Source organism: Luteimonas sp. Soil_C_16, from assembly GCF_057657295.1.
In genome coordinates this window covers 1-55,032 of record NZ_JBDGIS010000005.1, presented here as the reverse complement: position 1 = coordinate 55,032, position 55,032 = coordinate 1, and the positions used below count along the sequence as shown (strand labels likewise).

Here is a 55,032-nt window from a genome sequence, read left to right as displayed (position 1 = left end):
ACCCGGCGGCCGCATCCAGCTCGATGCCGGTGGCAGCGCCGAGGTGCTGTCGCGCGACGAGGGCTTCTATCACCTGCGGTTCGAACTCGACGACACGCTCGAATCCTGGCTGCTGAAGGCCGGGCGCATGCCGTTGCCGCCCTACATCCGGCGCGAGCCGGGCCAGGACGACGCCGAGCGCTACCAGACCGTATTCGCGCGCGAAGTCGGCGCGGTCGCGGCGCCGACGGCCGGTCTGCATTTCGACGACGCGCTGCTCGCGCGCCTGCGCGCGCGCGGCGTCGACTTCGGTCACGTCACGCTGCACGTCGGCGCGGGCACCTTCCTGCCGATGCGGGTCGAAGACGTCCGCGAGCACCGCATGCACAGCGAGTGGCTCAACGTCGGCGCCGAACTCGTCGCGCAGATCCGCCGCACCCGGGAGGCGGGTGGTCGCGTGATCGCCGTCGGCACCACGGTCGTGCGTGCGCTGGAAAGCGCCAGCGTCGACGGCGAACTGCATCCCTTCGCCGGCGAGACGCAGATCTTCATCTTTCCCGGCTACCGCATCCGCAGCGTCGACGCGATGGTGACCAACTTCCATCTGTCCGAATCCACGCTGCTGATGCTGGTCTCGGCGTTCGCCGGCAAGGACCGCGTGTTCGCCGCCTACGACCATGCCGTGCAGGCGGAATACCGCTTCTTCTCCTATGGCGACGCGATGCTGCTGTGGGGCGCGCACGCGCCCGCCGCCTGACCGTCGTCCGCGTTCAAGAGTCTCCATGTCCAGATTGCAGTTCGAGCTGATCACCACCGATGGCGTCGCGCGCCGCGGCCGCCTGACGTTTCCGCGCGGCACCATCGAAACGCCCGCCTTCATGCCGGTCGGCACCTACGGCACGGTCAAGGGCGTGCTGCCCGAGCAGGTGCGCGCGCTGGGTGCGGAGATCATTCTCGGCAACACCTTCCATCTGTATCTGCGTCCGGGCCTGGAGGTCATCGAGGCGCATGGCGGCCTGCACGGCTTCGCGCGCTGGGACAAGCCGATCCTCACCGATTCCGGCGGTTTCCAGGTCTTCTCGCTGGCGCACAAGCGCAAGATCACCGAGGAAGGCGTGACCTTCGCCGCGCCGACCGATGGCGCGAAGGTATTCCTCGGCCCCGAGGAAAGCATGCGCATCCAGAAAGTGCTCGATTCGGACATCGTGATGATCTTCGACGAGTGCCCGCCGGTGCAGATCGACGGCAAGCCGGTGCATCCGCGCGTGGTCGAAAAATCCATGGAGCTGTCGCTGCGCTGGGCCGCGCGCTCCAAGCGTGCGCACGAGGGCAACGACGCGGCGTTGTTCGGCATCGTGCAGGGCGGCGTGCACCATGATCTGCGCACGCGCTCGGCCGAGGGGCTCAAGGACATCGGTTTCGACGGTTACGCGATCGGCGGCCTGGCCGTCGGCGAAACCGAGGACGAGCGCAACGCGATGCTCGACCACACCGCGCCGCAGCTGCCCCAGGACCGCCCGCGCTATCTGATGGGCGTGGGCCGGCCGGAAGATCTGGTCGAAGCGGTCGCGCGCGGCGTCGACATGTTCGACTGCGTGATGCCCACCCGCAACGCGCGCAACGGGCATTTCTTCACCGCGACCGGCGTGATCCGCATCCGCAACGCGAAGTTCGAGAAGGATCTGCGGCCGATCGAGGAGGGCTGCGGCTGCGAGGCCTGCAGCGGCGGCTTCACCCGCGCCTATCTGCGGCATCTGGACCGCTGCGGCGAGATGCTCGGGCCGATGCTCGGCACCCTGCACAACCTCTGGTACTACCAGACGCTCATGGCCGACATGCGCGCGGCGATCGCCGCGGGAACCTTTGCCGCGTTCCGGGAGTCTTTCTACAGCGCCCGGGCGGGGAATCCGGGCGCCTGAGCCGTCCCGGTGACGTCTCCGGCCCCATCACCGCCCATTCACCCGCGACCCGGCCTGCGCCCGCGCCCGGCCGTGTCATAATCGCCCGCTGTCTGTTTTCGACCCATGGATGCCCCGATGAATCTGCTGGACCTTGTGATCGCCCCCGCCCACGCCGCTGCCGCCGCACCTGCCGGCCCCAGCATGCTGTCGACGCTGGCCTTCCCGATCATCCTGATCGCGATCATGTACTTCCTGATGATCCGCCCGCAGATGAAGCGCACCAAGGAGCACCGCGCGATGCTCGAGAAGCTGTCGGTCGGCGACGAGGTCATCACCAACGGCGGCATCGCCGGCGTGGTGCGCAACATCGGCGACAGCTTCCTGACGATCGAAATCGCCGAGCGCGTGGAAATCCGCGTGCAGAAGGGTGCGGTCGGCAACGTGCTGCCCAAGGGCACGCTGAAGTCCGCCTGATCCCGATCGTCGATCGTTGATCCTTCGTTCCGTCATCTCTCCAGGCGCCGCCCGCGTGCGGCGTCCGAGGCAAGGCAATGCTTGAATTCCCGCGTTGGAAATATGCCCTCATCCTGGTCGTTCTGGTGCTGGCCGCGCTGTACGCGCTGCCCAATGCCTACCAGAAGAACCCGTCGGTGCAGATCACCCCGAGCACCAGCGAGGCGCGCATCGACGAGGCGCTGAAGACGCGGGTCGACGGGCTGCTCAAGGCCGCCGGCGTGACGCCGGTCGGCACCGAGATCGACGAGAACCATCTGCTGGTGCGCCTGCACGATGCCGAAGCGCAGACGCTGGCCTCCGACACGCTGCGTCCGGAGCTGGGCGAGAACTACTCGGTCGCGTTGAACCTGGCCTCGACCGTGCCGGACTGGTTGTCGAACATGGGCGCGCGTCCGATGTCGCTGGGTCTCGACCTGCAGGGCGGCGTGCACTTCGTGATGCAGGTCGACCAGGCCGCGGCGCTGCAGAAGCGCGTCGAGGGCTACGCCGACGGCATCCGCACGGTGTTGCGTGACGCGCGCATCGGCTATTCCAGCGTCGAGCGCCGCAACGACAACAGCATCGGCGTGGTGCTGACCGAAGGCGCCGACGTCAATGCCGCGCGGACGCAGATCGCGACCAGCCTCGCCAGCGCCTCCGGCCAGACCGTCGGCGGCAGCGGCCCGCAGATCACGACCGAAGGCAACCGCATCACCGTGCGCCTGTCGCAGGGCGAGATCTCGCGCATCGCCAGCGACGCGGTCGAGCAGAACCGCACCGTGATCTCCAACCGCATCAATGCGATCGGCGTCGCCGAGCCGGTGCTGCAGCGGCAGGGCGAAGACCGTCTGGTTATCCAGCTGCCCGGCCTGCAGGACACCGCCGAAGCCAAGCGCCTGATCGGCGCCACCGCGACCCTCGAGTTCCGCGCCGTCACCGGCGACGAGAACCAGGCCGCGGCCGCGGTCGCGTCGGGCAACATCCCGGCCGATTCGCGCATCTACTACAACGACGCCGGCGCGCCGCTGCTGCTGTCGCGCCGCATCCTGGTCTCGGGCGACCAGCTGATCAACGCGAACCCGCAGACCGATTCGCAGACCGGCACCCCGGCCGTGGGCATCACACTCAACAGCGCCGGCGGCAAGCGCATGCTCGACCACACGCTGCAGAACGTCGGTCAGCGCCTGGGCATCGTGTACGTCGAGCGCATTCCGACCGTGCGCATGGTCGATGGCGAGGAAGTGCGTTCCTCGCGCAGCGTCGAGCGCGTGATCAGCTCCTCGACCATCCGCGGTGTGTTCGGTCGCGAGTTCCAGACCACCGGTCTGAGCCGCGAGGAATCCACCGATCTGGCGAGCCAGCTCAAGGCCGGTGCACTGGCCGCGCCGATGGACTTCGTCGAAGAGCGCGTAGTCGGTCCGAGCCTGGGCGCCGAGAACGTCGAGCGCGGTCTGACCGCGGTGCTCTACGCGTTCTTCTTCACCCTGATCTTCTTCATGTTCTATTACCGCATGTTCGGCATCGTCACCTGTCTGGCGCTGATCCTGAACCTGCTGATCGTGGTCGCGGTGATGTCGCTGTTCGGCGCCACGATGTCGTTGCCCGGCTTCGCCGGTCTGGCGCTGTCGATCGGTCTGTCGGTCGACGCCAACGTGCTGATCAACGAGCGCATACGCGAAGAGCTCAGGGCCGGCATGCCGCCCAAGGCGGCGATCGTGACCGGCTACGAGAAGGCGTCGGACACCATCTTCGACTCCAACCTCACCGGCATCATCGCGGGCGTCGCGCTGTACGCCTTCGGCACCGGCCCGCTGCAGGGCTTCGCGGTGACGCTGGTGATCGGTATCACCGCTTCGATGTTCACCGCAATCGTCGTCTCGCGCGCACTGGTCACCCTGATCTATGCACCGCGCAAGAAGCTCAAGTCCCTGGCGATCTGACGGAAGAGACCCCATGAAAATTTTTCCGTTGACCCTCGTTCCCAGCGGCACCCGCATCGACTTCATGCGGCTGCGTCACGTCTGGGTCGCCATGTTCCTGCTGCTGTTCGTCGGCTCGTTCGCCGTCGTCGGCCTGAAGGGCTTCAACTTCGCACTCGACTTCACCGGCGGTACCGCGGTGAACGTCCGCTTCGACAAGCCGGTCGGCGTCGACGACGTGCGCGAACGCCTCGAGAACGCAGGCATCGCCAATGCCCAGGTGCAGACCTTCGGCAGCGGCAACGATCTGCTGATCCGCGTGCGCGGTGACGAAACGCAGGTGAGCGTGGACGGCAACACCCAGCTCGCCCAGGACGTGCTCGCCGCGGCGTCCAGCGAAGCCAACCCGGGCCGCATCCTGAGCACCGAGTCGATCGGCGCGCAGGTTTCGGGCGACCTGCGCAAGAACGCGATCTACGCCGCGATCTTCGTGCTGGTGGGCTTCCTGCTGTACATCAGCGTGCGCTTCGAATGGAAGTTCGCGGTGGTCGCCAGCGTCACCACACTGTTCGACGTCATGGTGGTCGCGGCGCTGTTCTCGCTGACCGGTCGCGAGTTCGACCTCACCGTGATGGCAGGCCTGCTGTCGGTGATGGGCTTCTCGATCAACGACACCATCGTGGTCTTCGACCGCGTGCGCGAGAATTTCCGCGGCGTCCGCGCCGAGCCGCTGGAGATCTTCAACCGTTCGATCAACCAGACGCTGTCGCGCACGATCATCACGTCGCTGGTGTTCTTCCTGTCGGTGCTGGCGCTGTTCCTCTACGGCGGCGGTTCGCTCGAAGGCCTGGCGCTGACCCAGATGATGGGCGCGGTGGTCGGCACGCTGTCGTCGATCTTCATCGCATGTCCGCTGCTGACCTACGGCATTCTGCGCGTGACCAAGCAGGACCTGCTGCCGAAGGCCAAGGACGAAGCGGCGCTGTCGCGTCGTCCCTGATCCGGCGCATCCGGTCCGCGTCACGCGGACCGGACCGGTTGCACGAAGAAGCCGCGCACTGCGCGGCTTTTTCGTGGGCGGATGGAACGGGACGCAATCGTCGGATGGGCAGAGCGCGGCGGACACCCAGCGTCGTCGTGTCTTCGCATCGGGAGGAGCGGCAGGTCGCGCCGCGCGGCGCTCCGTATCGCGTTGCCGAGCGGGGCAATCGATGGGCTTCGCTGTGCTCCACCCATCCTGCAAAGACAGGCGCGCTTCTCGCACAACAAAAAAGGCCGCGCTTGCGCGCGGCCTTCCCGGTCCAGCGGATCCGAAGGCTCAGGCGAATTCTTTCGCGTAGCCCGAATCGACCAGGGTCTTCTGCAGCGGCGCGACGATGTGCACGTTGCCGGCGATCACCTGACGGCCACCGGCGAACGCGACGTGCAAGGGGCCGCCCGGGCCGCCCTTGAAGTCGCTGACGCGGCCGCCGGCCTCGCGGACCAGCAGCACACCCGCCGCGATGTCCCAGGGATGCACGCCGGCTTCGAAGTAGCCATCGGTACGCGCCGCGGCGACGTAGGCCAGATCCAGCGCGGCCGAACCGGTGCGGCGCACGTCCTCGGCCGATTCCAGCAGCGCCTCGACCGCGCGCAGCTGTGCGCCGACTCGCTTGCGCTCGCGCGGGGCGAAGCCGGTGCTGAGCATCGCGCCGGTCAGTTCGCGGCGTTCGGACACGCGGATGCGACGCTCGTTGAGCTGGGCGCCGGCGCCCCGCGTGGCGGTGAACAGTTCGTTGCGCAGCGGATCGAAGATCACCGCGTGCAGTGGCTCGCCGCCCTCGACCAGCGCGATCGACACGCACCAGTGGGGCAGGCCACGCAAATAGTTGCTGGTGCCGTCGAGCGGATCGATGACCCAGGTGTAGCGGCTCGGGCCGCCACGGCCCGGCTTGGCGCCGCCTTCTTCGCCGAGCACGGCGTACTCGGGATAGGCGCGGCGCAGTTCCTTGACGATCGCATCTTCGGCGAGGCCGTCGACCTCGCTCGCGTAGTCGTGGCGCGCTTTCTCGACGACGTTGAGCCCATCGAGCTTGTGCATGTTGCGCAACAGGACGCCACCGCCGGCGCGCGCCGCCTTGACCATGACATTGACAGCAGGTTGAAGCATCGCGGACGACTCCGGGCGCGGGCAGGATCGAGGGGGAAAAGAGCAGTGCCGGCGCGAGGCCGGTCGGGCAGTTTACCATTCGCGCCATGCAAGCGCCCCTGAATCCAGAGTCCGGCATGGACATCGTCGCCGCGGACGGCCCTGCCGCCCGTATCCGCATCGTGCTCGTCGGCACCCAGCACCCCGGCAACATCGGCTCCGCCGCGCGCGCCATCAAGACGATGGGTCTGCACCGGCTGGTGCTGGTGGCGCCGCAGAAATATCCGCACAACGAGGCCGATATGATGGCCGCCGGCGCCGAGGACGTGCTCAATGCTGCGGTCGAAGTGGCGACGCTGGCCGAAGCCGTGGCCGACTGCCGGCTGGTGCTCGGCTGCACCGCGCGCAGCCGTCGCGTGCAGCTGCGCGAACTGCGGCCGCGTGATGCCGCCGCGTCCGTGCACGCCGAAGCCGCGGCGGGCGGCGAAGTCGCGCTGGTGTTCGGGCGCGAGCGCACCGGGCTGGAGAACGAGGAGCTGCAGCTGTGCCACGCCGCGGTCCACATTCCGGCCAATCCCGACTACAGCTCCCTCAATCTGGCCGCGGCCGTGCAGGTGCTGAGTTACGAGGTGCGGCTGGCGCTGCTGGGCGAGGGCGGCGAGGTCACGCCCGCCGCCATCGCGCCGGTGAATCCGGACGCGGTGCCGCATGCCGAACTCGAAGGGTTCTTCGGCCAACTGGGCGATACGCTCGAGGACATCGATTTCCACAAGGGTCGGGCGCCGGAGTCGGCGATGCGCAAGCTGCGGCGGCTGTTCGTGCGCACCGGGCTGGACCAGAAGGAAGTCCGGCTGCTGCGCGGCATCCTCGCCGACGCCCAGCGCATGGCCCGGATCGCCCGCGACCGCGACGACAGCTGAGCCGCGGCGTCTGTTGCCAGGGAATGGCTTCCGCTAGGCTTGCCGCTTCGCTCACGCCTTCCGGACCCGCCTTGGACCCGCGTCACTTCCTTCGACGGCTCCTGTCGGGTGTGCTGCTGGCGCTGCTGGCAGTTGCGTTGCCGCTGCAGGCGGCCGAGCCGCGCAACGTGCTGGTGCTCGGGCGCATCAGCGACGATCCCAAGGCGCACTACGAACAGCTCAAGCCGCTGCTCGACTACGTCGTCGCGCGCATGGGCGATGTCGGCATCACCGAAGGCCGCGTGCTGATGGCGCGCGACGTGCAGCAGATGCAGAGCTATCTGCGGCGCGGCCGCGTGGACTGGGTCACCGAGACCGCCAGCGGCGCGACCCTGCTCGAAGCGCGCGCCGGCGCGACGCCGCTGCTGCTGACCGAGCGCAACGGCGTCAGTCACTATCACACGGTCTATTTCGCACGTCGCGACAGCGGCATCCAGTCGCTCGACGATCTGCGCGGTCGCAGCATCGTGTTCCAGAACCGGCAGTCGACCAGTGCCTACTTCGTGCCCGCGACCGAGCTGCTCGCCCGCGGCATGAAGCTGGAGATCCTGCTGTCGCCGCGCGACCAGCCCGAGCCGGATTCGGTCGGCTATCTGTTCGCGCGCTCGGAGCTCAACATGTCCTCATGGGTGCACAAGCACCTCGTCGACGCCGGTGCGATGAGCAACCTCGACTGGGACAGCGACCGGCGCGTGCCGCCATCGTTCAAGCGCGATTTCGTGATCTTCCGCGAGAGCGCGCCGTTCCCGCGCGCGATCGAGATCGTGCGCGGCGATCTGGACGCGCGCGTGACCGCGCGCTTGCGCGAAGTGCTGATCGAGGCCAGCCGGGATCCCGCCGCCGCCGATGCGCTGCGCGAGTTCTTCCGCACCACCGCGTTCCTGCCGATGGATGCCGCCACGCGCGCCGAACTCGATGTCCTGCGCGCGGGCGCCCTGCGCGTCGTGGCGGACGTCGAATGAAACTGCGCACCGGCCTGCAGGCCATGTTCTTGGCGCTGGCCGGCGCCGCCGTGCTGGCAGGCCTGGTCGCGGTGGCACTGGTGCTGCAGCAGCAGGACCAGGCGCAGAAGCAGATCCTCGCGCTGAGCCAGCGCTCGATGCACGCGCTCGCGTCGCAACGGCTGCTGCTGCGCGGCGAGGCGGTGTCGGCGCAGGTCGCCGATGCGCTGGTCAATCCGCTGTACTACTTCGACCTCGAGGCCATCGGCGCGGCGGTCGGCAACGTGCTGCGGCAGCCCGACGTCAGCTACGTGATCGTCTACGACGCGGACGGCAATATCGTCCACGACGGCAGCCGCGACATCGAGCGCTACGGCCAGCGCATGGACGATCCGTTCGCGCTGGAGGTCGTCGCCGCGACCGGGCAGCACATGCAGAGCGACGGCAAGCTGCTCGACGTGTCGATGCCGATCCGCATCGGCGACCAGCGGCTGGGTGGCGTGCGCATCGGCTATTCGCTGGCAACGGCGAAGCAGGACGAGGACGCGATGGTTGCGACGATGCAGGCGCGTCTCGACGAGATCGCGCGGCGTCATCTGGTCGCCGTCGGCCTGCTGCTGGTCGTGCTGGTGGCGCTGGGCGGGCTCGTTGCGGCGATGCTGCAACGACGGCTCGTGCGCCCGGTGCGCGAACTGGCCGATGCCGCGCAGCGCATCGAGGCGGGGCATTACGACGTGGTGGTGCCGGCGGACGCGCGCCAGGACGAGATCGGTGATCTGGTTCGCGCCTTCGATCGCATGCGCGACAGCATCGCGCGCCACGATCGCGACATCCGCCGCATGGCCTATACCGATTCGCTGACCGGACTGGCCAACCGGCTCGCGCTGCGCGAGACGCTGGACCAGCGTCTGCTGGAAATGCAGGGCGCCCCCGGTCGCCTCGCGTTGCTGTTCGCCGACGTCGACGATTTCAAACGCGTCAACGACACGCTGGGCCACGACGCCGGCGACGAGGCGCTGATCCAGTTCACCGCGCGCATCGACGCCGCGGTGCGCGAGTTCGATGTCGCCGACGCATTGCTGGCGCGCTTCGGCGGCGACGAGTTCGTGGTGCTGCTGCAGCTGCCCGAAGCGAGCGCCGCCGACCTGCGCACCGTCGCCGGCGAACTGGCGGACCGTCTGGTGGCGGAAGTCGCACGCCCGATCGAAGTCGAAGGCCGCCGCGTATTCCTCGGCATCTCGATCGGCATCACCGTGTTTCCCGACGACGCCACCAGCGCCGCGATGCTGCTCAAGAACGGCGACATCGCGATGTACCAGGCCAAGCTGGCCGGCAAGAACTGCCACCGCTTCTACAGTCTGGCGATGGACCAGGCGGTCGAACGCCGCATGCACATGGAGCACGAGCTGCGCGGCGCCTGGGATCGCGGCGAACTGAGCCTGGCCTATCAGCCGGTGTTCCGCATGGGCGACAAGACGCTCGTCGGCGTCGAAGCCCTGCTGCGCTGGCAACACCCCGAGTTCGGCAGCGTCGCGCCGCCGGTGTTCATCGACGTCGCCGAGCAGAGTGGTCTGATCGACATCATCGGCCCGCAGGTGCTGCACGCCGCCTGCGTCGAAGCGCGGGCGTGGCAGCAGCGATATCCCGCCGCGGCCGATCTGTTCGTCGCGGTCAACGTGTCGCCACGCCAGCTGCGCGGCGCGGCATTCGCCGTCGAGGTCGAAGCAGCATTGCGCGAGTCGGGTCTGTCACCACGCCATCTGCATCTCGAACTCACCGAGACCGCGGTCATCGGCGACGAAGCCCGCATCGGCCAGCTGCTGAGCGCATTGCGCGCACTTGGCGTCAAGATCTGGCTCGACGATTTCGGCACCGGCTTCTCCGGCCTGAGCCACCTGCGCCGGGTGCCCGTCGACGGCGTCAAGATCGATCGCAGCTTCGTTGCCGACGTGCTGCGCGATCCCGACGACCTCGCGTTGACGACCGCGATCATCTCGATGGCGCATTCGATCGGCATCACCGTGGTTGCCGAAGGCGTGGAGAAGGAAGGCCAGTTCGAAGTCCTGCGCGATCGCGGGTGCGATCTGGGGCAGGGGTTCTGGCTCGGGCATCCGCTGCCAGCGAGAGAGTTCGATGCGCTGTTGAGGTGAGGTTTCGTTCTACTTCGTTTTTTTTGCTTCCGCTCCAGCGTTGCCGTTGCCGTCGCTCCGCTTTTGCTTCCGCCGTTGACTTCAATCGAGCCGTAAAGCGAGCCGAGCATCGCAGGGCGACGGGGTCGAAGAGCAGCCCATGTCTGAGCGTAGCGAGTTTGGGCTGCGTGCCCCGTCGCTCGAGAAGCGCAGGGGACCGCCGCGGCTCCATCGCGGCGGATCGCGTCCGGCGAAGACGGTTTTGCTTACTTTTGCCAAGACAAAAGTAAGACGCGCGACAGCGCGGAAGCCCTGTACTTGATCTTCGCCTTTGGGCGATCTCGTCTAACGACGTCGGGTCCAACGATCTAAGCAAGGCAAAGACGAAGGCTCGAAGCGAACAGCAAGTGCAGGGCTTTCGCCCGCTGCGCGTGCGAGTCCCTTTTGGACGGACCCAAAAGGAACCAAAAGGTCCCTTCGCCGGACGCGAGCCGCCGCGATACAGCCGCGGCGGTCCCCTGCGCTTCTCGGTCGACGGGGCACGCAGCCCAAACTCGCTACGCTCAGACATGGGCTGCTCTTCGACCCCGCCGCCCTGCGATGCTCGGCTCGCTTTACGGCTCGACTCAAGTCAAAGGCGAACAGCCAGAGCGAAAACCGAAGCCGAAGTCGAAGCCGAAGCCGAAGCCAGAGCTGAAGCCGGAGCGAATGTCAGGGCCGAAGCTCGCTGCCGGAGCACGCGCTGTAGTAACAAGCAGCGCTACGTCGCACTGAACGCGTGCTTGAGCGCCTCGATCAACCCACTGTTGTCGACCAGCCGCGTCATCACGATTTCCACGAACACCCCGAGCATCAACAGGATGATCGCCGTCGCCAGCCACGCCTTGATCGGCATCGTCAGTGCGAACACGTTGAGCTGCGGGGCGTAGCGGTTGACCAGGCCGAAGGACAGGTCGATGACGAGCAGGATCACCATGGCCGGCGCGGCGATCAGCAGCATCGCGGTCATCAGATAGCCGAACTGCCCGACGAACAACGCCATGCCGCTCATTCGAAGGTCGGGAAAGAAACTCAACACCGGCCAGACCGTGTAACTCGTCATCAACAGATCGAGGAACACGAGAAATGCGCCGCTGGCCATGAACAGCCAGGTCGAGAACTGCGACAGGAACTCGCCGTGCAGCGAGGTCTGGTGGCCCTGGATCGGGTCGAAGATCTGCGCCATCGACATGCCGACCTGGGTGTCGATGATCACGCCGGCGGAACTGATCGCCCAGAAGACGATGCCGTAGCAGAAGCCGATCGAGATCCCGATGAAGGTTTCCTTGAGCACGATCAACGACCAGTGCGAGGTGCCGGCCGCTTCGATCAAAGGCGCGCCGGCGAGCGCGATCGGAATCGCGACGATCGCCAGGCTCACCATGAAGCTGTTGCGCACCATCGCCGGCACCGTCTCGGTGGTCAGCAACGGCAGCATCAGGAACGCGCCGGCGATGCGCGGCAGCGTCAGCGCGAGGGCCAGCATCGGGTTCGAGCCGAAGTCCATCAGCGTCGGACGAGGCCGGGGAAATCGATGAAGATGCGGTCGGCGAACACGTACAGCGTGCCGCCCATCAGAGAGGCGGTGATGAACAGCGTGATCACCACCGCCAGGAATTTCAGCGCGTAGGGAAACGTCTGTTCCTGCAGCTGGGTCGCCGCCTGCAGGAACGCGACGACGAGGCCGATCAGCGCGGCCGCGGCGACCGGCGGGCCGGACAGCAGCAGCACCAGCCACAGCGCTTCCTTGGTGAACTCCAGCACGTCGCTCATGTGGTGACTCCATACGTGAGCACCAGGCCGTGCACGAGCTTCGCCCAGCCGTCGATCAGCACGAACAGCAGCAGCTTGAACGGCAGCGAGACCGTCGTCGGCGACAGCATCATCATGCCGAGCGCCAGCAGGATGTTGGCGACCACCAGGTCGATGATCAGAAACGGCAGGAAGATCAGGAAGCCGATCTGGAACGCGGCGGTGAGCTCGCTGACGGTGAAGGCCGGCACGATGACGATGAAGTCGTCGGGCGTCAGGCCGTCGCGACGCTCGGGCGGCAGCATGCGCTGCACGCTGCGCAGGAAGAACGCGCGTTCGGAATCGCTGGAGTGCTGGATCAGGAACGTGCGCAGCGGCTCCTTGCCCGCATCGATCATCGTCAGCATGCGGTTGGTGTCGAAGCTGCCGCCCGCCGCCGCAGGCGCACCGCCGCCCGTAGTGGCCGTGCCGCCGGTGACTTCTTCGGCCAGACCCCTGGGCTGTTCGGCAGCGTCTTCTTCGCGCGGATCGTTGCTCGAACCGCCACGCACCGCGGCGAACATCGGATCGACACCTTCGGGCGTGCCCTGTGCCTGCGCTTCGGCGGCGAGCGCGTCGGCCGCGGCCGGGCTCGTCGGCCCAGGCGCCTGCGCTTCGGCAGGCGCCGGTGTCGCCGCAGGACGCACATCGATCGGACGACCCTCACGCACCGCCTGCTGCTGCGCACGTGCGTCGATCTGGCGTTGCACCGACGCCGGTGGCGGGCGCCCTTCCAGGCGCGCCTGCACCGCTTCGTTGACGTCCAGGATCACCGGATACATCACATAGATCGACAGCACGATCGCCAGGCCGTTGATGACCACGTTCGGCGGCACCTGCTGCAGGCCGAGTGCGTTGCGCAGCAGGCTCAGCACCACGACGATCTTGGTGAACGAGGTGACCATGACCGCCACGAACGGGGCCAGCGCGAGGCTGACCACCGTCACCAGGACGAGGGCGGGCGAGAACGTGCTGAAATCCATGCATCAGCTCCAGGACAGCAGGCGGACGCCCAGCGTATCGCCAACCGCGACCAGTTCGCCCTGTCCGGCGACGCGGCCGTTGGCGCGGATGGTGACGTTGGCGCCTTCGAGGTGCGCAGGCAGCGCGAACACGTAGCCCGGCTGCAGGCCGGCGATGTCCGACAGGCGCAGTTCGACCTTGCCCACGTCGAACTCGACCTCGACCGGCAGGCGGCCGGACGGATCCTCGACGGCGGGGGTATCTTCGGTCTGCGGTGTTTCGGCGGCGTCGGTCTCGCTCATGCGGGGCGTCTCCTGGTGGCGGGGGCGTTGGGTGGGCGGACCGTCGATGCGCCATCCGTCCGGTCCGGATCGGACCGGCCAGCGCAGACCGACGGCATTGGCGTGCAGCGGGGGCATCTTGACGTGTCCGACGACGATGACGTCGCCGGGCCGCAGACTCTGGACGTCGGCGCGTGTCAGCGGCGGCGCCGGGATCGCGATCGTCGCGACCGTCGGCAGCTGGCGCCATTGCCCCGGATCGATCGGCGGGCGCGGATCGGCATCCGTCCGGGCGAGCAGGGCCTGCAACCAGGACGCGGGGGCGCGCAGCGCGCCACTGACCGCGGCGCCGCCATCGGCGGGCGTGAAATCGAGGTCCAGCCAGATGACGTCGCTGTCGGGGGCGGTCACCGGCGCATCGGGCAGCGGCAGCAACGAGGTGCCGAGCGCGTCGCTGATCTGCACCAGCGTCGTCTCGTGCATCAGGCTCCAGGCCAGCACGCGCGCGCGGCCGCGCCGGTCCTGCCAGTGGAGGCCGTCGTCGTCGACACGCGGCGACGACGCGAGCTGCAGCGCGAGCCGGGTGCCGTCGGCGTCGAGTTCGAACACGCCGCCGTCGAGGGTCGCGACCGCGGGCGATCGACCGCTGCGCAGCCGCAGGATGCCGGTCGGCGTGGTCCATTGCCGGGCACGCGCATGCAGCCCGCGCAGCACGTCGGCCTGGGTCGGCGAGAGCCGCGGCAGGCGCTCGCGCAGCGGCGCGTGCGAGGACCCGTGCGACAGGGAAACCGCGTTCGCGTCAGCCATGGCCCAGCGCCACCTTCATCAGTTCGGGGAGGGATCGCACTCCGAGTTTGCTCATCATGTTGGCCCGATGCAGTTCGACGGTCTTGATACTGATGCCGAGGATGTCGGCAATGATCTTGTTCGGTTTGCTGGCGACGACGAGATCCAGCACCTGCCGCTCGCGCGGACTCAGCTTCGCGAGCGCGGCGCCCTGCGGCGAGCCCGCCTGCGCGCGTTCGCGACTCAGTGCGTTGCGGATCGAGTCGACGATGGCATCGTCGCTGAAAGGCTTCTCGAGGAAGTTCGACGCGCCCTTGCGCATCGCCTCCACCGCCAGCGGCACGTCGCCGTGCGCGGTCACGAATATCAGCGGCAGCGTGGAGCCGCGGCGCAGCAGTTCGTCTTGCAACTGCAGGCCGCTCATCTCCGGCATGCGGATGTCGGACACCAGACACTCGCCGTCGCCGTGGCGGGTGCTGTCGAACACGGTGAGGAACGCCGCGCCGGATGCGAACGCGCGGACCTCGAACCCCGCGGTCTCGAGCAGCCAGGCGGTGGAATCGCGGAAGCCGTCGTTGTCGTCGACGAGATAGACACAGATGCCGGTCACGCGTCAGATCCTCCTGTCCGGGGTCGGTAGCGTGAACCCGAACACGCTACCGCCGCCATCCCTGGCCTCGAAGAACAGCCGGCCTTCGTGGTATTCGATGATCGAACGGCAGATCGCCAGGCCGATGCCCAGCCCGTCCGACTTGGTGGTGTAGAACGGCGAGAACAGCTGTTCGCTCTCGGCCTGGCTCAGGCCGGGGCCGCGGTCGCAGACGCGTACCTCGACGTCGCCGTCCAGGTTCACCCGGGCCTCGATGCGCAGGCCGCGCTGCGCGGCAGGCACTTCGCGCATCGCCTCGATCGCGTTCTTGACCAGATTGAGCAGCACCTGCTCGACCATCACCCGGTCGGCGTAGACCTGCGGCAGTTGCGGCGCCAGTGCCAGTTCGACACGCAGCTGCAGGCGTTCGGCCTCCAGGCGCAGCAATTCGAGCACGGTGTCGACGATCAGCGGCAGGTCCTGGGCGTCGCGCCGCGGTTCGCGGGCGCGGACGAACTCGCGCACGCGTGCGATCACCGCGCTGGCGTGTTCGGCCTGGGTGCGCGCGGCCTGCAGGGCGCGTTCGACCTGCACCGGCCCGCCCGCCTGGTCGACCAGACGCAGGCTGCCGTTGAGATAGTTCACGATTGCCGCGAGCGGCTGGTTGAGCTCGTGCGCGAGCGTCGCGGCCATCTCGCCGACCGACATCATCCGCGAGGTGAACAGCAGTTTTTCCTGCTGCGTCTTGTGCGAATCCAGGGTCTCGATGCGTTCGCTGATGTCGACCGCGGTCAGCAGCGCCAGCGCACGGCCGCCGCAGTCGAGGTCGCGCCAGTGCAGCGCATACCAGCGCCCGCTGCCGGGCGCGCGGACTTCCTCGCCCCGGGCCTCGCCGGTGATTTCGCCGTACAGCGTCGCCAGCAGCGCATCGCGCTGGGCATGGCCGGGCAGGGTGCCCAGATCGCCTTCGAACCGGCAGTTGGCGGCGACCCGCACACCGGTGGCGCGGTCGAACGCGGCGCAGGCGAACGGCACCGCTTCGAGGACTTCGGTCAGCGCCTTGGCGCCATCGTCGGTGGCCGTGGCGGCAGCGCGCGCCGGGCCCGCGCGACGGGTTCCGGTCGGCGGCGTCATGCGATGCGCGACATCGTTTGGCTGCTAACGTGACGGCGCACCAGCAGGGTGTCCCTTCCGCGAGAACCCATGATCCGCGTCGCCCGACTCCGCTCCGCCCTCATCGTCCCCGCCGTGCTGCTCGCCACGACCGCAGAAGCGGCCGCCGCGCCCGCCCGTACGCCGAGTGACTCGTTCGTCGGGGAGTTGCTCGCCATCGTCATTCCACTCGTTCTGATCATCGCGGGCCTGCTGTTCCTGCTCCGGCTGGTACGACGGCGGTACGGATTGTCGGGGACCGATGCCCCGTTGACGGTGCTGCAGATTCTGCCTGTGGGACCCCGGGAGCGCGTGGTGCTGGTCAAATCGCGCGCCGGCCGGGTGTTCGCGATTGGCGTGGGGGCGCAATCTGTGACGTTCATTACAGATCTCGATACCGAAGATCTGGAAACCCCCGCGTCGGCGGCCTCCCTGGCCACTTCGCATTCACTGTCCAATATCGACGGTGATCGTTAAGTCCCTGTGACGCTTGGGTTTTTATCCGGCGACACCCGGAACGGAACCGTTTTCACACCGATTCGACACTTTGGCTGGAACCTCCTTGCAACATCGAATTGACCTGTACATAACATAGGCCGACTATCGTACAGGGGCACAATGTGACGCACGAGGGCAGGGGCTTATGCGCCGAATGGACACCAGAGTGTGTGGATCTGCCGTTTCCGGCGCGCGTCTCCGTATGCGTGCCCGTGACTGCGTGATGCGTGTCCGTCCGGCAATGGGGGTGACCCCGTGAAGGCCTTCCTCGCTACCCTGACCGGTGCGCCGGCCGGCGCAGCGCCGCGCGCCAAGCTGGGCTACAGCGACATCATCCTGGCCTTCGCCGCGGTGACGATCATCAGCGTGATGATCCTGCCGCTGCCGCTGGTGATCATCGACACCCTGGTCGCGGTCAACATCTCGATCGGCTTCGGCCTGCTGCTGCTGGGCATCTACATCCCCACGCCGGTGGCGTTCTCCAGCTTTCCCAGTGTGTTGCTGCTGACCACGCTGTTCCGGCTGGCGATCTCGATCGCGATCACCCGGTCGATCCTGCTGCACGCCGAGGGCGGTCACATCGTCGAGACCTTCGGCACGCTGGTCGCCGGCGGCAATCTGGTCGTCGGCATGGTGGTGTTCCTGATCATCACCGTCGTCCAGTTCATCGTCATCGCCAAGGGCGCCGAGCGCGTGGCCGAAGTCGCCGCCCGTTTCACCCTGGACGCGATGCCGGGCAAGCAGCTGTCGATCGACTCCGATCTGCGCGCGGGCCTGATCGACAAGGACGAAGCGCGTCGCAAGCGCCGCCTGCTGGAGACCGAAAGCCAGCTGCACGGCTCGCTCGACGGTGCGATGAAGTTCGTCAAGGGCGATGCCATCGCCGGCATCGTCATCATCCTGATCAACCTGCTCGGCGGTCTGGCGATCGGCGTGCTCCAGCGCGGCATGCCGCTGGCCGAAGCGACGCACGTTTACAGCATCCTGACGATCGGCGATGGCCTGGTGTCGCAGATTCCGGCGATCCTCGCGACGATCGCCGCCGGTCTCGTGGTCACGCGCACCACCGGCGAGATCGACGACCGTCATCTGGGCGATGCGATCACCCGGCAGGTGTCGAACCAGCCGCGCGTGATCCTGATCACCGGCATTCTCGCGCTGCTGATGACGCTGGTGCCGGGTTTCCCGTGGCCGGTATTTCTCGTGCTGGGTCTGGGCCTGCTGACCTTCAGCGCGTACCACTACCGCTACCAGTTCGAACTGCTGCGCCGCCTGTTCCGGGTGACCGACGAAGAAGTCGTCGCAGACGTGCACGCGTCGGTCGATCACGACGATCTGGCGCCGCCCGCGCCGCTGCAGCTGCAGGTCTCGCCGCTGCTGGCGCAGTCGATGGGTGCGCACAATCTCGAAGCGCGCGCGGTCGACATCGCCCAGCGTCTTCGCGAGGAGTACGGCGTGCCGGTGCCGGTGCCGTCGCTGCGTATCGTGTCGACCTTCGGCGAGGACGAGTACCGTCTGACCGCGTTCGGCGCACGTATCGCCACCGGTCGCCTGCGCAGCGATGCGGTGCTGCAGCCGCAACCGGCGACCGCGCCGAATGCCAACAAGCTGCCGGGCTTCTACCCGGCCGTGGTCGCAGGCGAATGGGTGCAGAGCGGGGAAGGCACGCAGCCGCCGCTCGACGTGCTCGGTGCCCATATGACCGCGGCGATCCGCCGGCGCATGGGCGGTTTCCTCGGCATCCAGGAAACCTCGAACCTGTTCGCCAAGATGCAGCGCGACTATCCGGATCTGGTCAAGGAGATGCTGCGCGTCGTCGCGCCGCAGCGCGTGGCCGATGTGCTGCGTCGCCTGTCGGAAGAAGGCGTGCCGGTGCGCAATCTGCGCGATGCATTCGAGGCGATCACCGATGTCGGTGGCCGTGAGAAGGACGTGGTGCTGTTGACCGAATACGTCCGTGTCGCGCTCAAGCGCGAGATCGCGGATCGCTATTCAGATGCGGAACGGACGCTGCATGTACTGTTGATCCATCCGGAACTCGAGGACAAGTTGCGGCAATCGGTCCGCGTGGCGGGCGGTGCCAGCCAGCTTGCGATCTCGCCGGAACTGGCCGGTCGTCTGGGCAACGAGGTGCGTGCGCACCTGGGCCGTCAGGCGGCAGGCGTCAAGCCGGTGCTGCTGTGCTCGCTGGATGTGCGCCGGCACCTGCGCAAGCTCATGGAGGTCGATTTCTTCGATCTGCCGGTGCTGTCGTACCAGGAACTCGCACCGGACCTGCGCATCGTGCAGGCGGGCCAGATCAATGCATGACCGAGTCGCATCATTACGGGGCGTGCGCGCCGTCCTCGCCGGAGTTCCGGCGGCAGATGCCGTGCAGGCGATGAGAGGACTGACATGACCGAACATACCCAACACCAGTCGAACAACGTGCTGCGCATCGTCGATGGTCTGCATGCCGGCGCCAGCCGCGTGCTCGCCGACGAAGAGATGATCCTCGTGGGCAGCGGCGAAGACTGCGACATCGTGCTGGCCGACGACGCCGTCGCGGCGCACCATGCGCTGATCAGTCTCGTCGGCGGCCGCTTCCTCGTCCGTGCGCTCGATGCGCCGGTGAAGGTCGGCGCGCAGGATATCCATCCCGGCGATCCCGTCGAACTGTCCGCGGTGCAGCAGGTGCGCATCGGTGACGCCGTGATCGCCTTCGGTCGTGAGAACGATCCGGCATGGGACGAATTCGTCACGGTATTCGCGCCAAACGACGAGGAGCAGGCGCCGCGCAGTGGCTTCGTGCGCAAGCTGCCGTGGATCGGCGGCATCGCCGCGCTGTCGCTCGCGTCCCTGGCGATCTTCGCGGCCGTGCTGCCCGCGCCCGACCAAGGCCCTGACCAGCGTGAGCGTCTGTCTGCGCTGCTGCAGGAGCACCGCGTCACCAACGTGCAGATCACCGATGCCGCCAAGGGCGGCGCCACGGTGACCGGCGCCGTCGACGACAGCGCCACGCTCGAACGCCTGCGCAACCAGGTGCGCGCCGAGAACATTGACGCGACCTTGCAGATCCGCACCGGCGAACACATCGCCGGCGATGTGGCCGAGATGTTCCGCGGCCAGTCGATTCCGGTGCAGGCGCGCTACGTCGGCAACGGCGATGTCGAAGTCGTCGGCGACTTCAAGGATGGCGCGGAGATCCAGCGCCTCGCGCAGTCGCGTGCGATCGCCGACATTCCGGGCGTACAGCGCATCCTGCCCCGCACGCCCACCGGTCTGCTGTCGCAGGGCGAGGCGGAACAGCCGCAGGCGCCGCCGGAGGCGCACATCGTGCAGATCGTGCGCGGCGAGAATCCGCATTTGCTGTCGTCCGACGGGCAGCGCTTCGTCACCGGCGAGATGATTCCCGGCAAGGGCAAGCTGATCTCGATCGGCGAGTTCGCCCACGTGCTCGGCGCCAACGGGGAGCTGACCAAGGTCATTCCCGGTCCGGCGCCGGCGCCCGAGGAAGACGCCGCTGCAACGGCGACCGCAGAGGCTGGCGTCCAGGGCGCGGAACCCGGTGATCCGCGTTTCGCTTCGGTGGTCGCCAACGTCAACACCGGCAACCGGATCGCACAGGTGCCGGTGGGCGATCCGGCGCGCGCGCCCGCATCGTCGAACCACTGAAGTCGTACGCAGTTCGAATCGAATCCAACGCTGTATCCACAGACCGTCGCAAGGAGTACTTCCATGACCACGATTTCCAACGATCAGATCGGCAACTTCATCGGCCGCGCCTCGATGCAGAACGAGAATGGCGTCCGCGGCGCCGGCAGGACCGGCGGCGGCAGCTCGTCGAGCTGGTACGAAGCCATGTCGCGTGCGTGGGGCCAGACCCTCGACCAGCAGGCGACCCGCATCACCGACCTGTCCGCCGTGATCGGCCAGGGCGGCGACCAGCCCTCGAATGTGGTCAAGTTGACCGCCGAGAGCCTGAAGATGCAGTTCCTCTCCAACAACGCCTCGACCTCGCAGAACAGCGTCGGCCAGGCACTCGAGACGCTGGGCCGCAAGCAGTAAGCGACTCCCGCAGACAACAGCAGCTAGGAGAAGATCATGGTCGACGCGATCCAGGCCGTTGGGCTCGAAGCCGCGGCACAGGGGGCATCGGGTGCCGGCGCACACTCGCCGGTCGCCGCCGCGTACGAGGTCGGACAGTTCTCACAGGCGATGGACCGCGCAGGCGCGAGTTCCGCCGCTGCGGCCAACGCGCCGCAGGGCGTCGCCAGCACGGGCGCATCGGAGCCTTCCGAAGGCATGCGCATGGTGATGTCCGCGATGGACAACCTCAACGGCGGCGCATCGAGCATCCAGGACCTCGCCAAGACGATGACCCAGAACACCGGTGAGCTCACGCCGGGTCAGGTCATCGAGATGACGATGAAATCGCACCACTTCCTGTTCCAGTGCGAGATGACTTCGAACGTCGCCAACCGGACGTCCGACGGCATCCAGCAGCTGTTCCGCCAGCAGTCCTGATCGAGAGGTGACCGGCATGCGCGTTTCGAATCTCTGCGTATCCAAACGATGGTCCGCGTGGATGGGCATGCTGCTCGCCTGCCTGCTGCTTGCCGGTTGCGGCGGTACCGCGCTCTACAGTGCAGTCGACGAGCGTCAGGCCAACGAGATGATGGGCGCGCTCATCGGCTCGGGCATCCAGGCGCAGAAGAAGCCGTCCGCCACCAAGGTGGGTTGGGACGTGTTCGTCTCCGAGGGCGACATTCCGCAGGCGATGGCCGTGCTCGGCTCGCGCGGTCTGCCGCGGCAGAACTACCAGAATCTCGGCGACATCTTCAAGAAGGAAGGCTTCGCCTCGTCGGCCACCGACGAGCGCGGCCGGTATCTGCACGCGTTGCAGCAGGAAATCACCCAGACGCTGACGATGCTGCCGGGTGTCGCACAGGCACGCGTGCATCTGGCACTCCCCGAGCGTGATCCGCTCGGTGGCTCGAATGGCAAGACGTCGGCCGCGGTGTGGATCTTCGAGCAGCCCGGCGCGAACGTTCGCGACCGCGAGGCCGACATCAAGATCGTGGTCAAGGACGGCGTGGAGGGCCTGACGGACATCAACCAGGTTTCGGTGAAGTTCGTTTCGATGCCGGCGCCGCCCGAAGCCACGTCGTCGACCGGCACCGCGATGGCCCTGTCGGCGGTGAGCCCGATGGCGATCGTCATCGCCGCGCTGGTGGTGGCCTTGCTGGCCGTCGCCTTTGCATTCGCCGGTCGCCTGAAGGCCCGCAAGCCCGTCGCCGCCGAGAAGGCCCCGCCGGCACGCTGGCAGGGCTGATCCATGTCGCTGGATGTGCTGCTCGCCGAGGTCGATCCGCGTTGGCACGGCGCCGGCGGGGACGATCTGGACGACGCGCTGTTGCAGCGCGCCCGGTCCAGCCGTCTCGGCCGCCGGCTGCTTGCTGGTGCGCTCGCGGACGGGCCGGCCGCGCACCTGCTGGCACCGTCGCCGGACGGGTTCTCCGGTCTGGTGGCACGCTGGAATCGTGCGCGGCTGAGCGGGTTGCATCGCGATCTCGGCGTGCTGGCCTACGCGCCTGCGATCCGCGCGGAGGTCGGACGCGACGCGGTCAAACGCATCAAGGCGGTACTGGGCAGCAGTTACCTGTTGGCACTCGACCGCAGCGTCTGGGACGCGAAGGTCGATGCATCGCTTCAGGGTCGGCTCGCTTCGGCGCTCGCCGACGCACTGGCGGGCGGTGACGCCTTCGGCCCGCGTCTGTTCGAAGCGCTGGAGCTGCAGGGCCGCGCGGAATTGCAGGCATGGGCGCGCCAGCGTGAGCCGGCGCTCGCCGACTGGGCGCAACTGGTCTATCCACCGGCTGAACTGCCGCGGGCGCATCTGCCGGAGAAGCCGTTGCTCGTCGTCCACACGCATCACCAGAATCGCGCCGTCGCCGCCTGATCCACTTCCCGCTCCGGAGCCTGCATGCCGACCCCAGACGCCGCTTCCGCCACGCCCGCCCGACGCGCGCCCAACGCCGCCGTGGTGTTCGAACGTCGCGAGTTCCGTCGCGGCGTGTCCGCGCCGATCGTGCGTGCCGCGGAGTGGCAGTCGCTGGCCGAGCTGGACACCTTGCTCGCGCGGGTCAATGCGCTCTACGACGAGGCGCAGGCCGAAGTGCAGAAGGCGCGTGAGCAGGGTTACGCGGAAGGCTTCGCGGAAGGCCTGGAGCGCGTGAAGCAACAGATGACCGAACAACTCGCGTCACTCAACGAGCGCCGCGCGCGCGTACTGGGTGACGCGGTCGGCCGCATCGGCGATCTCGCCTGTGCGATCGTCGCGCGCATCGCACCGGACTTCGATGCGTCCACCGTCGTGCCGACGCTGGTGATGCGCGCGGTCGAATCCGCACAGGCCGAACAGTTCCTGATGATCCGCGTGCATCCCGATGCACGCGAAGGCGTGGAGCAGGGTCTCGGCGCGGTGCGCCAGGCGCATCCGGGCGTCGGCGTGATCGAGCTGGTCGACGACGAGAGTCTGGATCCGCTGAGCTGCGTGGTGGTCTCGGAAGCCGGTGAAGTCCGCGCTGGCGTCAGCCAGCAGATCGAGGCGATCCGCACGGCGCTGGCGCAGGCGAGCGCGGTGGTGAACACATGAATTCCGGACCGACCCTGTCGCTGCTCGACGATCTCGGCGCCGGCGCGGTCGCCAGTGATCCGCTGCTGCATGCGCTCGGGCAGGTCCAGGCGATCGAGCGCGTGGGCCGCGTCAGCGAGGCCTACGGCACCCTGATCAAGGCGACGGGTCTGCGCGCGGCGATCGGCGAACTCTGCTATCTGCGCAATCCCGGCGACGGCGATTTCGAACTCGCGGCCGAAGTGGTGGGTGTCGCGCGGCAGCACACGCTGCTGACGCCGCTGGGCCCGCTCGACGGCATCGCTTCGACCACCGAGGTCTACGCGACCGGCAAGCAGGCATCCGTTCCGGTGGGCGAAGGACTGCTTGGCCGTGTGCTCGATGCACACGGCGCGCCGATCGACGGCAAGGGGTCGCTGGGCGCGACCGTCGACGCGCCGATCTATGCCGCGTCGCCCAATCCGTTGTCGCGCAAGCTGATCGACCGTCCGTTCTCGACCGGTGTGCGCGCGATCGATGCGGTGATGACAGCGGGCGAAGGACAGCGCATCGGCATCTTCGCCGTTGCCGGCGGCGGCAAGAGCACGCTCTTGGGCATGCTGGCCCGCGGCGGCGATGCGGACGTCAACGTCATCGTGCTGGTCGGCGAGCGCGGCCGCGAGGTCAACGAGTTCATCAGCGACAACCTAGGCGCCGAAGGTCTGGCGAAGTCGGTCGTCGTCGTCGCCACCTCCGACCGGCCCGCGCTCGAGCGCAGCCGCGCGGCGTGGGTGGGCACCGCGATCGCCGAACATTTCCGCGATCAGGGCAAGCGCGTGCTGCTGCTGGTCGACTCGGTCACGCGTTTTGCGCGTGCGCTGCGCGACGTGGGCCTCGCCATCGGCGAGCCGCCGGCGCGGCGTGGTTTTCCGCCGTCGGTCTTCAGCGAAATGCCGAAGCTGTTCGAACGCGCGGGCAACAACGACAAGGGCTCAATCACGGCGTTCTATACCGTGCTGGCCGAAGACGAGGACGGCGGCGATCCGATCGTCGAGGAAGTGCGCTCGATCCTCGACGGCCACATCGTGTTGTCGCGCAAGCTCGCGGCCGCGTACCACTATCCGGCGATCGACGTGCTGACCAGCCTCAGCCGCACCATGCCGCGCGTGGTCGACAAACCGCATCTGCGCGCGGCCGGGCAGTTGCGCAAGTATCTGGCCAAGCACCAGGACATCGAGCTGTTGCTGCAGCTCGGCGAGTACAAACGCGGCACCGATCCCGATGCCGATGTCGCCATCGAGAAGATCGGTCCGATCCGCAATTTGCTGCAGCAGTCCGAACACGAACTCGTGCCGTTCGACACCTCGTCCGGCGCACTGCGGAAGCTGTTCGGATGAAACGCTATCCGCTCCAGACGCTGTTGCAACTGCGCGAACACCGCACCGAAGCGGCGCGTCTGGTGGTGCTGGAGAAGCAGCGCGCGCTGCAGCAGTGCATCGAAGCCTGCACGCGTGTGCAGGGCGAACTGACGGGCCTTGAGCGCGACCGCAGCGGTCATCGTGCGCGCCTGCTCGATCCGCCGCCGTCCGGCGTGCCCTGGCCCGCCGCGCTGACGCAGCGCGAGGCGCATATCGATCTGCTCGGCGAGCAGATCGTCGGTGCGCAACAGCGCCTGTCGAAAGCACAGGAGGCTGTGCGGCAGGCCGAGACCGTATTGCAGGAGGCGCGCGATGCGTTCTTCCGCGCCAAGGGCCGGCAGGACGCACTGGAGAAGCGCCGCGATCTGTGGAAGCGCGAACAGCGTGGGCTGTTCGAGCGGCAGGAAGAGGCGACCAACGAAGACCTGATGCAGGCGCGCTACATGGCGGCGCGGCAGCAGTAGGCACGGACACGAGGAGACGACGATGAGCGTGCAGCGCAACGATTCCGCATCCAGGCCGCCGGACCAGGCAGCGCGCAACCGGCAGGTCGACCGCGAAGCCAAGGCCGACGCCAAGGACACGCCGCCGCGGGAGCGTGTCGACCAGTTCCGCTCGATGATGCAGCAGGCCCGCGGCGACATGCAGGGTCTCCAGGGCGAGTCCGAACTCGCCAACGGCGGTCTGCTGCAGGGCGAAGGCGAGCTGAAGGAAGGCGAGATGGCGGAGCTGGCCAGCCAGCAGGAAGCCACCAAATCGCGTCAGTCGCTGACCGACGTCGTCGATGCGCGCACGTTCCGCCAGCAGCACGACAACGGCTTCGGCAGTCTGCACACCCCCGGCATGGAATCGGCGGCGATCCTGCAGGCGCAGATGGCGTTGCGCGATGGCGCGCCTGCGGCTGCACCGGCCGCTGCGGCGTCCAATGCCGGCCAGCTGTTCGACATGATGGAGAAGCACGTGCGACAGATGGCGGTGCACGATGCCCGCGATCCGGGCGGCGATGGGCAAGTGCTGCTGCGGATGTCCGACGCCACGTTGCCCGGCACCGATCTGCTGCTGAGCAAGAGCGCCGATGGCTGGGTGCTGCGCGCTGACAGCCGTTCGCGCGAGAGCTTCGATGCGATCCGCGAAGCAGGCCCGCAGCTGGCCAAGCGTTTCGCCGAGCAGAATCTCGGCACGCTGACGATCGATCCGCACTACCACAGCTGACGCATCCGTCGCCGCGCCGCCTCCGAGCGGTGGCGCGGCGGCCTGTCCCACACGCATCACTCCTGTGCAGATCCCTCGTTCCGCGCGCCGGCCCGCCGCGGTCGCAGGCCGTGCCAGTCCTCGCGCGCCAGGCGGAAGCGGCGCGCCGGATTGCCGAACTGTTCGCCGGTTTCGATCTCGTCGAACCCCAGGCGCAGCAGTAGCGGCGGTACCGACCGGTTCTCCGGCGCGCACTGCGCGATCAGCGCGGGCAGCTGCAGCGTTTCGAATGCGTGCGTGCACAGCGCCGCGCCACCTTCGATCGCGTAACCGCGACCCCAGGCAGACGGCAGCAGCCGCACGCCGATCGCGACGTCGCCCGCATCGCCACTGGGTGTCAGCGAGAACAGTCCGATGAAGCGACCCGAACGCTCGCGTGTATGCCACAAGCCCAGGCCCGGCCGCTCGCGATACAGCTTGTTGGCCCAGACGACCAGGCCCATCGCATCGTCGAGCGTGGCGATCGGATCGTCGAGCAGCATCCGCGTGACGCGTTCTTCGCGGCCGAGCTGCAAGAGATCGATCACGTGGCGGAACGCGAATCCATGCAGTCGCAGACGTCGCGAGCGCAGGTGTTCCGCCGAGGGGTAGTCGCCAGCTTCGGGCAAGTCGTCACGGGAGAAGGCGGATACGCCGTGTCCCGGTGGGTCGGTGTGGCTGGATGATCCCATCTGCATGTGCGCTGTTATAGCGTGGACGCCTCGCGTCACGTGCGGACTCCGAACTAGGGCCGACCCTAGATGGGGCACGACCTAGCTGTTACGACACACGATCGGGAAGACACTAGCCCTGTAGTCACGCCAGCGCGGTCAGTCCAGGTGCCGGCGCGCAAGGGTTCGATAGGTTTCAAGCAGTTTCCCATCCGTTTCAATCCAACAGGAGTTTCATCATGTCCAGCGACGTCTTCTCCGGCATCGGCTCCCTGATCGGCAGCGCCATCGGCGGCCCCCTCGGCGGCATCATCGGCAATTTTCTGGGCGATCTGATCGGCAATGTCTTCAGCTCCGCCTTCGACAGCCTCTTCTCTTCGTTGGGCCTGCCGCAGGGCGCCCAGGACGCGATCAGCGAAGGTTTCTCGTCCGGCTTCAACTTCAACTTCAATATCGGCGGCAAGTAACCGATGCAGTACGACCAGCAGGCGCAGCGGCAAGCATGGATCGAGGGGCTGGCCCAGCTGCGCGAGCAGGGGGCGATCACCGTCGATGATGAGACCACGCTGATCCGGCACATGGATGAGCGACTGGACGCCGTGCAGCAGGAATTGACCGGACTCGTGCCCGAGTACAACGAACGGGTCGAGTCGGAAGGTCAGGAAGCTGCGGATGCGTGGATCGGCCAGCGTGCGCGGGAGATGGGTGAGCGGGAAGGCGCCGATGCCCGCCGCATGGTCGAGTCTCTGTCATCCGTGAGAGACGCTGCTGCCTGAGTGTGTCCGTACTGCCGCACGCTGCCCGTGGGTGCCTGTGCACCCGCGGGCAGCGTCTTTTTCTGGGTTCATCCGTGTTCGCGTCATCGCTACATGCAGACGGATTATTCTCGGCTGCGTTGGAACCGATCGATGACGAAAGGAGACTTCAGCGCATGAGCACCCGATCCCGTGTCGCATCCTCCGGTCTTGTGGTCGCGCTGTCGGCAGCCGCGTCATGCGTGAGCGCCCCGGTCGCCGCACAGGACGGTAATTACATCGATGCGGTCACGCCCTATGCCCATCATCAGCTGCATCGCTATAGGGGCAAAGAGGGTGAGGCGCGCACCGAAGAGAAGACCGTGCGGACATTCGAAGCGTCCGCGCAGGTGTCTCGCGAACTCAACCGTACCTTGTCGCAGTTGCTCGCGGGCAGCACGCCGCGCAACGATGTTGCCGAGTCCGCGAATGTCCAGGCGGTGTTCGCCCAGCATCCGGGCTACCGGGCGCTGCTCGCGCGTCAGATCGGGCAGGATGCACGGGACATCGAACGCAATCTCGATCGTGGCATCCTGCAGTCACGCCTGTCGGAACTCCTCGACAAGCGAGACTACGCTGCCAATGACCCGGTCGAGGTGCTCAATGCCTATCTGGTCACGGCCTGGCGCGTGGTGCACGACGAACGTCAGGACGCGCATGACGGATCCTATCGGGGACTCCAACGCGCGATGCGCGACTCCGAAATCGTCGCGCCCGAAGCGTCGCGTCAGCAGGTCGCGGAGATGTTCGGGATCATCAACATGCTGACCCTCGCGGCATGGCGGAACACCCGTGATGCCGATGAGCGCGAGGCGCTTCGGCTGGGCACGTTGATGCTTGCCGAACGGATGAGTGGCGTCGACCTGCAAGCCGTCGTTCTCACCGATCGCGGGTTCGCCCGTCGCAACTGAATCTGTTCCTATAACCCTGTTTCGATCACTGCCGTTTCGGCCGTGCTCCCTCCGGCGCCAGTGCGTCATTCACCAGGTGCAGTCATGTCCCAAAATACGAAGTCGTTACTGAGTGCTGAAGATCGTGCCGCGATGATCCAGCAGTACGAGAAGTTCCTGTTCGAGCAGCCGGAGATCGATGCGGCTGGTCGGGAGACGATGATGGCGAAGTTCGAGGAAGGCCTGAACGATGCCAAGCTGGATCCGACTGCCGCGACAGCGCCTGAGCTGATGCAGCAGTGGCAGGAACTGGTCGGGCAGTTGCAGGCCCAGTTCGGATTGTCCGATACGGATTCGGATCGCCTTCGCGGTGTGCTCGAGAAACCGCTGTTGAACCCGGCGGTGCAGAAGGCGCTCGAGTTCTCTCGTTACGTCGAGACGTATGGTCCCGAGAAGGCGCGGGAATGGTGGGCTAGCCAGCCGACGAGTTCGGAACGTAACGCGGGTTGAATTTGAATGGCCCTTAGGGTACGCCCTAGCTTACGCATCAGCGGTCCGTCCGAGAGAATCGTCCCGTAAGCAGAAGAGCCACCCAGAAGTAGCTGGACCCGTTTTCGGATGCATGGGACCCGCGGCGCTTCTCGAAGAATTCAACGGCAATTCCTCACCCAAGTACGGAGATCACGAAAATGACCGAAGTCAATATTTCTGCCCAGTTCTCGGCCGACACGCTGCGCGGCATCCTCGACTCGTCGCAGGGCACGCACGAAGCCCGCGCTGGTGGCCAGGCCGGTACCCTTTCCAGCAAGTACGGCGGCTTCCTGATGCAGATCGCGCAGGTGCTCGGCGAGAAGCTCGACGAGATGGCGAAGGATCTGCAGGACTTTGCCAACAAGCTCGGCAAGGAGCCCACCGCTGCTGAAACGACCGAACTCAGCGGTATGAGCCAGATGTTCCAGATGTTCATGAACAACGCCAGCACGGTCATCAAGTCGCTTGGTGAAGCCAACGCCGGTATGGCGCGTAAGCAGTAACGGATCGCCTTCGGCGGTTCGGGAAAAGGCGGGCTTCGGCTCGCCTTTTTCCTTTTGTGCAATCTGGAATCGTTCTTAGGAGGTCGCATGGATCTGGGTACATCGAGAAAGCGCGGAGCGACGATCGTGTCGGCATTCGGAGGGTTGCTCGCGTGTGTGCTGGTACTCGTCGCGCCAAGTGCCTGGGGCGCCGATGGCGATGCAGCCGTCCAACGCGCGCTTCAGCAGGCCGTGTCGCAGCCAGCGCCGGCAGAGGTGGACGCGCGCGCGGTCGATACGCTCTCGTTCCGCCGCGACGCTGCGGTCAGCATACGCGTGGAGCAGGAGACGATCCGGGCGCTCGGTCGAAACCCGGGGCAGATCGCCGATCTGGAGAAAGTGATCGGTTCGGGCGACATGCTGCGCGAGTTCGACAATATCCTGCGCAGGTATGGCTACGACCCGAACAATCTCGGCGATGTGCTGGCCGCGCATCTGCTGATTTCCTGGGAAGTGGTCAATGATCGCGACTCACGCCAGTCGCCGGCAGGGCAGCGCGCGGTGCGACGCCAGCTGATGGGTCCTCTTGCAGCCGTCCCGGAGATCGCGGCGATGTCGGACGCCGCCAAGCAGGCGCAGGCCGAGCGCACGGCCTACCTCACGATGATTTCCGCGTTGACGTACCAATCGCTCAAGCGGGACGGCAACCGTCAGGCGCTGACCGCGTTGTCGGGCAGCGTACGCGAGGGACTGCGGAACAACGGAGTCGACCTGCAGCGCGTATCGCTCGGCGAGGGTGGGCTGGTCGCCCGCTGAAGGTCGACGGATCGCACACGCGAAGGGCGCCATGCGGCGCCCTTTTTGTTCTCCGTGGAGTACTAGCGTCGGATCGGATCGGGCGGTGGTCGTTGCGCGCGCATGAGCTGCCGACCCAGCCACCAGGCGCCGAGGGCGGCCAGCAGGCCCGCCCACGCGAACTCGCCCGTCCAGCGACGCAGCGTGGGCGCGGCAGGAAGTTCGCCGAGGCTCAGCAGGAAGCTGACGAGAACGAGGCCCAGGCACCCATAGGCCACGATCGCCAGCACCCAGAACATCTGCTGGAAGACTTTGGCCACCTGGCGCGGCGTGTCGTCGTCGTAGGGACGCATGAGGTGCAGTCGGCCCTGCGCGGCCGCGAGCATCCACTGGCCCAGGTCCTGCGCGCCGACCTTCATGCGTCCGCGCCGGCGCAGGCCGGGCCCGTCCAGTGTGTAGGTGCCCACGCCGGTCAATTCGGCACGCACCGGACCACCGGCATCGAGCGCGGCCGTACCTGCGACAGGAGTGCCCGACGGCTGGGCCTGCGGGTTGCCGGCCAGCTGCTGGGCGACCGGCGCCTGCGCCACGGTCGTGGCCAGCGGCACTGCCGCGAGCACGGCGGCGGCCTGCGGCGCTGTGGGGGTGGCGGTCTGAACGGGTGCCTGGGCCTGCTGGGGCCCTGCCGCTCGATCAGTCGCGGGGTTGCCGGCGGGCGCGGACGATGCATCCGCACGCGCAGGCGCCGTCTGTTGGGGAGCCGGCATCGGGTTGGACGGCTGTGCCTGCGTGTTCGCGGTCTGCGCTTGCGGCTGGGGCGACTGCGGCTGCGACGCCTGGGCAAGCGGCTGCGGCATGGACGTGGGCTGCTGCGCAGGCACGGCCGCTGTCTGCGCCGGACCTACCTGCATCTGACCGGTCGGCTGCGGGGTCGCGGTCGTCTGCGTCGTGATCTGACTGCCTGTCTGCTGCGCCGCTTGCTGGGCGCCCGTCAATGTATTCGCAACCGTGTTCACAACGGTTGCAGCGGTGTTCGCCAGGCCGGCCGGTAGACCGCCTGGACTGAGCGGCAGGTTGCCGATGCTGTTGGAGCCGCTCGCGGCCGACGGAGGTGGCGCCGCGGATGGGCCACCCGGATTCAGGAGACTTCTGACGGTGTCCGTCACCGAATTGAGGACACTGCCCGCAGACCCGAGCAGACCGCCGCCCGTCTGCGGCGCGTTGGACACAGCAGGCCCGGCATTGGGCGATGCGAAGGGGGATGGGGGCAGCGGCACGTTGAGGCCGCCAGGCGTGGTGAACGACTGCCCGCCACCGGCCGGGGACGGGCTCCCGGTTGCGCCCTGCCCGCCGGCCGCCGGATTGGCGTTGCCGGCATTGGACCCGGGAAAAATGTTGGGCAGGAGATTCTGGGGAAGCGAGCTCAGAAAGCTCGGGAAACTGGCGCGCAACGATTGCAACGGCGAATTCAGGCCAAACCCGCTCTGGCCGGTCTGACTGGTCCGGCCCGAAAACAGGTTCAGTGGATCGAAAAGGGACACCGTTGCCTCCGGGGGCTGGATGGCAGGCGGAAAAGGGGCGCGCAGAGACCGCACGTTCGCGGCCTGTCCCGAGGGTAGGCGTCGCGAAGCGCCTCCACACCCTGGGGTAGACCCTAGATCGGCGCGTTCTGCGACCGCGGTCGCACCATAAAAAAAGGGAGACTTGCGTCTCCCTTCAAGCCGGCAGAGCCGGAGGACTATGGTGTGGCGGACGCAGGCTACCGCGTCCGGATACCTGATGCAACACTTGAGATAGTGTGTTGCAAGTAATTGATTCGACTAGTTGGCAAGTTTGAGCGCGCTGCGCTTCGACGCGCGACGGTTGCCCGCAGGCTGGTCCCAGGCGTTGTTGAACTGGGCCGGTTCCCAGCCGCCGTAGCTCGGATTGGCCAGCATCCACCAGCGCTCGCCGAACCAGTCGCCGTAGGTATCGAGCAGCTCGCCGCGGGCCTGGGGCGTGTTGGCGAGGATGTCGACGAAGTCGCCGAGCTGGTCGCCGAACTGCATCAGCACGCGGTAGTCGCGGCCGGCCAGGCGGCGGCGGCAGGTCTTCTCGGTGCCGTTCTGCTCGCAGTTCTCGACGAATGTGCCCAGGCCCAGGAACACGCTGTCGTCCTTCACCGGCAGGCCTTCGGCGCGCAGGTTCGCCAGCGTCGCCTCCTGCAGATGCTGGGCGCGGTTGGACAGGTACAGGATGGTCACACCCTTGGCCTCGGCCGCCTTGGCGAATTCGAGCACGCCCGGGACCGGCTTGGCCTTCTTCTCGGCGACCCACTGCGCCCAGGTGACCTCGTCGTACTCCAGGCCGTTCTGGATCAGGCGCGCCTGGTAGGGCGAGTTGTCGAGCACGGTCTCGTCGATGTCCATGATCACCGCCGGCGGCAGCGCGGTAGCGTCGCCGATCAGCTCGCGTTCTTCGGGCACCAGCGCGTCCCAGTTCTTTTCGGCCAGCGCGTCGTCGAGATGATCGGCGGCGGCGCGGAAGATCGACAGGCTGTTGGCGCGGTACTCCTCCGAGCGCTGGATCCACAGCACCGCATTGAGGTTGTCGCTGGGATCGGTGGCGGCCGGCGCCTGGGTGGCCGAGGTGGTCGGCGCCGCTTCTGCAGCGTCCTCGGCAGGTGCGGTCGCAGGTGTCGTCGGCTTGCAGGCGGCCAGCAGCAGGGCGCTGGCGAGCAGGGTGAAGGCGGGTGCGGTCAGGCGCATGGGCGGGTCCGTCGTCATCGTGTGAACACGCGAGTTTAACGGCCGCGATCGCCGCGAACATGACAGGCCGGCATGCGGGGCGCATCCTGTCGCCCCCTTCAAGGCTGGAATTCCCATGGACGCGCAGGCCCAGGACCAGGATCGCTGGCCTCGACTCACCCCGATCGAGGCGCGCGTGCTCGGCTGTCTGGTGGAGAAGCAGGCCACCACGCCCGACGTCTATCCGTTGACCGTCAATGCCGCGCAGTCGGCGGCCAACCAGAAGACCGCGCGCGAGCCGGTGATGTCGGCTTCGTTCGGCGACGTGCAGCACGCGCTGCGGCAACTGGAAGGCCACCGGTTCGCGCGGCAGTCGTTCTCCTCGCGCGCCGAGCGCCACGAGCACGTGCTGGGCACCGCGCTGGATGTCCCGCAGCCGCAGGTCGTGCTGCTCGCGCTGCTGATGCTGCGCGGCGCGCAGACGCTCGCCGAGCTGATGACGCGCAGCGAGCGCATGCATGCCTTCGCCGATGTCGACGATGCGCGCCACCATCTCGAACGTCTGGCCGGCAAGGGGCTGGCGGTGCGCATTCCGCCGTCGGCCGGGCGCCGCGAGGATCGCTATGCGCATCTGCTGAGCGGGCCGGTCGATGTGGCCGCCATCGCCGCCGCCGGTCCTGCGCGCGAATCCGCAGGCGATGCGGGTCTGGCGGCGCGCGTCGACGCGCTCGAGGCCGAAGTCGCCGCGTTGCGCGAGGCGCTCGACACCCTGATGGCGCGTCTGCCCGGCTGAGCGGAATCAGCTGTCGAGCAGCGCGCGGATCGCGGCGAACCCGTGGTCGGCGCGTTCGCGCTTGCGGGCGGCGTCGGCGACCGGATCGGCGCCGTCGCGTTGCACTTCGGCGGCGGGCAGTTCCTCGAAGAACCGGCTCGGCGTGAGCCGCAGCTTCTGACCCCAGCGTTGGGTCTCGCGCGGATGGCTCAGCCACAGCTGTTCCTTCGCGCGGGTGATGCCCACGTAGAGCAGGCGCCGTTCCTCGTCGATGCGGCCCTCGTCGATGCTCGACTCGTGCGGCAGCGTGTTGTCGTCCATGCCGATGATGAAGACGTAGCGGAACTCCAGCCCCTTGGCCGCGTGCATGCTCATCAGCCGCACCTGGTTGCCGGGATCGCCCTTGTCGGCGTGGCTCAGCAGCGCGAGCTGCGAGGCCAGTTCCCCGGGCCCGGCGCCACGCGCGCCTTCGAACCAGTCGGCCAGCTCGTTGAGATTGCCCGAGCGGATCCGGAACAGCTCGTCGCTCTTGCACTGGGCCTTGAGCATCGCGATCAGCCCGGAGCGCTCGTTGAGTTCGCGCACCAGCTCGCCGGCCGGCAAGCGGCGCGCGTCCTCGCGCAGCCCGCGCAACACATCGCCGAACTCGCTGAGCGCATTCGCCGCGCGCGGCGGCAACTGCTTGAGCAGGCCCATCGATCCGATCGCACGCGACATCGGCATGTCGGCCGCACGTGCGAGTTCCGACAGTCGCGCCAGCGAGGTCTGGCCGACGCCGCGCGCCGGTGACTGCACCGCGCGCAGGAACGCCGAATCGTCGTCGGGGTTGGCCAGCATGCGCAGCCAGGACATCGCGTCCTTGACCTCGCCGCGATCGAGGAACGCCGTGCCGCCGCTCAGGTGATACGGCACGCGCAGCAACTGCAGTGCCTTTTCCAGCGGGCGCGAGAGATGGTTGCTGCGGAACAGGATGCAGAACTCGCTCCATTCCACTTGGCGCGAGGACTGCAGGAACTGGATCTCGCCGGCCACCTTCTCGGCCTCGTGCGCGCTGTCGCGGCACTCCCAGATGCGGATGCGCTCGCCATCGGCCTGCGCGCTCCACAGCGTCTTGGGATGTTCGTGCGGATTGTTGGCGATGAGTGCGTTCGCCGCGCGCAGCACGCGGTTGCTGCAGCGGTAGTTCTGTTCGAGCTTGACGATGCGCAGGGTCGGATAGTCCGTGCCCAGCGCGGTCAGGTTTTCCGGATTCGCGCCGCGCCAGGCGTAGATGCTCTGGTCGTCGTCGCCCACGCAGGTGAAGTTGCCCTTCGGCCCGGCGATCGCCTTGAGCAGGCGGTACTGCGCGTCGTTGGTGTCCTGGCACTCGTCGACCAGCAAATAGCCGATCCGCTCGCGCCACGCGTCGCGCGCGTCGTCATCGGATTCGAGCAACTGCACCGGCAGCCGGATCAGATCGTCGAAGTCGACCGCGTTGAACGCGGTCAGGCGTTCCTGGTAGCGCGCGTACAGCGCGGCCGCCTCGAACTCGCGCGCGCTGATCGCGACGTTGTGTGCCTGCTCCGGCGACAGGCCGGCATTCTTCGCCTTCGACACCAGACCCTGCAGCAGCTGGATCATGTCCGGCTTGACGCCCGGCAGCAGATCCTTGATCTGCGACGCGCTGTCGTCTGCATCGAAGATCGAGAACCCGCGCCGCAGCCCGAGCTTGGCGTGGTCGATCTGCAGCATCTTCAGGCCGAGCGCGTGGAAGGTGCAGATCGTCAGCCCGTCGGCCGCATCCCCGCGGATGCGCTTGGCGATGCGCTCGCGCATCTCCTTGGCAGACTTGTTGGTGAACGTGATCGCGGCGATCCGCTTGGCCGGATAGCGGCCCGACTGGATCAGATGCGCGATCTTCTCGACGATCACGCGCGTCTTGCCGCTGCCCGCGCCGGCGAGCACCAGCAACGGACCTTCGATGTGGCCGAGGGCCGCAGCTTGTTGGGGGTTGAGACCGTGCATCGGGACCACTGGATTCAGCGATGCGCATTGTAGCGGCCGGACCTCTGCCGGGCCTGAAGGCCGCCGGTAGAATGGGCCCATGGCCAAGCTGTACTTCTACTACTCGGCGATGAACGCCGGAAAGACCACGACGCTGCTGCAGAGCGCGCACAACTATCGCGAGCGCGGCATGCGCGTCGCGTTGCTGACCCCGCGGCTCGACCATCGCGCGGGCGTGGGGCGGGTGGCGTCGCGGATCGGGCTGTCGGCCGATGCGATCGCGTTCGATCGCAACGACGATCTGCTCGCGCGCATCCGCGCGCTGGTCGACGGCGACGGCAGCCTGCATTGCGTCCTCGTCGACGAAGCCCAGTTCCTGTCGCAGGCGCAGGTCTGGCAGCTGTCGGAAGTCGTCGATGCGCTGCGGATTCCGGTGCTCTGTTACGGGCTGCGCACGGACTTCCGCGGCGAGCTGTTCGAGGGCAGCCGGCATCTGCTGGCCTGGGCCGACGAGCTGACGGAGATCAAGACGATCTGCCACACCGGCAAGAAGGCGACGATGACCGTGCGCGTCGACGAGCAGGGGTATGCGGTGCAGGACGGCCCGCAGGTCGAGATCGGCGGCAACGAGCGCTACGTGTCGGTGAGCCGCGCGGAGTTCAAGCGCATCGTGCGCGGCGAAGGGCGGATCGAGCCGGTGCAGCCGCCACTGCCGCTTGCCTGACCCCGGCGCGCGTCAACGACGCGCCAGCAGCACACCGCAGCGCTTGCGGGCGGCCTCGATGTCGCGGCTGATCGCGCCGCCCTCCGGCTGGGCAGCGCGGACCTGGGTGGCGAGCGCTGCGAGGTCGTCCCGGGCGCGCAGCGCACCGGGCGCGGCGCAGCGCAGCGCGGCGGCATGGGCGCGCGCGATCCAGGCGATCTTGCGCAGTTCGCTGTCGTCGGGCGGCGTGCGGGCGAGGCGGTCCAGTCCGGCCAGTGCCTCGACATCGCCGGCGTCCGCGGCGATGCGGTCGCGCGACAACGCCGCGCGCAATGCGTTGGGATGCTGCGCGCCGTAGGCCTCGGCGGTGATGGTGGCCGCGTCTTCGAGGTGGCGCGTGCCGGCGCCCGGCTCGAGCGCCGCTTCCACTTCGCCGAGCATCCGCAGCGTGTCGCCGACCAGTCCGTGCCGCGCGCCGAAACGCGCCTGGCGCAGCGCGAGGGATTCGAGCAGCAGCGGCTGCGCCTGGGCGTCCCGCCCTGCGGCGTGCAGCACCATCCCGTGATTGAACAGACCGTCGGCGAGCATCGCGTTGGGGCTGGTCTGGCGCCAGATGTCGACGGTGCGCGCCAGCGATTCCAGCGCCGCGTCCTCGTCGCCGCGTTCCCAGGCGACGATGCCGAGGCTGTTGTGGATGCGCGCGACGTCGGCATGGCGCGCGCCGAGCCGCGCGACCGTCCAGACCAGCGCATCGCGGAACTCCGCTTCGGCTTCGGCGAAGCGTCCCTGGTCGACGTGCAGGGCGGCCAGTTGCCGGCGCGCATCGAGCGTGGCCGGATGGCGCGCGCCGTGCAGTGCGAGCGCGAGCGACAGCGCCTCGCGGCAGCTCTCTTCGGCCGGCCGCGTGCGACCGTCCGCGCGCAGCAATGCGCAGCGCGTGCGCAGCAGTTCGACCGCGAGCGGATGGCGCGGATCCAGACGCTTTCGCAGGCGGTCGAGCGCGGCATCGGTCCCGGCCAGCGCCTCGGTGATCTCGCCGGCGGCGCTGTGCAGCGAGGCGAGATCGGCGAGGCTTTCGATCGTGCCGGCTTCGTCCGGCACCGCGCTGTCGCGTCGCAGTTTGAGCGCACGCCGGAACAGCAGGCGCGCGCTTTCGGGCTCGCCGATGTCGCGCCGGCCGCGCCCCAGCTGCGTGTACAGCTCGGCCGCCTGCCGCGGCAGCAGTTGTTCGCGCTGCAGCGCCAGCGCCTGCAGTGGCTGCATCGCCGCGATCGCGTCGCGCGGCCGGCCGAGCAACCGCAACGTGCGGCCATGGTCGCTGGCCGACTGCAGGCGCAGACTGGGCGGTGCATCGGCCATGCCGCCGACGACGGCCGACTGCCGTTCCAGCAGCGCCAGCGCCTGATCGTAATCGCCGAGTCCGAGACGCAGGCGCGCGATCATCCCGTAGAGTTCGGCGCGTGCCACCGGCTGGTGCGCGAGCTCCGCATCGCCGCGTTGCACGCCGGCTTCGAGCAGCTGGCGGATGTCGAGTGGCGCACCGCCGGCCGCAGCGCCGGCCTGCTCGAACAGACCGACGACGAAATCCTGCATCGCCTGCGCGCGCGCCGATTCCTCGATCGCCTGGTTCGCCTGCCAGGTCACCGCGACCATCGAGGCCACGAGCGTCAACGCCACCAGCGCCGCGCTCGACACCGCCCAGCGGTGCCGACGCAGATACTTGCCCACGCGATACGACAGCCGCTGCGGCCGGGCCAGGATCGGCTTGCCGTCGCTCCAGCGCCGCAGGTCGAGCGCGAAGGCCTCCACCGACGCGTAGCGATCGGCGGGCGCCTTTTCGAGCGCGCGCAGCACGATGGTGTCGAGGTCGCCGGCGATCGCGCGCGCCATGCGCTTGCGCTGCACCGGCTCCACGCCATCGTCGACGCTGCGCAGCAACGTCTGCGACGGTCTGGGCGGATCGGCATCGAGAATCGCCTGTTCCCACTGCGCATCGGTGGTGCGCGCAGGCTGATAGGGCTTGCGCCCCGACAACAGTTCGTAGAGCACGACGCCCAGCGAATACACGTCGGTCATCGTCGTGACCGGTTCGCCGCGGATCTGCTCCGGCGCGGCGTAGTGCAGGGTGAACGCGCGCACGCCGGTGCGCGTGTGTTCCGGTGCCTGGCCAGCGGTGTCGAGCAGTTTGGCGATGCCGAAATCCAGCAGCCGCACATCGTCGAGTGCGGTGACGAGGATGTTCGAAGGCTTGAGATCGCGGTGCACGATCAGGTTCGTATGCGCGTGGCTGACCGCATCGCAGACCTGCAGGAACAGGCGGATGCGGTCCGCGACACCCGGCTGGTGGCGCCTGCACCAGTCGGTGACCGGCTCGCCGTCGATGTAGTCGAGTGCGAGATAGGGCTGCTGGTCGGCGCTGATGCCGGCATCGAGCAGGCGCGCGATGTGCGGATGTTCCAGCCGCGCGAGGATCTGCCGCTCGCGGGTGAAGCGCAGGCGCAGATCGGGATCGGCCAGGCCGGGCCGCAGCAGTTTCAGCGCGACGCGGCGCTCGTACAGGCCGTCGGCACGCCGTGCGAGCCAGACCTGGCCCATGCCGCCTTCGCCGAGCAGCCGTTCGAGTTCGTAGGGGCCGACGTGGCGGCCGGGCAGCATGCCCGACAGCGCGGCGACGATCGGTTCGGCGAGGAAGTCCTCGCGTTCGGCGCCCAGCGCGAGCAGCGCTTCGAGCTCGGCAGCGAAGGCGGGGTCGTCCAGGCGGACGGTGGCCAGCGCCGCCGCGCGCGCGTCGTCATCGAGTTCCAGCAACGCGTCGAGGGCCGGGGACAGCCGCTGCCAGCGCGCGCTGTCCATGCGCGGCGCTCAGTCTTCCCGCAACGACGCCAGCAGGTACATCCGCGCCTTCTGCCAGTCGCGGCGGATGCTGCGTTCGGAGCGGTCCAGCAACGCGGCGATCTCCAGTTCCGAGAGGCCGGCGAAGTACCGCAGTTCGACCACCTGCGCCAGTTTGGTGTCGACCGCGGCCAGCCGCGTCAGTGCGATATCCAGCGCCAGCGTGTCCTCGTCCAGCCGCAGGCCGCTTTCGATGTTCTCCGGCAGTTCGGTGACGCGGTGCAGATCACCGCCGCGTTTCTGCGCGAGCCGCTGCCGGGCGTAGTCGACGACGACGCTGCGCATCGCCGATGCGGCATAGGCGAAGAAATGCGCACGGTCGTCGAAACGCGCCTCGTGGCGACCGATCAGCTTGAGATAGGCCTCGTGCACCAGCGCGGTCGCATCGAGCGTATGCCCGTGCTGGCCGGCGAGCTGGCGCCGGGCCATCTGGTGCAGTTCCTGGTAGAGCGTGGCGAGCACGCGATCGAGCGCGTCGCGATCTCCGCCGCGCGCGGCATCCAACCACTGGGTGATCTCGGCAACCTGACCCTCGTGCATGCCCGGCCCTCGCCCCGCGCCGCGACTATAGCGCTTATCCGGGACCGGGCGCGGCAGGCCATCAGCGCTGGCAGCGCGGGCACCAGACGGTCGCGCGCTGGCCCACCAGCGCCTGCCGGAGCGGCGTGCCGCAGGCCGGGCAGGGCAGGCCGCCGCGGCCGTAGGCGGACAGCTCCTGCTCGAAGTAACCGGGCGCGCCGTCGGGGCTGATGAAGTCGCGCAGCGTGGTGCCGCCGCGATTGATGGCGTACGCCAGAATCCGCTTCACCTCGGCCGCCAACCGCGCATAGCGTTCGCGCGAGATGCGCCCGGCATCGCGCAGCGGCGAGATGCCGGCAGCGAACAGCGCCTCGGCCGCGTAGATGTTGCCCACGCCGACCACGATGCGCTGGTCCATCAGGAAGGTCTTCACCGGCGCGCGGCGGCCACGGCTGGCGAAGAACAGATGGTCGCCGTCGAAGACGTCGTCGAGCGGTTCCGGGCCGAGATCGCGCAGGAGGTCATGCGTGTCGCCGGGTGCCTGCCACAGCAGGCATCCGAACCGGCGCGGATCGTTGAAGCGCAGGACTTGTCCGGAATCGAGCGTCATGTCGACGTGGTCGTGCGTGCGCACCGGCACGTCCGGATCGAGCACGCGCAGGCTGCCGGACATGCCCAGATGCAGCAGCGCGCTGCCGGCGCCGGTGTCGAGCAGCAGGTATTTCGCGCGCCGGCGGATCGCCTCGACGCGCTGGCCGGGCAGCACGGTCGAGACTTCACCGGCGATCGGCCAGCGCAGGTCCGGGCGCCGCAGCACGACGCTGCGGATGGTGCGGCCGAGCACGTGCGGCGCCAGACCGGCGCGGGTGGTTTCAACTTCGGGCAGTTCGGGCATGCGTTCTAGATCGGGCGTTGCCGTGCGGATTCAATCCACGCGGCTGAACGCGAGACGGATCGATCAGCCCGTCCAGCCGGGCAGGCGCTTCGCAACCGCAGGCGCATCGACCGTCGCGTACTTCGGCAGCCCGTCGCGGCCGTACGGCGGCGGCGCGTCGCCGCGGATCAGCGGCTCGAGATAGCGCCGCGCGGCCGGGGTGATGCCGAAGCCGTCGCGGCGGATGAAGCCGGCCGGCATGATCTTCTCGTGGTTGGCCACCTTCTCCAGCGGCGCGGCCTCGATGGTCCAGCGGTAGGGCGCATCGGAGGTGCGCCTGATCGACGGCATCGTTGCGTTGCGGCCGGCGAGGGCGAACTGCACCGCCGCGCGCCCGACCGCCATCGCCTGGTCGACATCGGTCTTCGACGCGACATGCCGCGCCGAGCGCTGCAGGTAGTCGGGCAGCGTCCAGTGCACCTTGTAGCCCAGCGTGTCCTTGACCCGACCGGCGAGATGCGAGGCCACGCCGCCGAGCTGGGTGTGGCCGAACGCGTCCTGCCCACCGCCCGCATCGGCGACGAAGCGGCCGTCCTTGTCGCGGATGCCCTCGCTGGCGACGACGACGCACCAGCCGACGCGCTCGACGACGCGCTGCACCTGGGCGAGGAAGGCGGCCTCGTCGTAGTCGCGTTCCGGGAACAGGATGATCTGCGGCGCGTCGTCGGGACCCTGTCCGGCCAGGCCCGCGGCGGCGGCCAGCCAGCCGGCGTGCCGGCCCATGGCCTCGTAGACGAAGACCTTGGTCGAGGTGTCGGCCATCGCCGCGACGTCGAGCGCGGCTTCGCGCACCGACACCGCGGTGTATTTCGCCGCCGAGCCGAAACCCGGGCAGCAGTCGGTGACGGCGAGATCGTTGTCGATCGTCTTCGGCACGCCGATGCAGGTCAGCGGGTAGTCGAACTGCGCGGCGAGCTGCGAGACCTTGAGCGCGGTGTCGGCCGAATCGTTGCCGCCGTTGTAGAGGAACCAGCGCACGTCATGCGCGCGCAGCACCTCGATCAGACGTTCGTACTTGGCGCGGTCGGCCTCGATCGATTTGAGCTTGTAGCGGCACGAGCCGAATGCCCCGCCCGGCGTGTGCGCGAGCGCGCGCACCGTCGCCAGCGGAATCTTCGACGCATCGACCAGATCCTCGCGCAGCGCGCCGAGGATGCCGTTGCGCGCCGCGAGCACCTTGACCCGCCGGCTGCGCGCTTCCTGCAGCACCGCCGACGCGGTGGCGTTGATGACGGCGGTGACACCGCCGGACTGGGCGTAGAGCAGGGTTCCGGACGTCATTGCACGTGTCCTTTCGATGGCCTGAGGCGGGATACGGTAAGCTGGCGCGGCCGTCCGCCGCCGTGTCGTTCGAGTGTACGTCGGAGCGGTGGCGCGGTCCCCCACAGTTGCAGGAGCGTTCGATGCGTTTGGTTCTTCTCGGTGCGCCCGGTTCGGGCAAGGGCACGCAGGCGGCGCGGTTGAAGGACCATCTGCAGGTGCCGCACATCTCCACCGGCGATCTGCTGCGCGCCGAAGTGGCCGCCGGCACGCCGCTCGGCCTCGAAGCCAAGGCGATCATGGCGCGCGGCGATCTGGTCTCCGACGAGATCCTGCTCGGCATGCTGGAAGACCGCTTCTCGCGCGAAGACACGCAAGCCGGCTTCATCCTCGACGGCTACCCGCGCAACCTCGCCCAGGCGGCCGCGCTCGACGCGCTGCTGGTCAAGCTCGGCACGCCGTTCGATGCCGCCGTGCAGCTGGAAGTCGACAACGAACAGATCATCGCGCGCCTCGCCGGCCGCGCGCAGGCCGAAGGCCGCGCCGACGACAGCCCCGAATCCGTGCGTCACCGCCTCAACGTCTATGACCAGCAGACCGCGCCGGTGATCGCGTTCTATCGCGAGCACGACCAGCTGACCGTCGTCGACGGCGTGGGATCGCTCGACGACGTGTTCGACCGCATTGTCAAGGCGATCGGTCGGGAGCAGGCGGCGGCCTGATCGCACGCGCGTCGCCTGTCGTTGACCGTGCTGCCCTGCAGGAATTCCGCGTCGTGAAACTTCATATCCTCGGCATCGCCGGCACCTTCATGGGCGGTGTGGCCGCGCTCGCGCGCGAACTCGGCCACGCGGTCGAAGGCAGCGACCAGGCGGTGTATCCGCCGATGTCGACCCAGCTCGAAACGCTGGGCATCACGCTGCACCAGGGCTACGACCCCGCGCACATCGGTGACGAGGTCGACCAGGTCGTGGTCGGCAATGCGCTCTCGCGCGGCAATCCCGCGGTGGAAGCGGTGCTCGATGCCGGACGTGCCTATACCTCCGGCGCCGAGTGGCTGCGCGACAACGTGCTGCCCGGGCGCGAGGTGCTCGCCGTTGCCGGCACCCACGGCAAGACCACGACGACGACGATCCTGTCCTACCTGCTCGAAACCGCCGGCCGCGCGCCGGGCTTCCTGATCGGTGGCGTCGCGGAAGACTTCGGCGTGTCGGCACGCATCGGCAGCGGACGCGAGTTCGTCGTGGAGGCCGACGAATACGACACCGCCTTCTTCGACAAGCGCAGCAAGTTCGTCCACTACCGTCCGACGGTCGCGATCCTCAACAACCTCGAGTTCGACCACGCCGACATCTTTCCCGATGTCGCCGCGATCCAGCGCCAGTTCCACCATCTGGTGCGCACGGTGCCCGCGCGCGGGCGCTTGATCGTCAACGGTCACGACGTACGTCTGGGCGAAGTGCTGGCGATGGGCTGCTGGACGCCCGTCGAGCGCTTCGGCTTCGACGCCGGGTTCGAGTGGTGCGCGGTGAAGCGCAGCGACGACGGCAGCGTGTTCGAAGTCCTGCGCGGTGGTGTGTCGGTCGGCACGGTCGAATGGCCGTTGCTCGGCGATCACAACGTGCTCAACGCGCTCGCCGCGCTCGCGGCCTGCGCGGCGGTCGGCGTCGACATCGCGGCACTGTTGCCGGCGCTCGCCGCGTTCCGCAGCGTCAAGCGGCGGATGGAAGTGCTGGGCACCGCGGGCGACGTCACCGTCTACGACGACTTCGCCCATCACCCGACCGCCATCGCGACCACGCTCGCCGGTCTGCGCGCGAAGGTCGGCGATGCGCGCATCGTCGTGGCGATGGAGCCGCGCAGCAATTCGATGCGCCTGGGCGCGCACGCCGATGCGTTGGCGCCGTCGCTCGATCTCGCCGACGCGGTGGTGTTCCTGCATCGCCCGGAGCTGGCCTGGGATGCGGGCGCGGTGGTGTCCGCCGTCCGCGGCGAATCTTGCGCGGTGGCCGATGTCGATGCGCTGCTGGCCGACCTCGCGACGCGCGTGCGTCCCGGCGACCATGTGGTCTTCATGTCCAACGGCGGGTTCGACGGCGCACCGCGTCGCTTCGCGCAACGCCTGCGCGACTGAGTTTCGCATCGGCCTGCGTACACTGGACGCATGCAAGACGACACTTCCCTGCCGCTGTTCCCGTTGCGCACCGTGCTGGTGCCCGGCGCCGCGCTCGGCCTGCGCGTGTTCGAGCCGCGCTATCTCGATCTCGTCCGCGAATGCGGCCGCCGCGGCAGTGGATTCGGCATCTGCCTGATCCTCGACGGCGACGAGGCCGGCGCGCCGGCGACGCCCGCGGGCGTCGGCACCGAAGCCCGCATCGAGGATTTCGACACCGGCGCCGACGGCCTGCTGACGCTGCGCGTGCGCGGTGCGCGCCGGTTCCACGTACGCCGCACGCGGGTGCGCGACAGCGGCCTGATCATTGCCGATGTCGACTGGTGCGCCGCCGATCCCTCGATCGACCTGCAGCCCGAACACGCGCTGCTCGGTGTGGTGCTGCGCAAGATCCTCGAACACATCGACGGCGCGGACCAGGCGTTTCCGGAGCCGCACTTCGACGACGCGGCCTGGGTGGGCTGGCGGCTTGCCGAACTGCTGCCGCTCGAGCAGCCGCATCGCCAGCAACTGCTGCAGCTCGACGATCCCGACGAGCGGCTGGAAACCCTGTTACGGCTGGTCGACGTCGTCGACGACGAGTGAGCCGTCCGCCGTGCGCACGCGCAGCGTCGGCACCCCCGATTGCGGGTGCACGTCCTCGCGCGACGGGAAGGCTTCGAGCACACCGCGCAGACCGCGGTGCACGCCGTGCGCATCGGGCTGTGGCTGCCACAGGCCGAAGGCACTGAACGGCCGCGTATAGAGCATCGACTGGCTGGTACCGATCCACAGCTCGGTGCCATCGTCGAGCACCGCCGGGGCGCGCCACAGACGCAGCACTTCGACCCGGTCCGCGTCGCCGTCACGGCGCATCAGCAGCGTTTCGGCGAGCGTGTCCAGCGTCGCCGGCAGCACCGGCTGCTCGGCCTGCGGCACGCTGTCGTCGAGCAGATTGATCACCCGCATCCAGTCGGCCTGCGGCTGCACGCGCCAGCCCTTGGCTTCGAGCTGCGTCTGCAGCGGCGCCAGCGGGCCGGCGATCTGCAGATCCAGCGGCCAGCGATGGGCGGGATCGCGCTCGCGCAGCTGGCCTGGCAACCGGGTCCAGTCAGACGCCCACCAGTCCTGCGCCGACAGCGTGACCGCCGAAGGCTTGGGCGCGAACTTCGCGAGCAGCGGATCCACGGCGCGCGGCGCATGCCACAGCGCGGCCACGGCGAAGGTGATGTAGAAGATCAGCGCGACCGGACGCATCCAGAACGAGCGCTCGACGTGGCGCCGGTAGGCGATGCCCAGCACCAGCAGCCAGACGATGCCCAGCAGCATGCCGCCGACGATGTCGCTGAGCCAGTGCGCGCCGAGATACAGACGCGAGAAGCCGAGCACCGCCACGACCACGCCCGACACCAGATACGGCCACACGCGCGTGCGCCCGGGCAGTTCGCGTGCGATCAGCACGGCGAAGAAGCCGAACACGATCGTGCACATCGTGATCTCGACCGCAGGGAAGCCGAAGCCGCCGTGCACGGTGGGCGGCTTGGGCATGTCGATCACCGCGCCCAGCAGCGCGGTCAGCGCCATGCCGAACGCCAGGGCGGCCAGCCAGTGCGCGGCGCCCAGCCAGCGCCGGCGCCAGATCAGCCACGCGAGCGTCAATGCGACCGCAGGGCCGAGCACGTGGACGTCGCCGATCGACGCGAGTCCCGCCATCAGGCGGTCGGCCAGCGGGTTTCGCAGCTCGTACATGAACTGGAATACGGTCTGGTCGATCAGCAACGGCTCGCCGCGCATGATCACCGTCGCCAGCAGGGCGAAGCAGGCCCAGCCGATCGCCAGCAGGCAGACCGCGAGGATCGCCAGCGACGCCGATTCGGGGCGCTTGGGATCGACCAGCGCGATCGCGTAGCGACCGAGCCAGGGATGCGCACGCGACCACGCCAGCAGACGCGCGAGTAGTGAATTGGCATGCGCATCGAACCAGCGATAGCTGTAGATGACGATCGCCCAGGCCAGCGCCAGCACCACCAGCAGCGCGCCGAGCACCAGCGCCAGACGGTCGGCGACCGCAGCCACCGCGTCATAGGACGCGCCGAACAGCCAGCCCGGCGCGAGGAACAGCGCACCCCACGACAGACAAGCCGCGAAGCTGATCGGCAGGTACTGGCGCATCGGCATGTGCGCGATGCCGGCGATGGCCGGCACGAACGGGCGGATCGGCCCGACGTAGCGCGCGACCAGAATGCTCTTGATCGCATTGCGCCGGAACACGAGCTCGCTGCGGTCGAGCAGCTGCGGATACTTGCTGAAGGGCCACACGGTGCGCAGGCCGTGGCCCCAGCGACGGCCGACCCAGTAGCTCACGCCGTCACCGGCCATCGCGCCGAGCGCGGCGCAGGCCACCGCGTAGGGGCCGGAAATTTCGCCCAGACCGATCAGCACGCCGATCGCGAACAGGATCGGCAGGGCCGGGACGATCGCGCCGAGGATGATCACCGAGTCGCAGAATGCGATGAGGAAGATCACGAGGCCGGCCGCGACCGGGTGGTTGCCCACCCACGTCACCAGGCTGTTGAAGAAGTCAGTGAGCATCCGGCCATTATGACAGCGGTGGATGACCGTCCCCGGACCACGATCGGACCGTGGCCTTGTACGGGAACCGCGTTGCATCGATATGAAGCGCCGGATCGCGGAACCTCGCACGCGTGCGGTACGTCGGTGCGGATTGCGTTGTGGAGCCACGCCGGAGCGACCGCCCCGGGCCGCGCCCGCCGTCGCTCCGTACAATGGCGCGATGTCCGCACACGATGCCAGGGCCGCCAAGGCCACCGAAGCGAAAGCGCTGAAGTCCGACAGCTTCGGCCGCATCTCCTTGATGCGCGGCGCAGACGGCGGCCTGTTCGTGCGCCGCGACCTGCGTCACGTGCCGCTGTGGCTGCGTCTGCCGGCGTGGTGGCTGGCCCGGCGCGAAGCGCGCGGGCTGGCGGCGGTGGCCGGTATGCAGGACGTGCCGCAACTGCTCGCCTGGACCGGGCGCCAGCTCGATCGCAGCTACATGTCGGGCGATGCGATGTACCAGCGCCCGCCGCACGGCGATCTGATCTACTTCCGCCGCGCGCGTCGGCTGCTGCAGGGCCTGCACCGCCGCGGCCTCGCCCACAACGATCTCGCGAAGGAAGCCAACTGGCTGGTGCTCGACGACGGACGCCCGGCGATCATCGATTTCCAGCTGGCGGTGCGCGGCGATCCGCGTTCGCGCTGGATGCGTCTGCTGGCGCGCGAAGATCTGCGCCATCTGCTCAAGCACAAGCGCATGTATTGCCGCGCGTCGCTGACGCCGGTCGAGAAGCGCGTGCTCAAGCGCACCTCATGGCTGCGCGACGTCTGGTTCCGTACCGGCAAGCCCGTCTACCGCGTGGTGACGCGGAAGATCCTCAAGTGGGAAGACAATGAGGGGCAGGGGCCGAAGCCCTGAGAACCTGTTCAATGTCCTGCTGCGCGTGTCAGCTGGCGCGCGTGCGGTGCTCGGAATGCTCACGTACCACACGTACGCTGCGCTTCCTGCGCTCAACCACGCGCCATCTGGCGGCGCTCGCGACGGACCTTGAACAGGTTCTACGCCTCAGTCGGCCGCGCGCAGGGCGATGACGCTGCGGCCCTGGTAGCGACGGTCGGCGTCGAAGTCATAGCCCAGTTCGAGCGTGCCGACGTCTTCGCAGGCGTGACAGGTGCGCATCGGCACATCGAAGCGCAGACGCACGCCGCCGTCGGGCAGCACTTCGCTGCCGACTGCCTGCGCCGGCGCGAACGGCATCGCATCGGGATGCGCATCGAGGAACGGCTTGAGTTCGCCGCGCAGACGCACCGCGCCCGCAGGCAGCACGTTCTCGTCGACATCCACCGAACGCCCGTCCGCATCGACCAGCCACAGACCCTGGTTGGTGTTCGCGCGGAACGGATAGGTGATCTCGGCCTGTCCAACGCCTTCGACCTCGCGCCAGGCGCTGACATGCCCCGGATTGTCGAGAGCGATCAGCCGCGTGCTGGCCGCGATGGCCTCCGGGGATGCGCCTGCTGCGCGCATCGCCGACAGCAGACAGTCGTCGACGTCCGCCGTGCCGGTGCGACACGGCGACAGATCGCCCTGCCAGACCGACTTCGCGCTGACGACGAGGTCGCCGTCGGCCGCCGCCGCAAGGTCGTCGGCCGCCACGGCAGGTGGGGGCGCGTCCATCGGCGCCGGCGTCTGTGTCTCTGCTGCAGGGGCCAGCGCTGCGGGCGCGGTGGCCGGCGGCGCGGCATCGCATGCGGTCAGGGTCAGGGCGAAGAACGCGAAGGCGGCAACATGGCGCATCGGCGGATCCTGCGGCGGGAAAGGCGTCAGTATCGCGCCGCTTGCTGAACGTGTCGGAGACCCCGCGCGCATAATGGCGATGACTCCATCGCAGGACAGGCCCGCCGCATGTCGACGCTCGCCGGCAAGACCCTTTTCATCACCGGCGCCTCGCGCGGCATCGGCCTGGCGATTGCCGAACGCGCCGCGCGCGATGGCGCGAACGTCGCGATCGCCGCGAAGTCCGAGGTCGCCAATCCCAAGCTGCCCGGCACCATCCACAGCGCCGCGCGCAGCGTCGAAGCCGCCGGTGGCCGGGCGCTGGCATTGCGATGCGACATTCGCGAAGAAGACCAGGTGCGCGCCGCGGTCGCGGCGACGGTCGATGCCTTCGGCGGCATCGACATCCTCGTCAACAACGCCAGCGCGATCTGGCTGCGCGGGACGCTGGACACGCCGATGAAGCGATTCGACCTGATGCAGCAGGTCAACGCGCGCGGCAGTTTCCTGTGCGCGCAGGCCTGCCTGCCGCACCTATTGAAGGCGCCGAACCCCCACATCCTGACCCTGTGCCCGCCGCCGTCGCTGGATCCGAAGTGGTGGGCGCCGCACACCGGGTACACGTTGGCGAAGATGGGCATGAGCTTCGTCACCCTGGGCCTTGCCGCCGAGTTCGGCCCGCAGGGCGTCGCGGTCAACGCATTGTGGCCACGCACGCTGATCGGCACCGACGCACTGAACATGATTCCCGGCGTCGAACGCGGCAACGGCCGCAACCCGACGATCATGGGCGACGCCGCGCACGCGGTCCTCGTCCGCGACGCCGCCGGTTTCCACGGCCGTTTCCTGATCGACGATGAAGTCCTCGCCGAAGCCGGCATCACCGATCTCGACGCCTACGCGATCGATCCCGCGCAGCCGCTGTTGCCGGATCTGTTTCTCGACTGAGCGCGGTCCGGGAGAGATCGACGCGCGAAGCGCGTCGGGTGAGGGCTGGGGATCCATCACATAGCGTCCAGACAACAGCATCTGTTCCGCCTGGCATCCTCTGCCGTCGTCCGCGGATTGTTCGGCGTCGCACGCGTCCACCCCCGTACAATCGGCGCCCCACGTCCCATCGAAGCCGCCGACCATGTCCTCCGCCGCCGATCTCATCGCCCTCGCCCAGCGCCACGTGCTGCCCGTCTACCGGCCACGCGAGCTCGTGCTCGAGCGCGGTGACGGCGCGCGCGTCTGGGACAGCGAAGGCCGCGAGTACGTCGACCTGTCGGCGGGTATCGCCGTCTGCGGCCTCGGCCACAACGATCCCGATCTCGTGGCCGCACTGACCGAACAGGCCGGCAAGCTGTGGCACACCAGCAACGTGTTCTTCAGCGAACCGCCGCTGCGGCTGGCGGCCGAACTGGTCGAGGCCAGCGGTTTCGCCACGCGCACCTTCCTGTGCAACTCGGGCGCCGAAGCGAACGAGGCCGCGATCAAGCTCGTGCGCAAGTGGGCCACCGCGCAGGGCCGCAGCCCGGACCGTCGCGTCATCGTAACCGCACGCGGCAGCTTCCACGGTCGCACGCTGGCCGCGGTCACCGCGACCGCACAGCCCAAGTACCAGGCCGGCTACGAGCCGCTGCCCGGCGGCTTCCGCTATGTCGACTTCAACGACATCGCCCAGCTCGAAGCCGCGATGGCCGATGGCGACGTCGCCGCGGTGATGCTCGAACCCGTGCAGGGCGAAGGCGGCGTCATGCCCGCCGCCGATGGTTATCTGGCCGCAGTACGCGCGCTGTGCGATCGCTTTGATGCGCTGCTGGTGCTCGACGAAATCCAGTGCGGCATGGGCCGCACCGGCACGCTGTTCGCGCATCCCCAGGACGGCGTCGTGCCCGACATCGTCACGCTGGCCAAGGCGCTCGGCGGCGGCTTCCCGATCGGCGCGCTGCTGGCCGGCCCCAAGGTCGCCGAGGCCATGCAGTTCGGCGATCACGGCACCACCTTCGGCGGCAACCCGCTCGCCGCGGCGGTCGCGCGTGTCGCGCTGCGCAAGCTGGCATCCAAGGACATCGCCGACAACGTCGTCCGCCAGTCACGCGCGCTGCGCGACGGCCTCGCCGCGCTCGATGCCGAATTCGGCCTCTTCTCGGAAGTCCGCGGCCGCGGCCTGATGCTCGGCGCCGTGTTGCGTCCCGAGCATGCGGGCCAGGCAGGCGCGATCCTCGACCATGCCGCACGCCACGGACTGCTGATGCTGCAGGCCGGCCCCGACGTGCTCCGGTTCGTGCCGGCGTTGAACATCACCGATGCCGACATCGCCGACGGCCTGGCGCGGTTGCGTGCGGCGATCGTCGACCATCTGGCCGATCAGACCAGCCCGTAACGCCGCAGCACCGTCCGCATCGACCGCGCGTCGACCACCGTGTCGGCGTGCAGGCCCGCGGCGCGTGCGCCCTGCACGTTGACGAACAGGTCATCGACGAACAGCGTCTCCTGCGCGCGCACGTCGAACTGCGCGAGTGCGCGCTCGAAGATCGCGCGGTCGGGTTTGCGCACGCCGAGGACGCCGCTGCACAGCACGCGGCCTTCGAGCATCGGGAACAGCGGCGCGACGATGCGGGGTATCGCATCGCGCATCAACGCGCCGTTGTTGGTCAGCACGCCGACCTGCACCCGGGATGCGACCGACGCGACGAGTGCCAGTACGATCGGATCCGCCTGCGTGCCCGCACATCGCGACGCGATCCAGAGGTCCGCATCGATGGTGCAGCCAAGGCCTGCACCGAGCTGGTGCAGATAGGTGTCCGTATCAAGCGCGCCGCTGTCGTAGGCGCGCTCCAGTCCCGAGTCGAACAACACGTCCGACACGCGCGCGGCCGTACAGCCGGCGACGCGGGCCAGATGCGCGAGGCGCGTGGCGTGCGAATAGCGCGCCAGCACGCCATCGAAATCGAACAGCACCAGCCGCAGCGGCGGTGGGGTCATGCGGCGAGTTCGGCGAACGCCTCGCGTGCGGCGGCGATGGTCGCCTCGATCACCGAGGCATCGTGCGCCGACGACATGAAGCCGGCTTCGAATGCCGATGGCGCGAGGAACACGCCGCGCTCGAGCATCGCGTGGAAGAAGCGGTTGAACGCGGCGGTATCGCAGGCGACGGCCTGCGCATAGGTATCGACGTAGGCCGCGTCGGTGAAGAACAGGCCGAACATGCCACCGACGCGCGTGGTGGTGAAGGGCACACCCGCATCGCGCGCCGCCGCTTCGAGACCGTCGCACAGCAGATTCGAACTGGCTTCGAGCGCATCGTGGAAACCGGGTTCGGAGACCAGATCCAGCATCGCCAGGCCCGCGGCCATCGCGACCGGATTGCCGCTCAGTGTGCCCGCCTGGTAGATCGGCCCGGCCGGCGCGATCTGCTCCATCAGGTCGCGACGCCCGCCGTAGGCACCGACCGGCATACCGCCGCCGATGATCTTGCCGAAGGTGCTGAGATCCGGCGTCACGCCGTAACGCGCCTGCGCGCCGCCGAGCGCGACGCGGAAGCCGGTCATCACCTCGTCGAAGATCAGCAGCGCGCCGTGCTGCGTGCACAACTCGCGCAGATGCTGCAGATAGCCTTCGCGCGGCGGCAGGCAGTTGGCGTTGCCGACCACGGGCTCGATGATCAGACCGGCGATGTCCGCGCCCATTTCGTCGAACAGCGCGGTCGCCGCGTCGAAATCGTTGTAGGGCAGCGTCAGCGTCAGATCGGCCAGCGCTTTGGGCACGCCCGGCGAGGTCGGCACGCCGAGTGTCAGCGCACCGCTGCCGGCCTTGACCAGGAACGAGTCGCCGTGGCCGTGGTAGCAGCCTTCGAACTTGACGATGCAGGTGCGGCCGGTCGCGCCGCGCGCGAGGCGGATCGCCGACAGCGTGGCTTCGGTGCCCGAATTGACCATGCGTACCATCTCCATCGACGGCACCAGCGCGGTCAGGCGCTCGGCCATCGTGATCTCCGCTTCGGTCGGCGCACCGAACGACAGGCCGTCACCGATCGCGCGTTTGACCGCCTGGCGCACGCTCGCATGGTTGTGGCCGACGATCATCGGGCCCCACGAGCCCACGTAATCGATGTAGCGGTTGCCGTCGACGTCGAACAGATAGGGGCCGTCGGCGCGCTGCACGAAGAACGGCTCGCCGCCGACCGATTTGAACGCACGCACCGGCGAATTGACGCCGCCGGGCAGCAGCGTGCGGGCGCGTTCGAACAGGGCATGCGAGCGGGACGTATCCATGGAGACTCCAGAAAGAAAAAGGTTCACAGGCCGAATGCGGCGCGGTAGGCGTGCGCGGCGGCGGCCGGATGGCGTGCAGCGAACACGCCACTGATGACGGCGACGAGATCGGCGCCGGCGGCTGCGAGCTGGCGCGCATTCTCCGGCGTGATGCCGCCGATCGCCACCCGCGGCACGCCGAGCGCTTCCGCATCGCGCAGCAGGGATTTGCGCGCCACGCGGGCATCGGGCTTGGTCGGTGACGGAAAGAACGCGCCGAAGGCGACATAGCTGGCGCCGGCCTCGACCGCGCGCTGCGCCAGGGTGATGTCGTCGTAGCAGGAGGCGCCGAGGATCGCGTCGGCACCCAGCGCCGCGCGTGCATCGATCAGCGCGCCGTCGTCTTCGCCCAGATGCGCGCCGTCCGCGCCGAGATCGGCGGCGAGCCGCCAGTCGTCATTGACGATCAACGGCACACCGGTCGCACGGCACAGCGGCAGCAGGGCCTGCACCTGCGCCCGGCGCAACGCGGCATCGGCGCGCTTGTTCCGGTACTGCAGCCACGTGGCGTGCGGCAGCACGGACGCGACCTGGGCCAGCAGCTGCGCGGTTTCGGGCTCATCGGGCGTGAGCAGATACAGGCCGCGTGGCGCGGACGGGGAGGCGTTCATCGACGTGGGTTCCGGTGGGGAGAGCGCGATGGGACAATGCGGCTCCGTTTCCAATGCCGCATGTGGTCATTATCCGATGAACGATCCGACGACGCAGGGTGCCTACCAGACATGGATGTGCGTGGTCTGCGGTTTCATCTACGACGAAGCCGTCGGCATTCCGGACGAGGGCATCGCCCCGGGCACGCGCTGGGAGGATGTGCCCGATACCTGGACCTGTCCCGACTGCGGCGTCACCAAGGACGATTTCGAGATGATGACGCTCTGAGCTGAACCTCAGGACGGGTCATCCGCCAGGCCGCAAGCACGGGGCCGATGACATCGATCAATGCGCGCGATCGCGCGCACGTCCGATGTGGACCAGTTGCTCGCGTACCGCATCCACATCGGCTGCGTCCGGATAGCGGACCACGTAATGCCCCAGATCCTCGCGCGCACCGGTGACATGGCCCAGTGCCAGGTAGCCCAGACCGCGGTCGCGCAGGGCATCTGGTGCATCCGGCGCCAGCGACAGCAGCCGATCGGCGCAGCGCACGGCGCGGGCCCAGTCCTCGGCTTCGGCGTAAGTGCCGTGCAGGTTGCGCAGCATCCGCATCAACATCATCCGCGGCGTGGCCGGGCGCAGCAGCCGGGCCAGCGTGTCGTCGTCCGGCGGACCGCCGTCGACGTGCGGCGCGGCGCGTGACCGCAGTTCCTCGATATCCAGTGGTCGACCGCCGTTGAACGGATCCATTACCAGCATGCCGTCGCCGACCGGCAACCGGACCAGAAAGTGGCCGGGGAAGGAAATGCCGTCCAGCACCACGCCGAGCCGGCGTGCGACCTCCATCTGCACCACGGCCAACAGGATCGGATTGCCGAGCCGGCGTTCGATCACCGCGTTGAGATAACTGTTGCGCGGGTCGTAATAGGTGTCGTGATTGCCGGCATAGCCGATCTCCTCGAACAGATGCCGGTTGATCGCCTGCATCTTCAGCGGCGTCTGCCCGATCGTGTCGACCTCGATCCGTAGATGCCGGGCATGCGACTCCAGTACCGCATCGCAATGCGCAACGTCGAGCGCGGGGTATTCGTCGCGGGCGATCAGCAGCGCGCACGCGAAAAGGGGCACCGCTGCATCCGCAGTGCCCGACAACGATGCCCACTCGGGCAGTTGCACTGCATCACTCATGGCGTGGATGCCTGCATAGCGATCGGTCTACCGGTGACGCAGGCTCAGGGCGCCGGAATCGAAGGCGACAGCGTCAGCGTCTCGCCGTCCTTCAGGCCGATCCGCTGCGCTTCACCTGCATTGAGCTCCAGCACATAGCGCGCAGGGCCTGTGCTCGGATAAGGCGGGCAGCGATTGCCGGCAGAACACGGCGGCACGTCGCGCTGCTGCGACACCAGCCTGCGTGCATCGTCGAAATAGAGGATGTCGAGCGCGATCCGCGTGTTCTTCATCCAGTAGGCCTGCGGCGCCTCACTGTCATGGATGAAGAGCATGCCGTGGCCCTCTTCGAGCGTGTCGCGGAACATCAGGCCTCGTGCGCGGGCCTCATCCGTCGCAGCGATCTCGACGGTGTAGCGGTTGCCCGCAAGCTCCACCCAGTCGCCACCACTCGCACAGGCGGGCAGCAGGCAGGAGGCAAGCAGAGAAAGCAGAAGAAGACGGAGAGCGCGCATGGAAGCACCGGCGGGATGGACTGCATCCACCTTCGGCAAGCGCCGTTGAAGCGTCAAGAAAAAAATCGTGCGCCGAGGGTTCCCAAACCGGTTTCATCTATGCATAATTCGCGCCCCGCACGGCGGGCTGCTCTACGGAGCGGCGGGCCAAGCGGGACGAGAACGACAACAGCCTTCACGCGGTGTTGACAGACTCGAAAGTCGCGGTAATATGTGCGGCTCGCTTCA

General features: G+C 68.1%; 55 protein-coding genes and 1 pseudogene (1 of these 56 only partly in view). 34 read left to right on the top strand and 22 right to left on the bottom strand.

The window, feature by feature from the left end; genetic code table 11:
• The 5 genes from queA to secF all read left to right on the top strand — a co-directional run.
• Positions 1–736, top strand: partial view of a tRNA preQ1(34) S-adenosylmethionine ribosyltransferase-isomerase QueA gene (gene queA / locus AC3A5T_RS10800; RefSeq protein ID WP_487628581.1) — the 3' portion only. It extends 305 nt beyond the left edge of the window; only the last 736 of its 1,041 coding nucleotides appear in the window; the start codon falls outside the window, past its left edge; it ends in the stop codon at positions 734–736.
• Positions 737–761: 25 nt separating this feature from the next.
• On the top strand, positions 762–1,898 hold the full coding sequence (gene tgt, locus AC3A5T_RS10795) for a tRNA guanosine(34) transglycosylase Tgt (RefSeq protein ID WP_487628580.1): 1,137 nt from the start codon (positions 762–764) through the stop codon (positions 1,896–1,898).
• A gap of 117 nt (positions 1,899–2,015) precedes the next feature.
• The gene (gene yajC / locus AC3A5T_RS10790) at positions 2,016–2,354 is read left to right on the top strand and encodes a preprotein translocase subunit YajC (RefSeq protein ID WP_332078594.1); all 339 of its coding nucleotides are present in this window, start codon (positions 2,016–2,018) and stop codon (positions 2,352–2,354) included.
• 77 nt (positions 2,355–2,431) lie between these two features.
• Positions 2,432–4,315: a protein translocase subunit SecD gene (secD, locus tag AC3A5T_RS10785; RefSeq protein WP_487628579.1), complete on the top strand. Its 1,884-nt coding sequence runs from the start codon at positions 2,432–2,434 to the stop codon at positions 4,313–4,315.
• Positions 4,316–4,328: 13 nt separating this feature from the next.
• On the top strand, positions 4,329–5,294 hold the full coding sequence (secF, locus tag AC3A5T_RS10780) for a protein translocase subunit SecF (RefSeq protein WP_487628578.1): 966 nt from the start codon (positions 4,329–4,331) through the stop codon (positions 5,292–5,294).
• A gap of 318 nt (positions 5,295–5,612) precedes the next feature.
• Here the strand turns inward: secF and AC3A5T_RS10775 are convergent, their stop codons facing one another.
• A complete protein-coding gene (locus AC3A5T_RS10775) occupies positions 5,613–6,443 on the bottom strand; it encodes an inositol monophosphatase family protein (protein WP_487628577.1) in 831 nt (276 codons plus the stop codon).
• 116 nt (positions 6,444–6,559) lie between these two features.
• On the opposite strand from AC3A5T_RS10775, the gene AC3A5T_RS10770 reads away from it, so the two are divergent.
• From AC3A5T_RS10770 to AC3A5T_RS10760, 3 genes are all read left to right on the top strand, one after another.
• Positions 6,560–7,342, top strand: a complete 783-nt coding sequence (locus AC3A5T_RS10770) for an RNA methyltransferase (protein ID WP_487628576.1) — start codon at positions 6,560–6,562, stop codon at positions 7,340–7,342.
• Positions 7,343–7,413: 71 nt separating this feature from the next.
• Positions 7,414–8,343, top strand: a complete 930-nt coding sequence (locus tag AC3A5T_RS10765) for a phosphate/phosphite/phosphonate ABC transporter substrate-binding protein (protein ID WP_487628575.1) — start codon at positions 7,414–7,416, stop codon at positions 8,341–8,343.
• On the top strand, positions 8,340–10,472 hold the full coding sequence (locus AC3A5T_RS10760; RefSeq protein WP_487628574.1) for a putative bifunctional diguanylate cyclase/phosphodiesterase: 2,133 nt from the start codon (positions 8,340–8,342) through the stop codon (positions 10,470–10,472). The genes AC3A5T_RS10765 and AC3A5T_RS10760 overlap by 4 nt, the downstream gene beginning before the upstream one ends.
• 739 nt (positions 10,473–11,211) lie before the next feature.
• Here the strand turns inward: AC3A5T_RS10760 and sctT are convergent.
• Genes sctT through AC3A5T_RS10730 form a run of 6 tightly spaced genes read right to left on the bottom strand, consistent with a single transcriptional unit; the run spans position 11,212 to position 16,034 of the window.
• Positions 11,212–11,997, bottom strand: coding sequence for a type III secretion system export apparatus subunit SctT (gene sctT, locus AC3A5T_RS10755; protein WP_487628573.1), 786 nt, complete (start codon positions 11,995–11,997; stop codon positions 11,212–11,214).
• Entirely contained in the window at positions 11,997–12,263 is a 267-nt protein-coding gene (sctS, locus tag AC3A5T_RS10750; protein ID WP_332077938.1) for a type III secretion system export apparatus subunit SctS, read from the bottom strand. The genes sctT and sctS overlap by 1 nt, the downstream gene beginning before the upstream one ends.
• The gene (locus tag AC3A5T_RS10745; RefSeq protein WP_487628572.1) at positions 12,260–13,264 is read right to left on the bottom strand and encodes an EscR/YscR/HrcR family type III secretion system export apparatus protein; all 1,005 of its coding nucleotides are present in this window, start codon (positions 13,262–13,264) and stop codon (positions 12,260–12,262) included. The genes sctS and AC3A5T_RS10745 overlap by 4 nt, the downstream gene beginning before the upstream one ends.
• A 3-nt stretch (positions 13,265–13,267) precedes the next feature.
• Entirely contained in the window at positions 13,268–14,332 is a 1,065-nt protein-coding gene (gene sctQ, locus AC3A5T_RS10740; protein WP_487628571.1) for a type III secretion system cytoplasmic ring protein SctQ, read from the bottom strand.
• Complete coding sequence (locus AC3A5T_RS10735; protein ID WP_332077941.1) at positions 14,325–14,921, bottom strand: response regulator transcription factor; 597 nt, start codon at positions 14,919–14,921, stop codon at positions 14,325–14,327. The genes sctQ and AC3A5T_RS10735 overlap by 8 nt, the downstream gene beginning before the upstream one ends.
• Before the next feature lie 3 nt (positions 14,922–14,924).
• Entirely contained in the window at positions 14,925–16,034 is a 1,110-nt protein-coding gene (locus AC3A5T_RS10730; RefSeq protein ID WP_487628570.1) for a sensor histidine kinase, read from the bottom strand.
• Positions 16,035–16,103: 69 nt separating this feature from the next.
• Between AC3A5T_RS10730 and AC3A5T_RS10725 the strand changes: the two genes are divergently transcribed.
• The 11 genes from AC3A5T_RS10725 to AC3A5T_RS10675 all read left to right on the top strand — a co-directional run bounded on the left by AC3A5T_RS10725 (position 16,104) and on the right by AC3A5T_RS10675 (position 25,775).
• The gene (locus AC3A5T_RS10725; protein WP_487628569.1) at positions 16,104–16,529 is read left to right on the top strand and encodes a flagellar biosynthetic protein FliO; all 426 of its coding nucleotides are present in this window, start codon (positions 16,104–16,106) and stop codon (positions 16,527–16,529) included.
• 276 nt (positions 16,530–16,805) lie between these two features.
• A complete protein-coding gene (gene sctV, locus AC3A5T_RS10720; RefSeq protein ID WP_487628568.1) occupies positions 16,806–18,860 on the top strand; it encodes a type III secretion system export apparatus subunit SctV in 2,055 nt (684 codons plus the stop codon).
• An 84-nt stretch (positions 18,861–18,944) separates the two neighbouring features.
• Positions 18,945–20,204, top strand: a complete 1,260-nt coding sequence (locus tag AC3A5T_RS10715) for an FHA domain-containing protein (protein ID WP_487628567.1) — start codon at positions 18,945–18,947, stop codon at positions 20,202–20,204.
• A gap of 63 nt (positions 20,205–20,267) precedes the next feature.
• On the top strand, positions 20,268–20,597 hold the full coding sequence (locus tag AC3A5T_RS10710; protein WP_487628566.1) for a hypothetical protein: 330 nt from the start codon (positions 20,268–20,270) through the stop codon (positions 20,595–20,597).
• Between the two features lie 36 nt (positions 20,598–20,633).
• Positions 20,634–21,056, top strand: coding sequence for a hypothetical protein (locus AC3A5T_RS10705; protein WP_487628565.1), 423 nt, complete (start codon positions 20,634–20,636; stop codon positions 21,054–21,056).
• 61 nt (positions 21,057–21,117) lie between these two features.
• Positions 21,118–21,864 carry a hypothetical protein gene (locus tag AC3A5T_RS10700; RefSeq protein WP_232150618.1) on the top strand — a complete coding sequence of 249 codons (747 nt, stop codon included), beginning with the start codon at positions 21,118–21,120 and terminating at the stop codon, positions 21,862–21,864.
• Positions 21,865–21,867: 3 nt separating this feature from the next.
• The gene (locus AC3A5T_RS10695; RefSeq protein ID WP_487628564.1) at positions 21,868–22,491 is read left to right on the top strand and encodes a hypothetical protein; all 624 of its coding nucleotides are present in this window, start codon (positions 21,868–21,870) and stop codon (positions 22,489–22,491) included.
• A gap of 24 nt (positions 22,492–22,515) precedes the next feature.
• Positions 22,516–23,187, top strand: a complete 672-nt coding sequence (locus tag AC3A5T_RS10690) for a FliH/SctL family protein (protein ID WP_487628563.1) — start codon at positions 22,516–22,518, stop codon at positions 23,185–23,187.
• Positions 23,184–24,542 carry a FliI/YscN family ATPase gene (locus AC3A5T_RS10685; RefSeq protein WP_487628562.1) on the top strand — a complete coding sequence of 453 codons (1,359 nt, stop codon included), beginning with the start codon at positions 23,184–23,186 and terminating at the stop codon, positions 24,540–24,542. The genes AC3A5T_RS10690 and AC3A5T_RS10685 overlap by 4 nt, the downstream gene beginning before the upstream one ends.
• Entirely contained in the window at positions 24,539–25,027 is a 489-nt protein-coding gene (locus tag AC3A5T_RS10680) for a hypothetical protein (protein WP_232138366.1), read from the top strand. The genes AC3A5T_RS10685 and AC3A5T_RS10680 overlap by 4 nt, the downstream gene beginning before the upstream one ends.
• Before the next feature lie 22 nt (positions 25,028–25,049).
• Positions 25,050–25,775, top strand: coding sequence for a hypothetical protein (locus tag AC3A5T_RS10675; protein ID WP_487628561.1), 726 nt, complete (start codon positions 25,050–25,052; stop codon positions 25,773–25,775).
• 56 nt (positions 25,776–25,831) lie between these two features.
• Here the strand turns inward: AC3A5T_RS10675 and AC3A5T_RS10670 are convergent, their stop codons facing one another.
• The gene (locus AC3A5T_RS10670) at positions 25,832–26,422 is read right to left on the bottom strand and encodes a GNAT family N-acetyltransferase (protein ID WP_487628560.1); all 591 of its coding nucleotides are present in this window, start codon (positions 26,420–26,422) and stop codon (positions 25,832–25,834) included.
• Between the two features lie 281 nt (positions 26,423–26,703).
• Here AC3A5T_RS10670 and AC3A5T_RS10665 point away from each other — a divergent pair, with 281 nt between their 5' ends.
• The 6 genes from AC3A5T_RS10665 to AC3A5T_RS10640 all read left to right on the top strand — a co-directional run bounded on the left by AC3A5T_RS10665 (position 26,704) and on the right by AC3A5T_RS10640 (position 29,977).
• Positions 26,704–26,931, top strand: coding sequence for a hypothetical protein (locus tag AC3A5T_RS10665; protein ID WP_487628559.1), 228 nt, complete (start codon positions 26,704–26,706; stop codon positions 26,929–26,931).
• Between the two features lie 3 nt (positions 26,932–26,934).
• Complete coding sequence (locus AC3A5T_RS10660) at positions 26,935–27,240, top strand: hypothetical protein (protein ID WP_487628558.1); 306 nt, start codon at positions 26,935–26,937, stop codon at positions 27,238–27,240.
• 155 nt (positions 27,241–27,395) lie between these two features.
• Positions 27,396–28,169, top strand: a complete 774-nt coding sequence (locus AC3A5T_RS10655; RefSeq protein ID WP_487628557.1) for a hypothetical protein — start codon at positions 27,396–27,398, stop codon at positions 28,167–28,169.
• An 84-nt stretch (positions 28,170–28,253) separates the two neighbouring features.
• Complete coding sequence (locus AC3A5T_RS10650) at positions 28,254–28,658, top strand: hypothetical protein (RefSeq protein ID WP_487628556.1); 405 nt, start codon at positions 28,254–28,256, stop codon at positions 28,656–28,658.
• A gap of 179 nt (positions 28,659–28,837) precedes the next feature.
• Positions 28,838–29,182 (top strand): hypothetical protein, encoded by a 345-nt coding sequence (locus AC3A5T_RS10645; RefSeq protein WP_487628555.1) that lies wholly within the window; start codon positions 28,838–28,840, stop codon positions 29,180–29,182.
• Between the two features lie 87 nt (positions 29,183–29,269).
• Positions 29,270–29,977 carry a DUF6683 family protein gene (locus AC3A5T_RS10640; RefSeq protein WP_487628554.1) on the top strand — a complete coding sequence of 236 codons (708 nt, stop codon included), beginning with the start codon at positions 29,270–29,272 and terminating at the stop codon, positions 29,975–29,977.
• A gap of 62 nt (positions 29,978–30,039) precedes the next feature.
• On the opposite strand, the gene AC3A5T_RS10635 is transcribed toward AC3A5T_RS10640, so the two are convergent.
• Both AC3A5T_RS10635 and AC3A5T_RS10630 read right to left on the bottom strand, forming a co-directional pair.
• The gene (locus tag AC3A5T_RS10635; protein ID WP_487628553.1) at positions 30,040–31,497 is read right to left on the bottom strand and encodes a hypothetical protein; all 1,458 of its coding nucleotides are present in this window, start codon (positions 31,495–31,497) and stop codon (positions 30,040–30,042) included.
• A 279-nt stretch (positions 31,498–31,776) separates the two neighbouring features.
• Complete coding sequence (locus AC3A5T_RS10630; RefSeq protein ID WP_487628552.1) at positions 31,777–32,703, bottom strand: 5'-nucleotidase, lipoprotein e(P4) family; 927 nt, start codon at positions 32,701–32,703, stop codon at positions 31,777–31,779.
• Positions 32,704–32,818: 115 nt separating this feature from the next.
• On the opposite strand from AC3A5T_RS10630, the gene AC3A5T_RS10625 reads away from it, so the two are divergent.
• Complete coding sequence (locus tag AC3A5T_RS10625) at positions 32,819–33,475, top strand: YceH family protein (RefSeq protein WP_487628551.1); 657 nt, start codon at positions 32,819–32,821, stop codon at positions 33,473–33,475.
• 6 nt (positions 33,476–33,481) lie between these two features.
• Here the strand turns inward: AC3A5T_RS10625 and AC3A5T_RS10620 are convergent, their stop codons facing one another.
• Entirely contained in the window at positions 33,482–35,458 is a 1,977-nt protein-coding gene (locus tag AC3A5T_RS10620) for a UvrD-helicase domain-containing protein (RefSeq protein WP_487628550.1), read from the bottom strand.
• Positions 35,459–35,537: 79 nt separating this feature from the next.
• Here AC3A5T_RS10620 and AC3A5T_RS10615 point away from each other — a divergent pair, with 79 nt between their 5' ends.
• Positions 35,538–36,161 (top strand): thymidine kinase, encoded by a 624-nt coding sequence (locus tag AC3A5T_RS10615; protein WP_487628549.1) that lies wholly within the window; start codon positions 35,538–35,540, stop codon positions 36,159–36,161.
• Positions 36,162–36,173: 12 nt separating this feature from the next.
• Here the strand turns inward: AC3A5T_RS10615 and AC3A5T_RS10610 are convergent, their stop codons facing one another.
• From AC3A5T_RS10610 to AC3A5T_RS10595, 4 genes are all read right to left on the bottom strand, one after another.
• Positions 36,174–38,993, bottom strand: coding sequence for a protein kinase domain-containing protein (locus tag AC3A5T_RS10610; protein WP_487628548.1), 2,820 nt, complete (start codon positions 38,991–38,993; stop codon positions 36,174–36,176).
• A gap of 9 nt (positions 38,994–39,002) precedes the next feature.
• The gene (locus tag AC3A5T_RS10605) at positions 39,003–39,572 is read right to left on the bottom strand and encodes an ECF-type sigma factor (RefSeq protein WP_332077966.1); all 570 of its coding nucleotides are present in this window, start codon (positions 39,570–39,572) and stop codon (positions 39,003–39,005) included.
• 61 nt (positions 39,573–39,633) lie between these two features.
• Positions 39,634–40,446, bottom strand: a complete 813-nt coding sequence (gene mutM, locus AC3A5T_RS10600) for a bifunctional DNA-formamidopyrimidine glycosylase/DNA-(apurinic or apyrimidinic site) lyase (RefSeq protein WP_487628547.1) — start codon at positions 40,444–40,446, stop codon at positions 39,634–39,636.
• Positions 40,447–40,509: 63 nt separating this feature from the next.
• Positions 40,510–41,766 carry a 6-phosphofructokinase gene (locus AC3A5T_RS10595; protein WP_487628546.1) on the bottom strand — a complete coding sequence of 419 codons (1,257 nt, stop codon included), beginning with the start codon at positions 41,764–41,766 and terminating at the stop codon, positions 40,510–40,512.
• A gap of 122 nt (positions 41,767–41,888) precedes the next feature.
• On the opposite strand from AC3A5T_RS10595, the gene AC3A5T_RS10590 reads away from it, so the two are divergent.
• From AC3A5T_RS10590 to AC3A5T_RS10580, 3 genes are read left to right on the top strand one after another with little or no spacing between them, the layout of a single operon-like run.
• Complete coding sequence (locus AC3A5T_RS10590) at positions 41,889–42,467, top strand: adenylate kinase (RefSeq protein WP_487628545.1); 579 nt, start codon at positions 41,889–41,891, stop codon at positions 42,465–42,467.
• 53 nt (positions 42,468–42,520) lie between these two features.
• Entirely contained in the window at positions 42,521–43,879 is a 1,359-nt protein-coding gene (gene mpl / locus AC3A5T_RS10585) for a UDP-N-acetylmuramate:L-alanyl-gamma-D-glutamyl-meso-diaminopimelate ligase (RefSeq protein WP_487628544.1), read from the top strand.
• A gap of 30 nt (positions 43,880–43,909) precedes the next feature.
• Positions 43,910–44,503, top strand: a complete 594-nt coding sequence (locus AC3A5T_RS10580; RefSeq protein WP_487628543.1) for an LON peptidase substrate-binding domain-containing protein — start codon at positions 43,910–43,912, stop codon at positions 44,501–44,503.
• On the opposite strand, the gene AC3A5T_RS10575 is transcribed toward AC3A5T_RS10580, so the two are convergent.
• Entirely contained in the window at positions 44,471–46,489 is a 2,019-nt protein-coding gene (locus AC3A5T_RS10575) for a bifunctional DedA family/phosphatase PAP2 family protein (RefSeq protein ID WP_487628542.1), read from the bottom strand. The genes AC3A5T_RS10580 and AC3A5T_RS10575 overlap by 33 nt on opposite strands.
• A 202-nt stretch (positions 46,490–46,691) precedes the next feature.
• On the opposite strand from AC3A5T_RS10575, the gene AC3A5T_RS10570 reads away from it, so the two are divergent.
• The gene (locus tag AC3A5T_RS10570; protein WP_232138336.1) at positions 46,692–47,372 is read left to right on the top strand and encodes a protein kinase family protein; all 681 of its coding nucleotides are present in this window, start codon (positions 46,692–46,694) and stop codon (positions 47,370–47,372) included.
• A gap of 147 nt (positions 47,373–47,519) precedes the next feature.
• On the opposite strand, the gene AC3A5T_RS10565 is transcribed toward AC3A5T_RS10570, so the two are convergent.
• The gene (locus tag AC3A5T_RS10565) at positions 47,520–48,251 is read right to left on the bottom strand and encodes a hypothetical protein (protein WP_487628541.1); all 732 of its coding nucleotides are present in this window, start codon (positions 48,249–48,251) and stop codon (positions 47,520–47,522) included.
• A 108-nt stretch (positions 48,252–48,359) separates the two neighbouring features.
• On the opposite strand from AC3A5T_RS10565, the gene AC3A5T_RS10560 reads away from it, so the two are divergent.
• Both AC3A5T_RS10560 and AC3A5T_RS10555 read left to right on the top strand, forming a co-directional pair.
• Entirely contained in the window at positions 48,360–49,178 is an 819-nt protein-coding gene (locus AC3A5T_RS10560; RefSeq protein WP_487628540.1) for an SDR family oxidoreductase, read from the top strand.
• A 184-nt stretch (positions 49,179–49,362) separates the two neighbouring features.
• Entirely contained in the window at positions 49,363–50,598 is a 1,236-nt protein-coding gene (locus AC3A5T_RS10555; RefSeq protein WP_487628539.1) for an acetylornithine transaminase, read from the top strand.
• Here AC3A5T_RS10555 and AC3A5T_RS10550 read toward each other — a convergent pair.
• Genes AC3A5T_RS10550 through thiE form a run of 3 tightly spaced genes read right to left on the bottom strand, consistent with a single transcriptional unit; the run spans position 50,583 to position 53,139 of the window.
• Positions 50,583–51,200, bottom strand: coding sequence for an HAD-IA family hydrolase (locus tag AC3A5T_RS10550; protein ID WP_487628538.1), 618 nt, complete (start codon positions 51,198–51,200; stop codon positions 50,583–50,585). The genes AC3A5T_RS10555 and AC3A5T_RS10550 overlap by 16 nt on opposite strands.
• Entirely contained in the window at positions 51,197–52,489 is a 1,293-nt protein-coding gene (gene hemL / locus AC3A5T_RS10545) for a glutamate-1-semialdehyde 2,1-aminomutase (protein ID WP_487628537.1), read from the bottom strand. The genes AC3A5T_RS10550 and hemL overlap by 4 nt, the downstream gene beginning before the upstream one ends.
• 23 nt (positions 52,490–52,512) lie before the next feature.
• Positions 52,513–53,139, bottom strand: a complete 627-nt coding sequence (gene thiE, locus AC3A5T_RS10540) for a thiamine phosphate synthase (protein ID WP_487628536.1) — start codon at positions 53,137–53,139, stop codon at positions 52,513–52,515.
• A 53-nt stretch (positions 53,140–53,192) separates the two neighbouring features.
• Between thiE and AC3A5T_RS10535 the strand changes: the two are divergent.
• Positions 53,193–53,407, top strand: a pseudogene (locus tag AC3A5T_RS10535) (rubredoxin).
• 57 nt (positions 53,408–53,464) lie between these two features.
• Here the strand turns inward: AC3A5T_RS10535 and AC3A5T_RS10530 are convergent.
• Positions 53,465–54,310, bottom strand: a complete 846-nt coding sequence (locus AC3A5T_RS10530; RefSeq protein ID WP_487628535.1) for a SirB1 family protein — start codon at positions 54,308–54,310, stop codon at positions 53,465–53,467.
• A 44-nt stretch (positions 54,311–54,354) separates the two neighbouring features.
• Entirely contained in the window at positions 54,355–54,804 is a 450-nt protein-coding gene (locus AC3A5T_RS10525) for a DUF192 domain-containing protein (RefSeq protein WP_332077983.1), read from the bottom strand.
• Positions 54,805–55,032: the final 228 nt, after the last annotated feature.

Coding starts and splice junctions, on each gene's coding strand:
- AC3A5T_RS10665 (WP_487628559.1), top strand. CDS start 26,704: ATGTCCAGCGACGTCTTCTCCGGCATCGGCTCCCTGATCGGCAGCGCC.
- AC3A5T_RS10555 (WP_487628539.1), top strand. CDS start 49,363: ATGTCCTCCGCCGCCGATCTCATCGCCCTCGCCCAGCGCCACGTGCTG.
- AC3A5T_RS10775 (WP_487628577.1), bottom strand. CDS start 6,443: ATGCTTCAACCTGCTGTCAATGTCATGGTCAAGGCGGCGCGCGCCGGC.
- yajC (WP_332078594.1), top strand. CDS start 2,016: ATGAATCTGCTGGACCTTGTGATCGCCCCCGCCCACGCCGCTGCCGCC.
- AC3A5T_RS10685 (WP_487628562.1), top strand. CDS start 23,184: ATGAATTCCGGACCGACCCTGTCGCTGCTCGACGATCTCGGCGCCGGC.
- AC3A5T_RS10580 (WP_487628543.1), top strand. CDS start 43,910: ATGCAAGACGACACTTCCCTGCCGCTGTTCCCGTTGCGCACCGTGCTG.
- AC3A5T_RS10745 (WP_487628572.1), bottom strand. CDS start 13,264: ATGGATTTCAGCACGTTCTCGCCCGCCCTCGTCCTGGTGACGGTGGTC.
- AC3A5T_RS10595 (WP_487628546.1), bottom strand. CDS start 41,766: ATGACGTCCGGAACCCTGCTCTACGCCCAGTCCGGCGGTGTCACCGCC.
- AC3A5T_RS10715 (WP_487628567.1), top strand. CDS start 18,945: ATGACCGAACATACCCAACACCAGTCGAACAACGTGCTGCGCATCGTC.
- AC3A5T_RS10645 (WP_487628555.1), top strand. CDS start 28,838: ATGACCGAAGTCAATATTTCTGCCCAGTTCTCGGCCGACACGCTGCGC.
- AC3A5T_RS10640 (WP_487628554.1), top strand. CDS start 29,270: ATGGATCTGGGTACATCGAGAAAGCGCGGAGCGACGATCGTGTCGGCA.
- AC3A5T_RS10770 (WP_487628576.1), top strand. CDS start 6,560: ATGGACATCGTCGCCGCGGACGGCCCTGCCGCCCGTATCCGCATCGTG.
- AC3A5T_RS10550 (WP_487628538.1), bottom strand. CDS start 51,200: ATGACCCCACCGCCGCTGCGGCTGGTGCTGTTCGATTTCGATGGCGTG.
- AC3A5T_RS10660 (WP_487628558.1), top strand. CDS start 26,935: ATGCAGTACGACCAGCAGGCGCAGCGGCAAGCATGGATCGAGGGGCTG.
- AC3A5T_RS10655 (WP_487628557.1), top strand. CDS start 27,396: ATGAGCACCCGATCCCGTGTCGCATCCTCCGGTCTTGTGGTCGCGCTG.
- AC3A5T_RS10675 (WP_487628561.1), top strand. CDS start 25,050: ATGAGCGTGCAGCGCAACGATTCCGCATCCAGGCCGCCGGACCAGGCA.
- AC3A5T_RS10525 (WP_332077983.1), bottom strand. CDS start 54,804: ATGCGCGCTCTCCGTCTTCTTCTGCTTTCTCTGCTTGCCTCCTGCCTG.
- secD (WP_487628579.1), top strand. CDS start 2,432: ATGCTTGAATTCCCGCGTTGGAAATATGCCCTCATCCTGGTCGTTCTG.
- AC3A5T_RS10700 (WP_232150618.1), top strand. CDS start 21,118: ATGGGCATGCTGCTCGCCTGCCTGCTGCTTGCCGGTTGCGGCGGTACC.
- AC3A5T_RS10630 (WP_487628552.1), bottom strand. CDS start 32,703: ATGCGCCTGACCGCACCCGCCTTCACCCTGCTCGCCAGCGCCCTGCTG.
- sctS (WP_332077938.1), bottom strand. CDS start 12,263: ATGAGCGACGTGCTGGAGTTCACCAAGGAAGCGCTGTGGCTGGTGCTG.
- sctT (WP_487628573.1), bottom strand. CDS start 11,997: ATGGACTTCGGCTCGAACCCGATGCTGGCCCTCGCGCTGACGCTGCCG.
- AC3A5T_RS10615 (WP_487628549.1), top strand. CDS start 35,538: ATGGCCAAGCTGTACTTCTACTACTCGGCGATGAACGCCGGAAAGACC.
- AC3A5T_RS10625 (WP_487628551.1), top strand. CDS start 32,819: ATGGACGCGCAGGCCCAGGACCAGGATCGCTGGCCTCGACTCACCCCG.
- AC3A5T_RS10530 (WP_487628535.1), bottom strand. CDS start 54,310: ATGAGTGATGCAGTGCAACTGCCCGAGTGGGCATCGTTGTCGGGCACT.
- AC3A5T_RS10760 (WP_487628574.1), top strand. CDS start 8,340: ATGAAACTGCGCACCGGCCTGCAGGCCATGTTCTTGGCGCTGGCCGGC.
- AC3A5T_RS10725 (WP_487628569.1), top strand. CDS start 16,104: ATGATCCGCGTCGCCCGACTCCGCTCCGCCCTCATCGTCCCCGCCGTG.
- AC3A5T_RS10710 (WP_487628566.1), top strand. CDS start 20,268: ATGACCACGATTTCCAACGATCAGATCGGCAACTTCATCGGCCGCGCC.
- AC3A5T_RS10570 (WP_232138336.1), top strand. CDS start 46,692: ATGTCCGCACACGATGCCAGGGCCGCCAAGGCCACCGAAGCGAAAGCG.
- thiE (WP_487628536.1), bottom strand. CDS start 53,139: ATGAACGCCTCCCCGTCCGCGCCACGCGGCCTGTATCTGCTCACGCCC.
- AC3A5T_RS10695 (WP_487628564.1), top strand. CDS start 21,868: ATGTCGCTGGATGTGCTGCTCGCCGAGGTCGATCCGCGTTGGCACGGC.
- AC3A5T_RS10650 (WP_487628556.1), top strand. CDS start 28,254: ATGTCCCAAAATACGAAGTCGTTACTGAGTGCTGAAGATCGTGCCGCG.
- mutM (WP_487628547.1), bottom strand. CDS start 40,446: ATGCCCGAACTGCCCGAAGTTGAAACCACCCGCGCCGGTCTGGCGCCG.
- AC3A5T_RS10560 (WP_487628540.1), top strand. CDS start 48,360: ATGTCGACGCTCGCCGGCAAGACCCTTTTCATCACCGGCGCCTCGCGC.
- AC3A5T_RS10620 (WP_487628550.1), bottom strand. CDS start 35,458: ATGCACGGTCTCAACCCCCAACAAGCTGCGGCCCTCGGCCACATCGAA.
- AC3A5T_RS10605 (WP_332077966.1), bottom strand. CDS start 39,572: ATGCACGAGGGTCAGGTTGCCGAGATCACCCAGTGGTTGGATGCCGCG.
- AC3A5T_RS10565 (WP_487628541.1), bottom strand. CDS start 48,251: ATGCGCCATGTTGCCGCCTTCGCGTTCTTCGCCCTGACCCTGACCGCA.
- AC3A5T_RS10590 (WP_487628545.1), top strand. CDS start 41,889: ATGCGTTTGGTTCTTCTCGGTGCGCCCGGTTCGGGCAAGGGCACGCAG.
- hemL (WP_487628537.1), bottom strand. CDS start 52,489: ATGGATACGTCCCGCTCGCATGCCCTGTTCGAACGCGCCCGCACGCTG.
- AC3A5T_RS10610 (WP_487628548.1), bottom strand. CDS start 38,993: ATGGACAGCGCGCGCTGGCAGCGGCTGTCCCCGGCCCTCGACGCGTTG.
- AC3A5T_RS10730 (WP_487628570.1), bottom strand. CDS start 16,034: ATGACGCCGCCGACCGGAACCCGTCGCGCGGGCCCGGCGCGCGCTGCC.
- sctQ (WP_487628571.1), bottom strand. CDS start 14,332: ATGGCTGACGCGAACGCGGTTTCCCTGTCGCACGGGTCCTCGCACGCG.
- secF (WP_487628578.1), top strand. CDS start 4,329: ATGAAAATTTTTCCGTTGACCCTCGTTCCCAGCGGCACCCGCATCGAC.
- AC3A5T_RS10680 (WP_232138366.1), top strand. CDS start 24,539: ATGAAACGCTATCCGCTCCAGACGCTGTTGCAACTGCGCGAACACCGC.
- AC3A5T_RS10705 (WP_487628565.1), top strand. CDS start 20,634: ATGGTCGACGCGATCCAGGCCGTTGGGCTCGAAGCCGCGGCACAGGGG.
- AC3A5T_RS10690 (WP_487628563.1), top strand. CDS start 22,516: ATGCCGACCCCAGACGCCGCTTCCGCCACGCCCGCCCGACGCGCGCCC.
- tgt (WP_487628580.1), top strand. CDS start 762: ATGTCCAGATTGCAGTTCGAGCTGATCACCACCGATGGCGTCGCGCGC.
- AC3A5T_RS10575 (WP_487628542.1), bottom strand. CDS start 46,489: ATGCTCACTGACTTCTTCAACAGCCTGGTGACGTGGGTGGGCAACCAC.